The 56,778-nt window shown below is 66.1% G+C and carries 50 protein-coding genes and 5 pseudogenes (2 of these 55 cut by a window edge); 32 read left to right on the plus strand and 23 right to left on the minus strand.

The annotated features are described in order from the left end of the window. The 7 genes and pseudogenes from MYXE_RS08840 to MYXE_RS08870 form a co-directional block, all read left to right on the plus strand. Positions 1 to 579: the 3' portion of an AAA family ATPase gene (locus MYXE_RS08840; protein ID WP_003921061.1), read on the plus strand. Its footprint begins 297 nt before the window's first position; 579 of the gene's 876 nt are visible here — the last part of the coding sequence; the start codon falls outside the window, past its left edge; the stop codon is at positions 577 to 579. Then, positions 579 to 2,021: a vWA domain-containing protein gene (locus MYXE_RS08845; RefSeq protein ID WP_003921062.1), complete on the plus strand. Its 1,443-nt coding sequence runs from the start codon at positions 579 to 581 to the stop codon at positions 2,019 to 2,021. The genes MYXE_RS08840 and MYXE_RS08845 overlap by 1 nt, the downstream gene beginning before the upstream one ends. A gap of 144 nt (positions 2,022 to 2,165) precedes the next feature. Continuing rightward, positions 2,166 to 2,765 (plus strand): annotated as a pseudogene (nadD, locus tag MYXE_RS08850) (nicotinate-nucleotide adenylyltransferase). Next, positions 2,762 to 3,130, plus strand: coding sequence for a ribosome silencing factor (gene rsfS / locus MYXE_RS08855; RefSeq protein WP_003921064.1), 369 nt, complete (start codon positions 2,762 to 2,764; stop codon positions 3,128 to 3,130). Before nadD ends, rsfS begins: the two are co-directional and overlap by 4 nt. After that, entirely contained in the window at positions 3,127 to 3,789 is a 663-nt protein-coding gene (gene gpgP, locus MYXE_RS08860) for a glucosyl-3-phosphoglycerate phosphatase (protein ID WP_085193527.1), read from the plus strand. Before rsfS ends, gpgP begins: the two co-directional genes overlap by 4 nt. Beyond that, positions 3,779 to 4,507: pseudogene (gene octT, locus MYXE_RS08865) on the plus strand (diglucosylglycerate octanoyltransferase); the annotation flags it as partial. The gene gpgP and the pseudogene octT, both read left to right, overlap by 11 nt. A gap of 184 nt (positions 4,508 to 4,691) precedes the next feature. Further along, entirely contained in the window at positions 4,692 to 5,525 is an 834-nt protein-coding gene (locus tag MYXE_RS08870; protein WP_085193523.1) for a DegV family protein, read from the plus strand. A 6-nt stretch (positions 5,526 to 5,531) separates the two neighbouring features. On the opposite strand, the gene MYXE_RS08875 is transcribed toward MYXE_RS08870, so the two are convergent. The 5 genes from MYXE_RS08875 to MYXE_RS08895 all read right to left on the minus strand — a co-directional run bounded on the left by MYXE_RS08875 (position 5,532) and on the right by MYXE_RS08895 (position 11,791). Beyond that, a complete protein-coding gene (locus tag MYXE_RS08875) occupies positions 5,532 to 8,402 on the minus strand; it encodes an MMPL/RND family transporter (protein WP_112650294.1) in 2,871 nt (956 codons plus the stop codon). A 5-nt stretch (positions 8,403 to 8,407) separates the two neighbouring features. Beyond that, positions 8,408 to 8,848 (minus strand): MmpS family transport accessory protein, encoded by a 441-nt coding sequence (locus MYXE_RS08880; protein ID WP_003921069.1) that lies wholly within the window; start codon positions 8,846 to 8,848, stop codon positions 8,408 to 8,410. A gap of 239 nt (positions 8,849 to 9,087) precedes the next feature. Then, positions 9,088 to 9,510 carry a PPOX class F420-dependent oxidoreductase gene (locus MYXE_RS08885; RefSeq protein WP_003921070.1) on the minus strand — a complete coding sequence of 141 codons (423 nt, stop codon included), beginning with the start codon at positions 9,508 to 9,510 and terminating at the stop codon, positions 9,088 to 9,090. Between the two features lie 20 nt (positions 9,511 to 9,530). Then, on the minus strand, positions 9,531 to 10,622 hold the full coding sequence (locus MYXE_RS08890; RefSeq protein ID WP_003921071.1) for an acyl-CoA dehydrogenase family protein: 1,092 nt from the start codon (positions 10,620 to 10,622) through the stop codon (positions 9,531 to 9,533). A gap of 8 nt (positions 10,623 to 10,630) precedes the next feature. After that, the gene (locus MYXE_RS08895; protein WP_003921072.1) at positions 10,631 to 11,791 is read right to left on the minus strand and encodes an acyl-CoA dehydrogenase family protein; all 1,161 of its coding nucleotides are present in this window, start codon (positions 11,789 to 11,791) and stop codon (positions 10,631 to 10,633) included. A gap of 168 nt (positions 11,792 to 11,959) precedes the next feature. Here MYXE_RS08895 and MYXE_RS08900 point away from each other — a divergent pair, with 168 nt between their 5' ends. The 3 genes from MYXE_RS08900 (at position 11,960) to holA (ending at position 15,356) form a co-directional block, all read left to right on the plus strand. Beyond that, a complete protein-coding gene (locus tag MYXE_RS08900) occupies positions 11,960 to 12,811 on the plus strand; it encodes a ComEA family DNA-binding protein (RefSeq protein ID WP_003921073.1) in 852 nt (283 codons plus the stop codon). 80 nt (positions 12,812 to 12,891) lie between these two features. After that, a complete protein-coding gene (locus MYXE_RS08905) occupies positions 12,892 to 14,391 on the plus strand; it encodes a ComEC/Rec2 family competence protein (RefSeq protein ID WP_081485345.1) in 1,500 nt (499 codons plus the stop codon). 17 nt (positions 14,392 to 14,408) lie between these two features. Further along, positions 14,409 to 15,356 carry a DNA polymerase III subunit delta gene (gene holA / locus MYXE_RS08910; protein ID WP_081485344.1) on the plus strand — a complete coding sequence of 316 codons (948 nt, stop codon included), beginning with the start codon at positions 14,409 to 14,411 and terminating at the stop codon, positions 15,354 to 15,356. A gap of 66 nt (positions 15,357 to 15,422) precedes the next feature. Here holA and rpsT read toward each other — a convergent pair whose 3' ends face one another. After that, positions 15,423 to 15,683 carry a 30S ribosomal protein S20 gene (gene rpsT, locus MYXE_RS08915; RefSeq protein WP_003921076.1) on the minus strand — a complete coding sequence of 87 codons (261 nt, stop codon included), beginning with the start codon at positions 15,681 to 15,683 and terminating at the stop codon, positions 15,423 to 15,425. A gap of 158 nt (positions 15,684 to 15,841) precedes the next feature. On the opposite strand from rpsT, the gene MYXE_RS08920 reads away from it, so the two are divergent. Genes MYXE_RS08920 through MYXE_RS08930 form a run of 3 tightly spaced genes read left to right on the plus strand, consistent with a single transcriptional unit; the run spans position 15,842 to position 19,351 of the window. Next, a complete protein-coding gene (locus tag MYXE_RS08920; protein WP_003921077.1) occupies positions 15,842 to 17,521 on the plus strand; it encodes a circularly permuted type 2 ATP-grasp protein in 1,680 nt (559 codons plus the stop codon). Positions 17,522 to 17,534: 13 nt separating this feature from the next. Next, positions 17,535 to 18,512 carry an alpha-E domain-containing protein gene (locus MYXE_RS08925; RefSeq protein WP_003921078.1) on the plus strand — a complete coding sequence of 326 codons (978 nt, stop codon included), beginning with the start codon at positions 17,535 to 17,537 and terminating at the stop codon, positions 18,510 to 18,512. Further along, positions 18,512 to 19,351, plus strand: coding sequence for a transglutaminase family protein (locus MYXE_RS08930; RefSeq protein WP_085193519.1), 840 nt, complete (start codon positions 18,512 to 18,514; stop codon positions 19,349 to 19,351). Before MYXE_RS08925 ends, MYXE_RS08930 begins: the two co-directional genes overlap by 1 nt. Before the next feature lie 106 nt (positions 19,352 to 19,457). Here MYXE_RS08930 and MYXE_RS24350 read toward each other — a convergent pair. Continuing rightward, positions 19,458 to 19,642, minus strand: a pseudogene (locus MYXE_RS24350) (ribonuclease Z); the annotation flags it as partial. A 273-nt stretch (positions 19,643 to 19,915) separates the two neighbouring features. On the opposite strand from MYXE_RS24350, the gene MYXE_RS08935 reads away from it, so the two are divergent. Both MYXE_RS08935 and MYXE_RS08940 read left to right on the plus strand, forming a co-directional pair. After that, positions 19,916 to 20,122: a hypothetical protein gene (locus tag MYXE_RS08935; RefSeq protein ID WP_161552062.1), complete on the plus strand. Its 207-nt coding sequence runs from the start codon at positions 19,916 to 19,918 to the stop codon at positions 20,120 to 20,122. Positions 20,123 to 20,411: 289 nt separating this feature from the next. Next, complete coding sequence (locus MYXE_RS08940; protein WP_003921081.1) at positions 20,412 to 20,840, plus strand: CBS domain-containing protein; 429 nt, start codon at positions 20,412 to 20,414, stop codon at positions 20,838 to 20,840. 16 nt (positions 20,841 to 20,856) lie between these two features. On the opposite strand, the gene MYXE_RS08945 is transcribed toward MYXE_RS08940, so the two are convergent. After that, positions 20,857 to 21,435 carry a type II toxin-antitoxin system PemK/MazF family toxin gene (locus MYXE_RS08945; protein ID WP_039890182.1) on the minus strand — a complete coding sequence of 193 codons (579 nt, stop codon included), beginning with the start codon at positions 21,433 to 21,435 and terminating at the stop codon, positions 20,857 to 20,859. Between the two features lie 28 nt (positions 21,436 to 21,463). On the opposite strand from MYXE_RS08945, the gene lepA reads away from it, so the two are divergent. From lepA to MYXE_RS08960, 3 genes are all read left to right on the plus strand, one after another. Continuing rightward, positions 21,464 to 23,398, plus strand: coding sequence for a translation elongation factor 4 (gene lepA, locus MYXE_RS08950; RefSeq protein WP_415624465.1), 1,935 nt, complete (start codon positions 21,464 to 21,466; stop codon positions 23,396 to 23,398). A gap of 95 nt (positions 23,399 to 23,493) precedes the next feature. Next, positions 23,494 to 23,766 carry a hypothetical protein gene (locus MYXE_RS08955; RefSeq protein ID WP_161552063.1) on the plus strand — a complete coding sequence of 91 codons (273 nt, stop codon included), beginning with the start codon at positions 23,494 to 23,496 and terminating at the stop codon, positions 23,764 to 23,766. Positions 23,767 to 23,768: 2 nt separating this feature from the next. Then, positions 23,769 to 24,221 carry a sensor domain-containing protein gene (locus MYXE_RS08960; protein WP_161552064.1) on the plus strand — a complete coding sequence of 151 codons (453 nt, stop codon included), beginning with the start codon at positions 23,769 to 23,771 and terminating at the stop codon, positions 24,219 to 24,221. Positions 24,222 to 24,233: 12 nt separating this feature from the next. Here MYXE_RS08960 and MYXE_RS08965 read toward each other — a convergent pair whose 3' ends face one another. Next, positions 24,234 to 26,237, minus strand: a complete 2,004-nt coding sequence (locus MYXE_RS08965) for a glycoside hydrolase family 15 protein (protein WP_085193590.1) — start codon at positions 26,235 to 26,237, stop codon at positions 24,234 to 24,236. Positions 26,238 to 26,288: 51 nt separating this feature from the next. Further along, positions 26,289 to 27,500, minus strand: a complete 1,212-nt coding sequence (locus MYXE_RS08970; RefSeq protein ID WP_003921086.1) for an FAD-dependent oxidoreductase — start codon at positions 27,498 to 27,500, stop codon at positions 26,289 to 26,291. 60 nt (positions 27,501 to 27,560) lie between these two features. On the opposite strand from MYXE_RS08970, the gene MYXE_RS08975 reads away from it, so the two are divergent. From MYXE_RS08975 to MYXE_RS08995, 6 genes are all read left to right on the plus strand, one after another. Then, positions 27,561 to 27,752: a hypothetical protein gene (locus MYXE_RS08975; protein ID WP_039890183.1), complete on the plus strand. Its 192-nt coding sequence runs from the start codon at positions 27,561 to 27,563 to the stop codon at positions 27,750 to 27,752. 142 nt (positions 27,753 to 27,894) lie between these two features. Further along, a complete protein-coding gene (locus MYXE_RS25240) occupies positions 27,895 to 27,987 on the plus strand; it encodes an Ms4533A family Cys-rich leader peptide (protein WP_363119575.1) in 93 nt (30 codons plus the stop codon). Positions 27,988 to 28,112: 125 nt separating this feature from the next. Continuing rightward, the gene (locus MYXE_RS08980; protein WP_085193514.1) at positions 28,113 to 29,147 is read left to right on the plus strand and encodes a sulfate ABC transporter substrate-binding protein; all 1,035 of its coding nucleotides are present in this window, start codon (positions 28,113 to 28,115) and stop codon (positions 29,145 to 29,147) included. After that, entirely contained in the window at positions 29,144 to 30,022 is an 879-nt protein-coding gene (cysT, locus tag MYXE_RS08985) for a sulfate ABC transporter permease subunit CysT (protein WP_085193512.1), read from the plus strand. The genes MYXE_RS08980 and cysT overlap by 4 nt, the downstream gene beginning before the upstream one ends. Continuing rightward, entirely contained in the window at positions 30,019 to 30,834 is an 816-nt protein-coding gene (gene cysW / locus MYXE_RS08990; protein WP_085193510.1) for a sulfate ABC transporter permease subunit CysW, read from the plus strand. The genes cysT and cysW overlap by 4 nt, the downstream gene beginning before the upstream one ends. After that, on the plus strand, positions 30,831 to 31,865 hold the full coding sequence (locus MYXE_RS08995) for a sulfate/molybdate ABC transporter ATP-binding protein (RefSeq protein ID WP_003921091.1): 1,035 nt from the start codon (positions 30,831 to 30,833) through the stop codon (positions 31,863 to 31,865). Before cysW ends, MYXE_RS08995 begins: the two co-directional genes overlap by 4 nt. Before the next feature lie 5 nt (positions 31,866 to 31,870). Here MYXE_RS08995 and MYXE_RS09000 read toward each other — a convergent pair whose 3' ends face one another. From MYXE_RS09000 to MYXE_RS25245, 4 genes are all read right to left on the minus strand, one after another. Then, positions 31,871 to 32,566 (minus strand): sirohydrochlorin chelatase, encoded by a 696-nt coding sequence (locus MYXE_RS09000; protein ID WP_003921092.1) that lies wholly within the window; start codon positions 32,564 to 32,566, stop codon positions 31,871 to 31,873. Then, positions 32,563 to 33,303, minus strand: a complete 741-nt coding sequence (locus MYXE_RS09005; protein ID WP_003921093.1) for a phosphoadenylyl-sulfate reductase — start codon at positions 33,301 to 33,303, stop codon at positions 32,563 to 32,565. Before MYXE_RS09005 ends, MYXE_RS09000 begins: the two co-directional genes overlap by 4 nt. After that, on the minus strand, positions 33,300 to 34,979 hold the full coding sequence (locus MYXE_RS09010) for a nitrite/sulfite reductase (protein WP_039890184.1): 1,680 nt from the start codon (positions 34,977 to 34,979) through the stop codon (positions 33,300 to 33,302). Before MYXE_RS09010 ends, MYXE_RS09005 begins: the two co-directional genes overlap by 4 nt. 108 nt (positions 34,980 to 35,087) lie before the next feature. Next, a complete protein-coding gene (locus MYXE_RS25245) occupies positions 35,088 to 35,225 on the minus strand; it encodes an Ms4527A family Cys-rich leader peptide (RefSeq protein WP_415624466.1) in 138 nt (45 codons plus the stop codon). 99 nt (positions 35,226 to 35,324) lie between these two features. Here MYXE_RS25245 and hemW point away from each other — a divergent pair, with 99 nt between their 5' ends. The 3 genes and pseudogenes from hemW to MYXE_RS09025 form a co-directional block, all read left to right on the plus strand. After that, positions 35,325 to 36,494 (plus strand): radical SAM family heme chaperone HemW, encoded by a 1,170-nt coding sequence (hemW, locus tag MYXE_RS09015; protein WP_085193508.1) that lies wholly within the window; start codon positions 35,325 to 35,327, stop codon positions 36,492 to 36,494. Between the two features lie 162 nt (positions 36,495 to 36,656). Then, positions 36,657 to 38,162 carry a 2-methylcitrate dehydratase PrpD gene (gene prpD / locus MYXE_RS09020; RefSeq protein ID WP_085193588.1) on the plus strand — a complete coding sequence of 502 codons (1,506 nt, stop codon included), beginning with the start codon at positions 36,657 to 36,659 and terminating at the stop codon, positions 38,160 to 38,162. Beyond that, positions 38,159 to 38,614 (plus strand): annotated as a pseudogene (locus tag MYXE_RS09025) (beta/alpha barrel domain-containing protein); the annotation flags it as partial. The gene prpD and the pseudogene MYXE_RS09025, both read left to right, overlap by 4 nt. Before the next feature lie 104 nt (positions 38,615 to 38,718). Here MYXE_RS09025 and MYXE_RS09030 read toward each other — a convergent pair. Both MYXE_RS09030 and MYXE_RS09035 read right to left on the minus strand, forming a co-directional pair. Next, positions 38,719 to 39,927 (minus strand): sodium-dependent bicarbonate transport family permease, encoded by a 1,209-nt coding sequence (locus MYXE_RS09030; RefSeq protein WP_085193506.1) that lies wholly within the window; start codon positions 39,925 to 39,927, stop codon positions 38,719 to 38,721. Positions 39,928 to 40,092: 165 nt separating this feature from the next. Beyond that, positions 40,093 to 40,308: a hypothetical protein gene (locus MYXE_RS09035; RefSeq protein ID WP_085193504.1), complete on the minus strand. Its 216-nt coding sequence runs from the start codon at positions 40,306 to 40,308 to the stop codon at positions 40,093 to 40,095. Between the two features lie 216 nt (positions 40,309 to 40,524). On the opposite strand from MYXE_RS09035, the gene MYXE_RS09040 reads away from it, so the two are divergent. After that, positions 40,525 to 41,877 carry a salicylate synthase gene (locus tag MYXE_RS09040; protein WP_085193502.1) on the plus strand — a complete coding sequence of 451 codons (1,353 nt, stop codon included), beginning with the start codon at positions 40,525 to 40,527 and terminating at the stop codon, positions 41,875 to 41,877. Between the two features lie 18 nt (positions 41,878 to 41,895). Here MYXE_RS09040 and MYXE_RS09045 read toward each other — a convergent pair. From MYXE_RS09045 to MYXE_RS09075, 7 genes and pseudogenes are all read right to left on the minus strand, one after another. Then, positions 41,896 to 43,103 (minus strand): annotated as a pseudogene (locus MYXE_RS09045) (sodium-dependent bicarbonate transport family permease). A gap of 139 nt (positions 43,104 to 43,242) precedes the next feature. After that, positions 43,243 to 44,157, minus strand: coding sequence for a MerR family transcriptional regulator (locus MYXE_RS09050; protein ID WP_039890240.1), 915 nt, complete (start codon positions 44,155 to 44,157; stop codon positions 43,243 to 43,245). 6 nt (positions 44,158 to 44,163) lie between these two features. Next, positions 44,164 to 45,660 (minus strand): flavin-containing monooxygenase, encoded by a 1,497-nt coding sequence (locus MYXE_RS09055; RefSeq protein WP_085193500.1) that lies wholly within the window; start codon positions 45,658 to 45,660, stop codon positions 44,164 to 44,166. A 4-nt stretch (positions 45,661 to 45,664) separates the two neighbouring features. Further along, the gene (locus MYXE_RS09060; RefSeq protein ID WP_085193498.1) at positions 45,665 to 46,585 is read right to left on the minus strand and encodes a reductase; all 921 of its coding nucleotides are present in this window, start codon (positions 46,583 to 46,585) and stop codon (positions 45,665 to 45,667) included. Between the two features lie 22 nt (positions 46,586 to 46,607). Beyond that, the gene (locus tag MYXE_RS09065) at positions 46,608 to 47,459 is read right to left on the minus strand and encodes an SDR family NAD(P)-dependent oxidoreductase (protein ID WP_085193496.1); all 852 of its coding nucleotides are present in this window, start codon (positions 47,457 to 47,459) and stop codon (positions 46,608 to 46,610) included. Between the two features lie 2 nt (positions 47,460 to 47,461). Continuing rightward, positions 47,462 to 48,451 carry an alpha/beta hydrolase gene (locus tag MYXE_RS09070; protein ID WP_085193494.1) on the minus strand — a complete coding sequence of 330 codons (990 nt, stop codon included), beginning with the start codon at positions 48,449 to 48,451 and terminating at the stop codon, positions 47,462 to 47,464. A gap of 63 nt (positions 48,452 to 48,514) precedes the next feature. Next, on the minus strand, positions 48,515 to 50,137 hold the full coding sequence (locus MYXE_RS09075; RefSeq protein ID WP_085193492.1) for a (2,3-dihydroxybenzoyl)adenylate synthase: 1,623 nt from the start codon (positions 50,135 to 50,137) through the stop codon (positions 48,515 to 48,517). 162 nt (positions 50,138 to 50,299) lie between these two features. Between MYXE_RS09075 and MYXE_RS09080 the strand changes: the two genes are divergently transcribed. The 4 genes in view from MYXE_RS09080 to mbtD are tightly spaced (each overlapping or abutting the next) and all read left to right on the plus strand, a layout consistent with a single transcriptional unit that may run on beyond the window. Continuing rightward, positions 50,300 to 53,788, plus strand: coding sequence for a non-ribosomal peptide synthetase (locus tag MYXE_RS09080; RefSeq protein ID WP_085193490.1), 3,489 nt, complete (start codon positions 50,300 to 50,302; stop codon positions 53,786 to 53,788). After that, positions 53,775 to 54,539, plus strand: a complete 765-nt coding sequence (locus tag MYXE_RS09085; protein ID WP_003921110.1) for a thioesterase II family protein — start codon at positions 53,775 to 53,777, stop codon at positions 54,537 to 54,539. The genes MYXE_RS09080 and MYXE_RS09085 overlap by 14 nt, the downstream gene beginning before the upstream one ends. Then, a complete protein-coding gene (locus tag MYXE_RS09090; protein ID WP_085193488.1) occupies positions 54,532 to 55,857 on the plus strand; it encodes a beta-ketoacyl [acyl carrier protein] synthase domain-containing protein in 1,326 nt (441 codons plus the stop codon). The genes MYXE_RS09085 and MYXE_RS09090 overlap by 8 nt, the downstream gene beginning before the upstream one ends. Beyond that, positions 55,857 to 56,778, plus strand: partial view of a mycobactin polyketide synthase MbtD gene (gene mbtD, locus MYXE_RS09095; RefSeq protein ID WP_085193486.1) — the 5' end (the start) only. Its footprint extends 2,075 nt past the window's final position; the window shows 922 of its 2,997 coding nt (coding positions 1-922); it begins with the start codon at positions 55,857 to 55,859; its stop codon lies beyond the right edge, outside the window. Before MYXE_RS09090 ends, mbtD begins: the two co-directional genes overlap by 1 nt.

A 56,778-nucleotide genomic window follows, 5' to 3' on the forward strand; every position in this document is an offset into this window, starting at 1 on the left:
GCCGGCTCCGGGGACTGGGAGGCGACCAAGGCCGACGTGTTCAGCGAGGAGTTCCTGCTGACTCGCCCGCTGCTGACCGCGATCCGGCGCACTGAGCCCACGGTGCTATTGGTCGACGAGACCGACAAGGCCGACATCGAGATGGAAGGCCTGCTGCTGGAGGTTTTGAGCGACTTCGCGGTGACAGTTCCCGAGTTGGGCACCATCACCGCGGACCGTGCGCCGTTCGTCGTGCTGACCTCCAACGCCACCCGCGAGCTGTCCGAGGCGCTCAAGCGGCGTTGCCTGTTCTTGCACATCGACTTTCCGAGCCCCGAGATGGAACGGCGAATCCTGTTGTCCCGGGTCCCGGAGTTGCCCGTGCATCTGGCCGACGAGCTGGTGCGCATCATCGGTGTGCTGCGCGGCATGCAGCTGAAGAAGGTGCCATCGATCGCCGAGACCATCGACTGGGGCCGCACGTTGCTGGCACTCGGCTTGGACACCATCGACGACGCCACCGTGGCCGCCACGTTGGGCGTGGTGCTCAAGCACCAGTCCGACCAGCAGCGTGCGGCCGGGGAGCTCAGGCTGAACTGATGGCCGTTCGCCGCGTCCGCCCCCGCCACCCGTTGGCCCCGCACGGGCTACCCGGCCATCTGGTTGGCTTCGTGGAAGCGCTTCGCGCGCAAGGCATTTCAGTTGGCCCGTCGGAGACAGTGGACGCCGGGCGGGTAGTGGCCACCCTGGGGCTCAGTGACCGCGAGGTGTTGCGCGAGGGCATCGCCTGCGCTGTGTTGCGCCGACCGGATCACCGCGAAACCTACGACGCCATGTTCGACCTGTGGTGGCCGGCCGCGTTGGGCGCGCGAGCGGTGGTCACCGACGAGACCGACGACGACCCGGGCGTGCAGCTGCCGCCCGACGACGTCGAGGCGATGCGGCAGATGCTGGTCGATCTGCTCACCGCACACCACGACCTCGCCGACATGGACGAGCGGCTGGTGGCGATGATCGCTCAGATCGTCGAGGCCTACGGCAAATACAGTTCCAGCCGCGGCCCGTCGTACTCGTCGTATCAGGCGCTCAAAGCGATGGCGCTGGACCAGCTCGAAGGCCGGCTGTTGGCCGGGCTGCTGGCGCCCTACGGCGACCAACCCACCCCCACCCAGGAACAGATCGCCAAAGCTCTTGCCGCGCAGAAGATCACGCAGCTGCGCAGGATGGTCGACGCCGAGACCAAGCGACGCACCGCCGAACAGCTCGGCCGCGACCACGTCCAGATGTACGGCATCCCACAGCTTTCCGAGAACGTCGAGTTCCTGCGAGCCTCAGCTGACCAGCTGCGCCAGATGCGCCGTGTGGTGGCGCCACTGGCCCGCACCCTGGCCACCCGGCTGGCCGCCCGCCGGCGTCGCGCCCGCGCAGGTGCCATCGACCTGCGCAAAACCTTGCGCAAGTCGATGTCCACCGGCGGTGTGCCCATCGACGTGGTGTTGCGTAAACCGCGCCCGGCCCGGCCTGAGTTGGTGGTGCTGTGCGACGTGTCCGGCTCGGTGGCGGGTTTTAGCCACTTCACTCTGCTGCTAGTTCACGCGCTGCGCCAACAATTTTCGCGGGTACGGGTGTTCGCGTTCATCGACACCACCGACGAGGTGACGCATCTGTTCGGGCCCGACGCCGACCTGGCGGTGGCGATCCAGCGCATCACCCGCGAAGCCGGTGTCTACACCCGCGACGGGCATTCCGACTACGGCAATGCGTTCGTCTCGTTCACCGAGCAGTTCCACAATGTGCTGTCGCCGCGCAGCTCGCTGCTGGTGCTCGGCGACGGCCGCACCAACTACCGCGACCCGGCGATCGAGGTGCTGGCGCACATGGTGACCGCCAGCCGTCACGCGCACTGGCTCAACCCCGAGCCCAAACACCTGTGGGGCAGCGGGGACTCGGCCGCGCCGCGCTATCAGGACGTGATCACTATGCACGAGTGCCGGTCGGCCAAACAACTGGCCGCGGTGATCGATCAGCTGTTGCCGGTCTAGCCTTTGCCGGGTGCAAATGGGCCGGCTCGCGGCTAGGTCGCGGTTCTCATGCGGTCAGCTCGATAGCAGTTGCCACCTCAGGACCAAGACCCCGCTCCAGTAAGCTGGCAAATCGTGCAAAAGCGGCGTCGCAGGCTGGGGGTGATGGGGGGGGGACGTTCGATCCCATCCATAACGGCCACCTGGTCGCCGCCAGCGAGGTAGCCGACCTGTTCGAGCTCGACGAAGTCGTCTTCGTGCCCACCGGCCAGCCCTGGCAAAAAAGACCGGCATGTCAGCGCCGCCGAAGACCGTTACCTGATGACCGTCATCGCCACCGCGTCCAATCCCCGCTTTTCAGTTAGCCGGGTCGACATCGATCGCGGCGGGCCCACCTATACCAAAGACACCCTGCGCGATCTGCATGCGCTCAACCCGGACTCCGAGCTGTACTTCATCACCGGCGCCGACGCACTGACATCGATTCTGTCGTGGCAGGACTGGGAGGACCTGTTTGCGATGGCGCGGTTCATCGGGGTGAGCCGTCCGGGCTACGACCTGGGCCGCGAGCATCTCGCGCAGGTCCTCGACGGCCTGCCCGACGACGTGTTGACGTTGGTCGAGGTTCCCGCCCTGGCGATCTCCTCTACCGACTGCCGCCGCCGCGCCGCAGAGCACCGCCCGCTGTGGTACCTGATGCCCGACGGCGTCGTTCAATACGTGTCCAAGCGGCGGCTCTACAGCAAACCGGGAGACCAAACGTGACGGCCAGCCGGGAGGCCATCGACATGGCCACCGTGGCTGCCAGCGCCGCTGCGTCCAAGCTGGCCGAGGATGTCGTCGTCATCGACGTTTCGGGGCAGCTGGTGATCACCGATTGCTTTGTCATCGCCTCGGCGTCCAACGAGCGGCAGGTCAACGCGATCGTCGACGAGGTCGAGGAGAAAATGCGCCGGGCGGGTTATAAACCGGCGCGCCGCGAAGGCGCGCGCGAAGGCCGCTGGACGCTGTTGGATTACATCGACATCGTCGTGCATATCCAGCACCAAGACGAGCGCAACTACTACGCGCTGGACCGGCTGTGGCGTGACTGTCCGCAGGTCGCCATCGACCTGGAACGTACCTCATGAGGACGCGGCTGCTGGTGATGTTGCGGCACGGTCAAACTGCGTTCAACCTCGACACCCGGATGCAGGGCCAGCTGGACACCGAGCTGAGTGACCTCGGCCGTGCTCAAGCGGTCGCCGCGGCCGAGGTATTGGGCAAGCGCCAGCCGCTGCTGATTGTGTCGTCGGATTTGCGGCGGGCTTATGACACCGCGGTCGTGCTGGCCGAGCGCACCGGATTGCAGCCGCGGGTCGACGCCCGGCTGCGGGAGACCCACCTCGGCGACTGGCAAGGCATGACGCACGCGCAGGTCGACAGTGCCGCCCCGGGGGCACGGTTGGCCTGGCGCGAGGACGCTTCCTGGGCCCCCCATGGCGGGGAGAGCAGGGTCGAGGTTGCCGCCCGCAGCCTGCCGCTGATCGCCGAGTTGGTGGCGGCCGAATCGGAGTGGGGTCAAGACGAGCGGCCAGTGGTGCTGGTGGCGCACGGCGGTTTGATCGCCGCGTTGACCGCGACGCTGCTGCGGTTGCCGGTGGCCAACTGGCCCGCCCTGGGTGGGATGGGCAATGCCAGCTGGACACAGTTGAGCGGATATTCCGCCGACGATGCCGACATGGACGGCATCACGTGGCGTCTGGACGTGTGGAACGCCTCGGTGCAGGTAGCGGGCGATGGCTTCTGAGCGGCGACCCGTCCTGCTGATCTTCGCCGATTCCCTGGCCTACTATGGGCCCACCGGGGGCTTGCCCGCCGACGATCCGCGCATCTGGCCGAATATCGTTGCCTCCCAACTAGGTTGGGATGTCGAGCTGATCGGGCGGATCGGGTGGACATGTCGCGACGTGTGGTGGGCCGCCACCCAGGATCCCCGGGCGTGGGCGGCGCTGCGCCGGGCCGGCGCGGTGATATTTGCGACCGGTGGGATGGACTCACTGCCGTCGGTGTTGCCGACGGCGCTGCGTGAGCTCATCCGCTATGTGCGGCCGCCCTGGGTGCGGCGCTGGGTGCGCGACGGCTATGGCTGGCTGCAGCGGCGTCTCTCACCGGTGGCCAGGCCCGCACTGCCGCCGCACCTCACCGTCGAATACCTCGAACAGACGCGTGGTGCAATCGATTTCAACCGGCCGGGCATACCGATCGTGGCATCGCTGCCATCGGTGCATATCGCCGAGACATATGGCAAGGCCCACCGGGGCCGCCAGGCGACGGCGGCCGCCATTTCCCGATGGGCTGAGCAGCATGGCATTCCGTTGGTCGACCTCATGGCTGCTGTAGCCGAACACATCATGAGCGGTCGCGGCAACCCTGACGGTATCCACTGGAACTTTGAGGCGCACAAAGCCGTTGCGGAACTGATGCTCAAGGCGCTGGCCGAGGCCGGCGTGGCGACGATGCAGAGCGCGCAGCGCGATGATGAGGAGCCGCGCGATCAAACCGGCGTGGCGACGATGCAGAGCGCGCAGCGCGATGATGAGGAGCCGCGCGATCAAACCGGCGTGGCGACGATGCAGAGCGCGCAGCGCGATGATGAGGAGCCGCGCGATCAAACCGGCTGGGCGAACGAGAAACCCCGGGGCTGAGCCGATGTCTGTGGTGGTGGTCACCGACTCGTCGTCGCGATTGCCCGACGATATGCGCCAGCAGTGGGGGATCCGCCAGGTCCCCCTGCACATCTTGATCGACGATCGCGATCTGCGTGACGGTGTCGATCGAATTCCCGACAACATCCACGAATGTGGCGGAGCCACGACCGCGGCGGCGACCCCGGCTGAACTGCGCGACGCCTACCAGCAAGCACTGGCGGCCAGCGGCGGCGACGGGGTTGTGGCCGTTCACCTTTCGGCCGCATTGTCGGGCACTTTGCGTGCCGCCGAGACAACGGCAGCTGAGCTGGGCCCGTCGATCCGGGTCATCGATTCCAAATCGACTGCTATGAATACCGGGTTCGTCGCATTGGCCGCCGCCCGGGCAGCGGCTGATGGCTCCGACCTGAACACCGTCGCGCACGCGGCTCGAGCAGCGGTGAGACGCAATTACGGATTCATCGTGGTGCACCGATTGGACAACCTGCGGCGCAGCGGGCGTATCGGAGGGGCTGCGGCATGGCTGGGCAGCGCGCTGGCGCTCAAGCCGCTGCTGCGCATAGACGACGGCAGACTCGTACTGGCGCAACGGGCGCGCACCGCCAGCAAAGCGCTGGCAGCAATGATCGACCGAGTCTGCGACGTAATCGGCGATAGCACCGCGGCGGTCGCGGTGCATCACGTCGCCAACGAGGAGGGAGCGGCCGTGCTGGCGGCCACGCTGGCCGAACGACTGCCGGCGTGCCCGCCGGCAATTGTCACCGATCTGGGTCCGGTCCTCGCGTTGCACGTCGGCGCCGGCGCACTGGCGGTGTGCGTCGAGGTGCCGCAGTAACGCGATTTACCGCCGAGCCGAAACCGCCAGCGGCGCAGTGTCCTCACTTGCTCGGGTACGCGGCGACCGCGCATTGTCGCCGCGCGGGTGGATCACCTGCGGCCACCAGAACCAGCGGCCCAGCAGCACCGCGATCGACGGCATGAACAACGTACGCACCACCAGTGTGTCCATCAGCAGGCCAATGCAGACCGTCGAACCGAACTGACCGAGCACCCTCAACTCACTGCCGAGCATCGCGGCCATGGTGAAGGCGAAGACCAGGCCCGCGGCCGTCACCACCCCGCCGCTGCCGGCCATCGCCCGGATGTACCCGGTCTTCAGGCCGGCGTGGATCTCTTCTTTGAACCGGGAAACGAGCAGCAGGTTGTAGTCGGATCCCACCGCCAGCAGGATGATGACCGACAGCGCCGCCACCACCCAGTGGATGTGGTGGCCGAGAAGGTCTTGCCACACCAGCACAGAAAGCCCGAACGCCGCGGCAATCGAGCTCGCCGCGGTGCCCACGATCACCATCGCGGCAACCAGGCTGCGCGTCAACAGCAGCATGATCATGAAGATCAGGGTGAGTGCGGACAGCACCGCGATCATCAAGTCGTATTTTTCGCCGTCGTGCATATCCTTGTACGTGGCTGCGGTGCCGCCCAGGTAAACCTTCGCGTTGGACAGGGAGGATTGCTTTAGCCCTTCCTGCGCCGCCGTCCGCTCTAGATCGACGCGTGAAATCCCTTCCGGCGTAGCCGGATCGCCCTGGTGGGTGACGAAAAAGCGTGCCGACTTGCCATCCGGCGACAAGAACATTCGCAAGCCGGTTTGGAAGTCCGGGTTGCCGAAGGCTTCCGGAGGAAGGTAGAAAAAGTCGTCGTTCTTGGAGTTGTCGAAGCTTTGCCCCATGACGATCGCCGTGTCGCTCATCGCCTCCATCTGGTTGATCATCGCCTGGAAGGTGCTGTGCAAGGTCAGGGTCAAAGCTCTAGTCGTTTTCAGCGATTCGATCTGTGGCAGCAATAGCGCTGCCAATTGCGGCTGGAGCACGTCGACCGAGTCGAAGTCCTTCGCAAGCTGGTGGAACTTCTCGTCAAGCTGATCGATACCGTCCAACGAGTCGAACAACGACCGCAGCGACCAGCAAATCGGAATATCGAAACAGTGCTTTTCCCAGTAGAAGTAGCTGCGGATCGGCCGCCAGAAATCGTCGAAATCCGCTATGTGGTCCCGCAATTCGTCCGTGATCTTCGTCAGCTCGTGTGTGTCGAGATCTGTGCGGTGAGTAGCGGCAACGAGCTGCTGCTGGACGTCATACGTCCGCTGCAGTGTTTCGATCGTCTTGCCCAGTTCATCCGCCATCCTGAGGATGTCTGCCATGCGCCCCTTCAAAAAGGCCATGTTTTGCATGGTCGTCTGGCTTTGCATGCTGTTCTGAAACGGGATCGAACTGTGCTGGATTGGGATTCCCAACGGTCGTGTGATGTCCTGGATCATGGCGATGCCCACGACCCGGATGACGTTCTTCGCCACCCGGTCCAACACGAGCATGTCAGCCGGATTGCGCATGTCGTGGTCGGCTTCGACCATCAACAGGTCCGGGTTCATCCGGGCCTGAGAGAAGTGCCGATCCGCTGCCGCGTAGCCGATATTGACCGGAGCGCGTTCTGGCAAGTAGTAGCGGTCGTTGTAACCGGGCTTGAAGCCGGGGAGCGCGATCATGCCGATCAGCACCACCACGGTGCTGGCCGCAAGAATCGGTGCCGGCCAGCGCACGACGGCGGTGCCGACCCGGCGCCACAGCCGCCCCTTGGCCACTCGCCTGGCCTCTAGGAGACCGAAGCGACTGGCGACGGTCAGCACTGCCGGCCCCAACGTGAGTCCTGCCGCGACCACGACGAGCATGCCGATCGCGACCGGGATGCCCATGGTGTGGAACCAAGGCAATCGAGCGAAGTAGAGACAAAACGTCGCTCCAGCGATGGTCAGCCCTGAACCCAACACCACGGGGGCCACACTGCGAAACGTCGTGTAATACGCCGCTATCCGATCCTGTCCGGCCGTACGTGCTTCCTGGTAGCGGCCGATGAGGAAGATTCCGTAGTCGGTGCCAGCCGCAATAGCCAGCATTGTGAGGATATTCGCGGCAAACGTGGTGAGCCCAAAGACATTGTGGTATCCGAGGACCGCGATGATTCCCCGCGAGGAGGCCACCGCGATCCCGGTCATGAAAAGCTGGACCAGCGTGGTGACCAGCGAGCGGTAGACCAGAAAGAGCATGATCGCGATCGCCGCGAGCGTGAACAACGTAATCTTCGCCAGGCTGGCATTGCCGATGACGTGCATGTCGTCGGACAGCGCCGCGGGCCCGGTGACATAGGCCTTGACGCCCGGTGGCGCGGGCGTCCGCTCCACGACGTGGCGGACCGCCTCGACGGATTCGTTCGCCAGGGTGGTGCCCTGGTTGCCAGCGAGGTTGAGTTGCACGTAGGCGCCTTTGGCGTCAGTGCTCTGGACCCCTGCGGCCGTTAACCGATCGCTCCAGAAGTCCTGAATGTGCTGCACATGCTTAGGGTCCTGCCGCAGTTGACGGATGATGTCGTCGTAGTAGCGGTGTGCGGCGTCGCCGAGCGGCTGCTGGCCCTCGACGACCATCATGATCGTGCTGTTGGAGTCAAACTCCTTGAAGTTGTGACCCAGCCGCATCATCGCCTGCATGGACGGCGCGTCCATCGGGGCCATGGGTGCCGAGTGTTCTTCGCTGACCACTTCCAGCCGCGGCACGATGACGTTCACCAAGACGGTGATGAAAACCCACCCGGCAATGATGGGCACCGCGAGCAACCGGATTGCGTGGGGGAGGTACGGCCGGTGGGTGCGTTCGCTGCTCATATGGGTCATGCCGATTTCACCAGGCAGAAGGTCTGGGCGTTGACGCCGTTGGCGGTTTGCTCGTCGCGCACCACGCCGTCCACGGTGACGCGGCAGCGGATCTGGTCGCTGTCACCCTGCACCATGATGTTGGCGCTGACGGCTGGCAGAGTCGTGCTGATCGTGTGCGACCAGGGCAGCGGAACCGCGTTGACCTGATGGGTGTTCGCTTCAGCGTCCCAGTAATTGATGTTCGCGGTGGTCCCCGGGGGGCCGAAGACCTCGTAAGTTACCACCTTGGGGTTGAACTGCACGATCTCGATGCCGCCACCAGCGTTCGCGTTGAGGTCCTGCGAGCCGAAGATGCGATGCAGTCGGGCCACGCCGAACCCCGACACAGTGAGCACCGCGACCAGCACCAGGGGTATCCAGGCTCGTTTGAGCGCTTTGGCAACCGAAGCCCTCATCTCACCGCCCTCCGCTAACCGATCGGGACTGTTGCCCGCCCTGGGCGGACGCTCGGTCGGTAGTTCCGTGGGGTCCACCCAAACGCTGTCGGAAACATCTGGCTTCGTCGCCACATTCCATCCGACGTCGCCAGAACCTTCGCGTGGCTAAGTATCCTAGTGGGTACGGTACGCAGGCGTTCTTCGGGGTGCGGCCGGTTTAACGCGTTGGCCAACGTCACGAGGTCGGGGTGGCTTGGTCAGTCGGTGATGTTGAATCCAGCGATAACCTTGGTCGGGCGCACCCGCACCACCAACTCGCCGGGGGCAGCGTTGCGCCGGCCGAATTCCTGGGCGCGGTGCAGTCCCATGTAGCGCCCACCGATCCGGGTCGCGATGTCCAGCAGATCTACAGCGTCCTCGGTGATGCTGGCGATGCCCTGCACCTGCACGAATGAATACGGCGGATGCGGGTCGTCGACGCAGATCACTGCACGCGAATCCCGCGCCAGCGCACGGCCTTTCGCGGTATTGTGTCCGGTGGTGAACACCAGCTCGCCGTTGTCGACGATGAACCACACCGGAGCAACCAGCGGCCGGCCGTCAGAAGCGAGATAGCCAAGCATGCCGGTCCGGGTACCCGCCGAAAGGAATTCGATGACTTCGTCGGTGAATTCGGTCATGCGAGTCCTTCCCCGCGAAGTTAAAGCTTGACCAAGTCGTACTCACGAAGGTGGTCGACCAAGATGTGCAGCTGGTCGGTCGGCGACCCCAGCGTGTGTTCGATCGCGGTGAGCCGAGCGGCGTAATGGCCGACCGGGTATTCCGCGGTCATGCCGATTCCCCCATGCAATTGGATCGCTTCCTGCGCGATATGCCGGCCGGACCGGCCGATCTGCAGCGCGGCCCGCGCCGCAATCACCGGGTCGAGCCTCCCGTCGGCGATCGACATCGCGGCATAGAGGTTCATGCTCCGGGCCAACTCCAGCGATAGGTACATATCGGCGGCGCGCTGGGTCAGGGTCTGGAACTTGTTCAACGTGACGCCGAACTGCTTTCGCGTCTTGAGATATTCGGTGGTCAGACGAAGTGCTTCCTCCATCGCGCCGACGGCCTCGGCGCACAGCGCCGAGGAAATGCGAAGGACGGCATTCGCGATGGGGCGTGACGCATCGACTGGGTCGCCGAGCGGCTGGGCAGCGACCTGGTCGAAGTCGATCTGTGCGCCGCGCTGCCCATCGAACGTCGGGTACCGGTGGCGGATGGTGGTGGCGGCGTCTGCCAAGAACAATCCCGTGCCGCCCTCCGGCAGCACTGCGCTGACGACCAGGGTATCGGCACAGTTACCGGCTGGCACCGGGTTTTTCCGGCCACTCAACGCCCACGAATCTCCCTGTCGCACAGCCCTCGTCGCTGCATGGCCACGGGGCTCGAGGTGCGCAAACGCCACCAGCTTATGCCCAGCAGCGACATCGTCGAGCAACCGCTTTTGCTCGGCGGTACCCAGTTCGGCGATGATCGCGCCCGGGCCCAGCGCGGCGTGGACGACAGGTTCGGGGGCCAGGCGACGGCCGATCTCGATGAGCACCAGCATGATTTCGATTTGGCCCGCCTCGTCGGGGTCGAACCCGAGGCCGAGGATCCCGACATCGGCGAGCTGGCTCCACACCTCGCGGCTCCAGCCGAGGTCGGTCTCGACGATCTTGTTGCGGCTCTCCGCGTCGTAGCTGCGAGCCAAGACGTCTCGAGTGGTGTCGCGTAACAGCGCCTGCTCGTCGCTTAACTGAAAGTCCATGGGCTAGCTCACAATCCGAGAATCGTGGACGCGATTATGGTGCGTTGCACTTCATTGCTGCCCCCGTAGATGGATGTCTTGCGGTAATTGAGGTAGTGCGGTGCGCTGCGTTGCGCCCATCCCGGCGATGCGATGTCGTCGCCGGCCTGAAACGGCAGCGCGTCGCGACCGGCGACCTCGAGGAGCAGTTCGGTGACCGCCTGCTGCAGTTGGCTACCACGCAGCTTGAGCACCGAGGATGCGGGGTTGGGTTTGCCGCCCGCCGAGCCGGCGGTCACCCGCATCTGCGTGAGTTCCAATGCCAGCACGTCGTTTTCGATCTCAGCGAGGCGCGCGGCAAACAGCGGGTCGTCGAGCCTTCCGGTGTCGGCGGCATGCCGTTTCACCTCCGCCAGCTGTACCTTGGTCCGGCCGACCCCGGCAATGCCGGTCCGCTCATTGCCCAGCAGGAACTTCGCGTAGGTCCAGCCCTGGTTTTCCTCGCCGACAAGTTGATCGGCAGGTACTCGCACATCCTCGAAGAACACCTCGTTGACCTCGTAACTGCCATCGATCAACTTGATCGGCCGCATCGTGATACCCGGAGTGTCGAGGTCGATGAGCAGGAACGAAATCCCGGCCTGCTTCTTGGGTGCCTGCGGGTCGGTGCGCACCAGACAGAAGATCCAGTCCGCGTACTGGCCCAGCGTTGTCCACGTCTTCTGGCCGTTGACCACGTAGCTGTCGCCGTCGCGCTGCGCGGTGGTGCGCAGCGACGCCAGATCTGAGCCGGCCTCTGGTTCGGAGAAACCTTGACACCACCAGATGTCCAGACTGGCCGTCGGCGGCAAAAAGCGCTCTTTGATTTGCTGCGAACCGAATTCGGCGATCACCGGACCGACCATCTTGCTGTTGAAGTTCAGCGGTTCGGGCACGCCTGCCAGTTGCATCTCGTCGAGCCAGATCTGATGCTGAGTGGGCGTCCAGTCCTTGCCGCCCCACTCGACGGGCCAGTTGGGCACCGCAAGCCCGTGGTCGTTGAGGATCTTGTGGCTGGTGACGATGTCGTCGCGGCTGAGCGGCAGGCCGGCGCGCACCCGCTCGCGAATCTCGGCCGGGATCTTGCTGGTGTAAAAAGCGCGAAGCTCGTCACGGAACGCGGCTTCGGCGTCGGTGAGCGCCAGCTGCATCGCGGCCTCCTTCAAACGGTAAACGGAACCGACGGTTCTGCCCTGCACGTTAGGCGCCGCCGGTCGTCAACCACAAACTCGTGCACAGTCTGGGATTCATCCACAGCCAAGTGGTCAGCCGCTTCCTGAGGCGGCGTGCATGACGGCCCCGGCGCCTACGGTCGGCGCATGGCAACAGAACTTCCCGCAGAGCGACTTCACCGGCGCCTGGCTGCCCCGCCGGGTTCCGACTCCCGTTCGGATGCCGATACCGCCGACGACACCGACGACAGCGCTGACCCGAACTCGTTGCTGCCGCGCTGGCTTCCGGACGGCTCGGTTCACGGCGGGCCCGCCTGGGTGGCGAAAATCCGCGCCGACCCCGGTCGCGCCGGTGCTATCGCGCTGGCAGCGATCGCCGGGCTTGCCGTGTTGGTGACCGTGTTTACGGTCGTGCGTCACCGGCCAGCACCCGTGGTGTCGGCCAAATTGCCTCCCGTTGAAATGGTTTCGTCGGCGAGCCGCAGCCCGGGTGCTAGCCCGCCCCCCAAGGCGGATCAACCGGTGGTGGTCAGCGTCGTGGGCCTGGTCCACAAACCCGGGCTGGTCACGCTGGCGCCCGGCGCCCGCATCGCTGACGCGCTGAGTGCCGCCGGTGGTGCGATGGCGGGCGCCGACACCATCGGGCTCAACATGGCGCGCCAACTCGGCGACGGCGAGCAGATAGTGGTCGGGATCGCGCCGGCCAAAGGTCAGCCCTCCGCACTGGGCAGTTCGGTGACTTCGGGAACGTCTGACACGCCGGCCGCGCCGGGCAAGACTTCGGGACCACCGTCGCCGAAGCCTGGCGAGGTGATCAATCTCAACACCGCGACGGTGCAGCAGCTAGATACCCTGCCCGGTATCGGGCCGGTGACGGCAGCCGCGATCGTGGCGTGGCGAGAGGCCAACGGCAAGTTCACCAGCGTGGACCAGCTTGCTGAGGTGGATGGCATTGGCCCCGCCCGGCTCGACAAGCTGCGCGCCCTGGTCCGTGTCTGAGACCGGTGCAGCATGCTGGCGTCGATACCGGATCGGCGTGGTTGGATGTGCGCTTGGTCCCAGCCGCCCTGAGCAGCTGGATGGTCACCGCCGCCGGGATCTGGTGGCCTGTCGGCGAGGTCATCGCGGTGGCTTGCCTTGCGCTGGCCGCTTTGTCGGGTGCGTGGTGGTGGCATGCGCATACCCGGCGATCAGCGGGGGTGCGCACGGTCAGCTTGGGCCTGTTGGGCGTCGGCGTGGTGGGTGCCGGCTTCGGGTTCGCGATCGCGCTGCGCACCGAAGCTGTCGATCACCACCCGATCACCACGGCGTTCGGGCACGCGGCACCGGTGACCGTCACACCCACTGAAAGCGCGATCGCAGTTGGCCGCGGACGGCTGGTGTTTCGCGCCGCTCTGCACCGCCTCGGCAACGACGAAATGTCCGGTCGTGTTGTGGTTTTCGCGCCCACAGCGGATTTCGGCGAAGTGGTGGCGGGCCAGCCGTTGCGTTTTACCGCGCGGATCGGCCGTCCCACCCGACGTGATCTGACGATCGCCGCGCTCAACGCGACCGGGAAGCCGGTGGTGGGCCGCATCGGATGGGTGCATCGGGTCGCGCACGCGGTCCGCGACCGGTTCGCGGTGGCAGCCCGGGAAGTGCTGCCCGCAGCGCAGGCCGCGGCACTGCCCGCGCTGGTCCTCGGCGACACCTCCGCGGTGACGACGCTGACCAGCCGGGAGTTTCGCGCCGCGGGGCTGACGCATCTGACGGCGGTTTCCGGGGCCAACGTCACCATTGTGTGTGGCGCGGTGTTGTTTTCTGCTCGGCTGATCGGGCCGCGTGCGGCGGTGGGGCTCGCCGCGGTCGCGCTGGTGGGTTTCGTGATCGTGGTACAGCCGACGGCCAGCGTCTTGCGCGCGGCGCTGATGGGTGCCATAGCGCTGCTGGGCATGTTGTCGTCGCGGCGGCGCCAGGCGATTCCCAGCCTGTCAGCCGCGGTGCTGATGGTGATGGTCGCCGCTCCCCAGCTGGCTGTCGACGTGGGCTTTGCCTTGTCGGTGGTGGCGACGGCGGCGCTGGTCGTGATCGCGCCGGTCTGGTCACGGCGCATGGTGTCGCGTGGCTGTCCCAAACCGCTCGCAGACGCGGTTTGCGTCGCCTGCGCCGCGCAGTTGGTTACTGCTCCGTTGGTAGCCGGGATCTCGGGACGCGTCAGCGTGGTGGCCGCGGTAGCCAATCTTGCAGCCGCGCCGGTTATCGCGCCGATTACCGTGCTGGGCACCGCCGCGGCCACGTTGGGTGTGTGCTGGCCCGCGGCGGCGCAGCTGCTGATCCGCTTTACCGGTCCCGAGTTGTGGTGGGTGCTCGGTGTCGCGCACTGGGCGGCCCTGGTGCCGGGTGCGAGCGTGCCCGTTCCGGCGGGCGTGCCCGGCATTGTCGTGGTCGGGGCCTGCGCCGTGGCGATCGTCGCGCTGTGGCGTTGGCGGTGGTTTCGCGCCGCCGCCGGGGGTGCCGCGGTGTGCCTGGTGGCGTGGGCATTGTCCGGGCTCATGTCCGCTGCGCCGGTGTCGGCGGGTCGTGACACGATCGTGGGGTGAGCTTAGCGGTCGCGCCCCTGCATCTGGTGCTCGGAGACGAAGAGCTGCTGGTCGAGCGCGCCGTGGCGGCGATACTGCGATCGGTGCGTGAGCGTGCTGGCAGCGACGACGTGTCGGTGAGTCGGGTGCGCGCGGGTGATGTCGACGCCTACGAACTGGCAGAGCTGCTGAGCCCGTCACTTTTCGCCGACGAGCGGGTGGTGGTGCTGGAAGCCGCGGGCGACGCGGGCAAGGACGCGGCCAACGTCATCGCCGCGACCGCCGCCGACATCCCGTCCGGCACCGCGCTGGTCGTGGTGCATTCCGGTGGTGGGCGCGCCAAGGCCCTGGCAGGCCAATTGCGTGACCTCGGCGCCGTAGTCCACCCCTGCGCCAGGATCACCAAAGCCAGCGAGCGCGCCGAGTTCGTTCGCGGTGAGTTCCGCTCGCTGGACGTCCGGGTTGACGACGACACGGTCACCGCGTTGCTCGAGGCGGTCGGCTCCGACGTCCGTGAGCTTGCATCGGCGTGTTCGCAGCTGGTCGCCGACACCGGCGGCCACGTCGACGCCGCCGCCGTGCGCCGCTACCACAGCGGCAAGGCCGAAGTGAAGGGCTTCGACATCGCCGACAAAGCCGTGGCCGGCGACGTGGCCGGAGCAGCCGAAGCGCTGCGGTGGGCGATGATGCGTGGCGAGCCGCACGTGGTGCTCGCCGATGCGCTGGCCGAAGCGGTTCACACCATCGCCCGGGTTGGGCCGCTCTCCGGTGACCCGTACCGGCTGGCCGCGGAGCTGGGCATGCCGCCCTGGCGGGTGCAGAAAGCCCAACGCCAGGCCCGGCGGTGGTCGCGCGGCAGCGTGGCCGCGGCGATGAAACTGGTCGCCGCGCTCAACGCCGACGTCAAGGGTGCGGCCGCCGACCCGGAGTATGCGCTGGAGGCCGCGGTGAGGACGGTTGCCGAACTGGTCGCCAAGGGCCGCTGAGCAGACGCAAAGGCACCCGGTTTCGTGCCGAAACGGGTGCCTTTGCGTCAGCTCGCCGGCGGCTAGTCAGAGCTTGTTATAGGCCCGCGCCAGCGCCGACTTCTTGTTCGCCGCCTGATTTTTGTGGATCACGCCCTTGGTGGCCGCCTTGTCCAGTTTGCGGCTGGTCGAGACCAACAGCTCGGCGGCTTTGTCTTTCTCGCCGGCCGCGACGGCCTCACGAAACTTGCGGATCGCCGTGCGAACCGACGATTTCACCGACTTGTTGCGCAGTCGTCGGCGCTCGTTGGTGCGATTGCGCTTCGCCTGCTGTTTGATGTTGGCCACGCGCCAGTTCCTTCGTCGTTCTCGAGCGGATTCGTGGGAGTCGCGGTTTGCCCAAACCTGTGGGCAACGACGAGACAGGGTATCAGCCGGTCACGCGTTCTCTCAAAGCGGAGGGCCTTGGCCTGCGGAAACGGCGTTGGTGGTGCACCATGTCATAGGTGGGCGTTCGTACTCTGCCCGCCGAGACCAGGCGGAATTCGCGCAGCCGGTCGCGCCCGTCGAAGCGATACCAGGGCATTTTCGACGGTTATAACAGCCCGGGCAGCTACGTCACCGCCTTCGACGAGATGTTCGACGGCCAAGGCAATGTCCGCGCGCCCTACAAGGGGATCTACGCCGAGCTCGCTCCGTCCGACGCGTCAGAACTCGAGGCGCGCGCCGAGGCGCTGGGCCGCGCGTTTGTCGATCAGGGCATCACGTTCTCGCTGTCAGGCAAGGAACGGCCGTTTCCCCTCGACCTGATCCCGCGGGTGATTTCAGCTGCCGAGTGGGCGCGACTCGAACGCGGCATCACCCAGCGGGTCACAGCGCTGGAGATGTATCTCGACGACATCTACGGCGACCAAGAGATCTTGCGGGACGGCGTCATCCCGCGCCGACTCGTCACCTCCTGCGAGCACTTTCACCGCCAGGCCGCCGGCATCGTGCCGCCCAATGGGGTTCGCATCCACGTCGCCGGCATCGACTTGATTCGCGACCAGCGCGGCAACTTCCGAGTCCTCGAAGACAACCTGCGCTCGCCGTCAGGCGTGTCGTATGTGATGGAGAACCGGCGCACCATGGCGCGGGTTTTCCCAAACCTGTTCGCCACCCACCGGGTACGCGCAGTCGACGACTACGCCGCGCACCTGCTGCGCGCGCTGCGCAACTCCGCGGCCACCAACGAGGCCGACCCGACCGTCGTGGTGCTCACCCCGGGGGTCGCCAACGCCGCGTACTTCGAGCATTCGCTGCTGGCCCGGCAGATGGGTGTCGAACTTGTCGAGGGCCGCGACCTGTTCTGCCGCGACAACCAGGTGTATATGCGCACCACCGAAGGCGAGCGCCAGGTCGACGTCATCTACCGCCGCATCGACGACGCGTTTTTGGACCCGCTGCAGTTTCGTCCGGACTCGGTGCTCGGGGTGGCCGGCTTGCTCAACGCCGCCCGCGCGGGCAACGTGGTGATCTCCAGCGCCGTCGGCAACGGGGTCGGCGACGACAAACTCGTCTACACCTACGTGCCGACGATCATCGAGTACTACCTCGGCGAGAAACCGTTACTGGCCAACGTGGATACTCTGCGCTGCTGGCTGGACAACGAACGTGAAGAGGTGCTGGACCGCATCGACGAACTGGTCCTCAAACCGGTTGAAGGGTCCGGCGGATACGGGATCGTTTTCGGCCCAGACGCCTCCCAGCACGAACTTGCGTTGGTGGCCAAGAAGATTCGCGACGACCCGCGCGGCTGGATCGCCCAGCCGGTGATGCAGTTGTCGACGGTGCCGACCCGGGTCGGGAACAAACTCGCCCCCCGCTACGTCGATTTGCGCCCTTTCGCGGTCAACGACGGCGACGAGGTGTGGGTGTTGCCGGGCGGACTGACCCGGGTCGCCCTCTTGGAGGGCTCCCTCCTGGTCAACTCCAGCCAGGGCGGCGGTTCGAAAGACACCTGGGTGCTCGCCCCCCGCACGTCACCGGCGCATCGCGAGCTCGGCGCGGCTGAGATCGTGCGGTCGCTGCCTGGGCCGGCCACCGGGCCTGACGGCGAGACGGCCGTCGACGGCGCCTCGTCACAACAGCGCCGACAGCCGCTGCTGGCACGCCAGCCGCAGGATCAGCAGTCGCAGCAACAGTAAAGGCGGGCAAAGAATGCTGGCACGAAACGCCGAGGCGCTGTACTGGATAGGCCGCTACGTCGAGCGCGCCGACGACACCGCACGCATTCTCGATGTGACCGTGCACCAACTGCTCGAGGACTCCAGCGTCGACCCCGACCACACCTCCCGGGTATTGCTGCACGTGCTCGGGATGGAGCCACCGGAGTCGGAGTTAGACGTCTGGTCGCTGACTGATTTGGTGGCGTTTCGCCATAACACCCAAGGAGGCTGCTCCATCGTCGACGCGATCTCGGCTGCTCGGGAAAACGCACGCTCAGCGCGGGAAGTGACGTCCACCGAGATCTGGGAATGCCTGAATACCACTTACAACGCACTCGCCGAACGCGAGCGGGCAGCCAAACGCTTTGGGCCGCATGACTTTCTATCGTTCGTCGAAGGTCGTGCAGCGATGTTCGCGGGTCTGGCCGACTCGACGCTGTCCCGTGACGACGGCTACCGCTTCATGATGCTGGGTCGCGCGATCGAACGTGTGGATATGACGGTGCGGCTGTTGCTTTCACGCGTAGGGGACAGCGCGTCATCGCCGGCGTGGGTGACGGTTTTGCGCTCAGCCGGGGCGCACGACACCTACCTACGCACCTACCGCGGCGTGCTGGACGCCAACCGGGTGGTCGAGTTCATGCTGTTGGACCGGCTTTTCCCGCGCTCGATCTTCTTCTCGCTGAAGGTGGCCGAACACAACCTCGACGAGCTGCTGCGTCACCCGCAGAGCCGGGTCGGTGCGACCGCGGAAGCCCAGCGGCTGCTCGGTCGGGCCCGCAGTGAACTCGAATTCCTGCAACCGGGTGCGCTGCTCGAGTCGCTGGAGTCCCGGCTGGCCGGCCTGCAAAACACCTGCCGCGAAGTCGGAGACGCGTTGGCGCTGCAGTACTTTCATGTCGCGCCGTGGGTGGCGTGGTCCGATGTGGGTCAACGTCGCCCACAGCCGGCCGTGCGGGGGAAGGCCTGATGTGGCGGATGCGGGTGGTGCACACCACGGGCTATGCTTACCCTTCGCCGGTTACCGCGTCGTATAACGAGGCCCGGCTGACACCGCGGTCGGACACACGGCAGAACGTGATTCTCAACCGCGTCGAGACGGTGCCGGCTACCCGGTCATACCGCTATGTCGACTACTGGGGCACCGCAGTGACCGCGTTCGATCTGCACGCCCCGCACAGCGAACTGACAGTCACATCGTCCTCGGTTGTGGAGACGGACCGTCTCGAACCGCCGGCCGAGAAGGCGAGTTGGGCCCAGCTACAAACCGAGGCGGTGGTCGATCGGTTCGACGAGGTGCTCGTCCCGACCGGCTATACCCCGGCGAGCAGACGCGTTGCCGCCGTGGGCAGGAGGATCGCCAAATACCATGAGCCGGGCGATGCTGTCGTTGCCGCCGCCCGGTGGGTGCGCAGCGAACTGCGCTACCTACCGGGTACTACCGGCGTGCACTTCTCGGGACTAGACGCGCTGCGTGAGGGTATGGGGGTATGCCAGGATTTCGCGCACTTGTCGCTGACTTTGCTGCGCAGCATGGGAATTCCGGCGCGATACGTGTCCGGATACCTGCATCCCGACCGCGACGGTGTGGTGGGGCAGACGGTGGACGGGCAAAGTCACGCGTGGATCCAGGCGTGGACCGGGGCCTGGTGGGACTATGACCCGACGAATGACACTGAGATCAACGAGCAGTACATCAGTGTGGGAGTGGGCCGCGACTACTCGGACGTGTCGCCGCTGAAAGGCATCTACTCCGGGGAGGGTGCGACCGACCTCGACGTGATCGTCGAGATCACCAGACTGGCTTAGCCCCGGCCTCGCATTTTGTTGAGCAGAGGAACGACCCGTCCGCCAAATCGGTCGGGTGGTGGCCTGGGGCGCTGTTCTCGCCGGGCCCGGCCGCCTGGTGAACGGGTCCGGCGCGCTTGGCTGTCGTGGCGCCCTCCTGCACTGACGAGTGGTAGTCAGCGATGTCCCTGATCCGCTGCTGTGGCAGCTTCCTGACGAAATCCTAAGAATCACAGTGTGCACCAATGCATCTGCTCCGCAGGCCAGCTCGTGGAGGCCCTCGCATGGCACCGTGTCGCCGGCCAGGCTAATTCAGAGGTTTCACTTCACCATGCCGCAGGGTTCACGCAAGCGATGCGGCCGACTGGCGCTGCCCACTGTGGTTTTCCCACAACGTTTTTGACATGGCACATCTGCGTGGGCGAGATCGTCGTTGACTTAGCGCATTTAAAGTGTTTAGGGTGGCTGAAGTCCCTGCTTGGAGGGGACACGTGGGGGGTTCTCGAATTTGCGCCCGGGGTTGTTGGCTGAGCGCACCCCAACCGCGGTACTAGAACCACGAGGTGAAACCGATTGGAGGGCTTCATGAGCCACAATGCATACCACCGGCGACGCGGTATCGCTGTCGGCCTGGGGATCGCTGCCGGCGCCGTCCTGGCCGCCGGGCTCATCCCGCTGGCGGCGGCGTCGCCCGGGCCGACGACCATGATTTCGACGGGTCCGCCGGTACGTCGGCGGGCGGGTCAGCAAGTGTCACCGGGCCGTTCGATATTTCGGGTGGTAGTTCAGTAGGTGGGTCGGGCAGGCTCGGCGATAACGGCGGCCGTCTGTCCACTGGAGGTTCCGATAATTTCGGCGGACCGCTGGGGTCTTTCCGCGATTCCGCTGGCCTGGACACGGGCGTTGCGTTCCCGGGCTTCTGAAACGAACACGCTGGTTATCCGGTGAGTCAGCCGCCCGGTCGCGCGTTTCGGTGCCGGGCGGCTGTCTTCGCCGCTGTGGCCGCATCCGGGTAGTGCTTCCACGCCCAGCAAGAACGCGTAGCCTGATGTGAACCACCTCACAACCGGCGGGAGGCGCTATGCGAATTCGGGACGTGTTGCGGAACAAGGGCGCGGCGGTCGTGACCATCAATCCCGATGCCACGGTCACCGAGCTGCTCGCCGGATTAGCCGAGCACAATATCGGCGCCATGGTGGTAGTCGGACCAGATGGGCTGGAAGGGATCGTGTCCGAACGTGACGTCGTGCGCGAGCTGCACAACCACGGTTCTCGCGTGCTCGCTTGGCCGGTGTCGAAGATCATGACGTCGGTGGTGGCCACCTGCACCAAGTCCGACACGGTCGATGCCATCAGCGCGCTGATGACCGAGAATCGGGTGCGGCACGTGCCGGTGGTCGAAAACGGGGAGCTGGTCGGCATCGTCAGCATCGGCGACGTCGTCAAGACCCGCATCGACGAGCTGGAAGCCGAGCACGCGCAGCTGCAGTCCTACATCACCCAGGGCTAAGGGCGCCGCGGGCCGGTCAGCTCCACGAGTATTCGGCGCGCAGCCGCGTGGCCACGACCTCGAAGACGTCGCGATCTAAGACCGCGCCCTCGCGGCGGATGCTCGCCTCGGGCACGTCGAGTACCCGATCGAGGCGAACCCAGCTTGGTCTGCCGGTCTCGTCCCAGCTACCGGCCCCGATCCCGACCCAGTTCGGATCGTCGGCATGGCTTTCCTGGCTGGAGAGCATCAACCCGAGCAAGGTTCGCCGGTCGCGGCCGACCACCAGGACCGGACGGTCCTTGCCTCGGGTCGGGTCGTCCTCGTAAACCACCCAGGTCCACACGATTTCGCCGGGATCGGCACGCCCGTCCAAATCCGGCGCATAGACGAGCTTGCGGGCCCGCTGCGCGGTGGGCACACTGCGGCTGGTCACGGGCCGGCCTTCGGTGATGGCCGCAGGCGGTTGGGGGATGCTGCCGCTGATGACGTCAAGGCCGAACTTGATACCCCGCTGGATGCCAGGCGAGTTATGCAGCTGGCGGATGAATTTCGGGGCCTCGTTGAACACGAGGTGTTCCGCCATTCGCTGCAACGTCCTCCACTGTGACGCCATGTTCGCAGGATAAGACCGCCCGCCGCGATTGTGTCGTCGCGACCGCGCCTCGATACGCTGGACGTACCTGCGCATTGCGCGTAACCCGTCGTACCAGGAGATTCCCATCAGCAGCTTCGCCGACCAGACCTTCACCGCGCCGGCGCAGATTCGGAATTTCTGCATCATCGCCCACATCGACCACGGCAAATCCACGCTGGCCGACCGGATGCTGCAGCTCACCGGCGTGGTCGACGAACGCTCCATGCGTGCGCAGTACCTGGACCGGATGGACATCGAGCGTGAACGCGGCATCACCATCAAGGCGCAAAACGTGCGCCTGCCCTGGCGAATCAGCGGCGGGCCGGACGCCGGAAAAGAATACGTGCTGCATCTGATCGATACCCCCGGCCACGTCGACTTCACCTACGAGGTGTCGCGGGCGCTGGCGGCCTGCGAAGGCGCGGTGCTGCTGGTCGACGCCGCACAGGGCATCGAGGCCCAGACGCTGGCCAACCTGTATCTGGCACTGGACCGCGACCTGGTGATCATCCCGGTGCTCAACAAGATCGACCTGCCCGCCGCCGACCCCGACCGCTACGCCGCCGAGATCGCCCACATCATCGGCTGCCAGCCCGCCGACGTGTTGCGGGTGTCCGGCAAGACCGGTGAGGGGGTGGCCCATCTGTTAGACGAGGTGGTCCGGCAGGTGCCGCCGCCCCGGGGCGACGCCGACGCCCCGACGCGGGCGATGATCTTCGACTCCGTCTACGACACCTACCGCGGCGTGGTCACCTACGTGCGGGTGGTCGACGGCAAGATCACCCCGCGCGAGCGGATCGCGATGATGTCCACCGGCGCCACCCACGAACTGCTCGAGGTGGGCATCGTCTCCCCGGAACCCAAGCCCACCGCCGGACTCGGGGTCGGGGAGGTGGGGTATCTGATCACCGGCGTGAAGGACGTTCGCCAGTCCAAGGTCGGCGACACCGTCACCACCGCGCGCCACGGCGCGACCGAACCGCTGACCGGTTACCGCGAACCCAAACCGATGGTGTATTCGGGCCTGTATCCGGTCGACGGCTCGGAGTACCCCGCGTTGCGCGATGCGCTGGACCGGCTACAGCTCAACGACGCCGCGCTCACCTACGAACCGGAAACCTCGGTGGCGCTCGGTTTCGGATTCCGCTGCGGCTTTTTGGGATTGCTGCACATGGAGATCACCCGCGAGCGGCTGGAACGCGAATTCGACCTCGACCTGATCTCGACCTCGCCCAACGTCGTCTACCGGGTGGTCAAAGACGACGGGACGGAAGTCCAAGTGACCAATCCGTCGGATTGGCCGTCGGGCAAGATCCGCACCGTCTACGAGCCCGTCGTGAAGATCACCATCATCGCGCCCAGCGAATTCATCGGCACGATCATGGAGCTGTGCCAGTCGCGCCGCGGAGAACTGGGCGGCATGGACTATCTGTCCCCGGAACGTGTCGAGCTGCGCTATCGCATGCCCCTGGGCGAGATCATCTTCGACTTCTTCGACGCGCTGAAGTCACGCACCCGCGGCTACGCCAGCCTGGACTACGAAGAGGCCGGCGAGCAGGAAGCCGAGCTGGTCAAGGTCGACATCCTGTTGCAGGGCGAGCCGGTCGACGCGTTCAGCGCGATCGTGCACAAGGACGCCGCGGCCGGCTACGGGCACAGGATGACCGCCAAGCTCAAAGAACTCATTCCCCGTCAGCAGTTCGAGGTGCCGGTGCAGGCGGCGATCGGCTCGAAAATCATTACGCGAGAAAATATTCGGGCGATACGCAAAGATGTGCTGTCCAAATGCTACGGCGGTGACATCACTCGCAAACGCAAACTGCTGGAAAGGCAGAAGGAAGGCAAGAAGCGGATGAAGACCATCGGACGGGTCGACGTGCCGCAGGAGGCGTTCGTGGCGGCACTGTCGACCGACGTCGGCGGTGACAAAACCAAGAAGTAGCGATCCCCGGGGAGCAGCGCGCGTCGACTTGACGGGTCGAACGAAATCCGTTACAAGACTCGAACTGCTGTGCACGCGAGAGGGGCACCACGCGCATGCATAACGTCCGCAGCATCGGGACGATTGTGACGTGTCTGCTGGCCGCGCTGCTCGGCGCGGGCTGCAGCGTCGTCGTCGGCGGCGCCGGACGACCGGTGGCCGGGATAGCACCGCGCCCGGTCACCGGGGTGACGATCGAGCAGGCGTTGCTGGGCACCGCTGAGCTGGAAAAACTGCTCGACCAGTCGGTAAGGGCTCTGCAGCCGCCCCGCTACGGGGCGCGACCAAGTTGTTTCGCACCCTGGTGCCGGGCCCCAACGATTGTCTAGGGGTGCTGGCCGAAATGCAGTCGAGCAGCTACCGATCCGCCGACGTCCGCGACGTGGTCTGGGAGAGCTGGCTGGACGGGCGCAGCGCTTTCGCTGGCGTGGTCGCGGTCGACGAAGGCGTGGTCGCGTTGCCGACGGCCGCCGAGGCCGACGCGCTGTTCGCGACGTTCGCCGAGCAGTGGAGCCGCTGCGACGGCAAAGCCGCAACCTACCGCGACCAGACGTACCGGATCACCGACGTGCGCGTTGCCGACTCGGTGCTCGCGGCCACTCTGCAAACTTCGCCCAGCCCGATCGCACGGGCCATCGGGGTTCGGGTGAACTGCCTCGTCGAGGTCAAGGTTCCGTTTTCTGCCGACGTTCGCTCGACCCCGGACCCGGCCCCGGGCGACCCGGAAACCCGGGCCATCGCCATTGCGCGGCGGATGATGGACAAGATCAGCGACCTGAGCTGACGCGGCCGGGCGCTACATGGGTGCGTTGGCCGGCTGGAAAACCCCGGTGCCGTCGGCTTCTTCTTCGGCGCGGATCACGTGCACTACCGCGTTGATCAACGCCAGGTGGGTGAACGCCTGCGGGAAGTTGCCCAGATGACGGCCGGTGCGCGGCTCGAGCTCCTCGGCGTAGAGGTACAGCGGGCTGGCAAACGACAACAGCCGCTCGCACAAATGCTTGGCGCGGCTGACTTCCCCGATCTCGACCAGCGCCGACACCAGCCAGAACGAGCAGATGGTGAAGGTGCCCTCAAGCCCGGTGAGCCCGTCGTCGGTCTCCTCAACGCGGTAGCGCAACACCAAGCCCTGTTCGGTGAGTTCGTCGGCGATGGCCAGCACGGTGTTGCGCACCCGGGGGTCATCGGGGGGCAAAAACCGGGTGAGCACCACCATGAGCAGCGACGCATCCAGCGCGTCGGCGCCGTAGTGCTGGGTGAACACGCCCTTGGCATTGACCCCGTGCTGGAGGATGTCGGCCTTGATCTCTTCGGCGATCACCCGCCACTTCTGCGCGTAGGCCTTCTCGCCCTGCCGCTCGGCCAGCTTGGCGCCCCGGTCCAGCGCCACCCAGCACATCACCTTCGACGAGGTGAAATGCTTGGGTTCGCCGCGCACCTCCCAGATGCCGCGGTCGGGCTCGCGCCAGTGCGCCGCCGCCTCTTCGACCTGCTTTTTGAGCACCGGCCACAGTGTCTCGGGGACCTGCTCACGCGAGCGTGCGTGCAAGTAGAACGAGTCCAGGATCGCACCCCAGATGTCGTGTTGGTTTTGCTTGTAGGCGCCGTTTCCGATCCGGACCGGGCGGGCGTGGTCGTATCCGGACAGATGGGGCAGCTCTTGTTCCTCGAGGATGCGTTCGCCGCCGACGCCGTACATCACCTGCAACGGATGGCGTTCTCCATTGTTGGCGCCCGAAACGTCGGCGATGAACGAGAAGAAATCGTCGGCCTCACGATCCAGGCCCAGGGTGTAAAGCCCCCACAACGCGAACGTCGAATCGCGAATCCACGCGTAGCGGTAGTCCCAATTGCGCTCGCCCTGCGGGGTTTCCGGAAGCGAGGTGGTGCTTGCCGCCAGCAGCGCGCCGGTGGGCGAGTAGGTCAAGCCCTTCAACGTAAGCGCACTGCGCTGCAGATACGCCCGCCACGGGTGGTCGGGGAAGTTGCCGATGTTGATCCACTGCCGCCAGCATTCCGTGGTCTGCCACATCTTGTCGGCGGCCTCCGCGTATGTCTGCGGGGCGGGGTGTTTGGACCAGCTCAAGGCGACGAACACGTCGTCACCCTCTTTGAGCCGGGTGCGTGCCCGCGCTTCGCGGCCCTCCAGCCCGATGCGCAAATTGGTAGTCAGCCGAAGCGTCGGATGAGCATCGGGATCCGTTTTGGCGCTGGCGACGGCCTCACCGTAGGCGTCGGCCGAATATTCCCACGTCGCGCTGATGCGGTGGTAGTCGAACGCCGGCTCGCAGCTCATCATCAGCTCGGCGGTGCCGCTGACACAGCGCACGGTGCGCAGCAGGATATGCTCGGCGTCCCAGTCCATCGGCGTGCGGCGATGGGTGCGCGATCGCCGATCGATGTCGTGCCACGGCCCCATCACCAGCGCGTCACGCACAATCAGCCAGCCGGTGTGGGTTTGCCAGGTGGTCTCCATGATCAGGCTGCCGGGCAGATAGCGCCGCGCCGAAGGCACCGACACCCCATAGGGGCCGAGCCGGAAATGGCCGGCGTTACGGTCCAGGATCGCGCCGAACACGCTCGGCGAGTCCGGCCTCGGCACGCACAGCCATTCCACCGAGCCCGCCGGCGAGATCAGGCACGTCGTTTCGCAGTCGGACAAAAACGCGTAGTCGGCGATCGGCGGGAACGGGTTGCGCAGCGATCCGCCCGCCGTGACCGGTACCGGCGACGTGACGGTGAGGGGCGCGACGAAGGTCTGGTCAGCGGCCTCGTCGGCGGACTCGGCGTGCAGGACCATGCCGATATCATCATCTGCCGGGCAGCCGGCGTCCACTTGCCGCGGGGTGTGTCAGCGCTTGGCAAAAGCCGGGGCGTGTTCGGGGCGGATGCCCACCCCGACGAGAAAGGCTGGCAGCGCCGAAAGCCACGGCAGCCGATCGACCAGGCTGAGCACCGCCGACTGGGTGGGGTCCTCACCGCGAAGGATCGGGTCGACCACTTGCCGGTGAACCACCCGCTGCATCGTTTGGGTCACGGCGGTGGGCAACGCGCGGCGGCGGCGGACTGCGGCGAGGTCGCGGGCGGTCACCCGGTGCCGCCGCAGCGGGCCGGCCAGCAATGTCGCTGCGGCGACGGCGTCCTGGACCGCGAGATTGATGCCGACACCTCCCGCCGGCGACATCGCATGTGCGGCATCACCGATGCACAGCAGCCCGTCGGTGTGCCACCGACGCAGCCGATTGATCCGCACGTCGAGGTGCTTGACGTCGTCCATGGACGTCAGCGCGTCCACCGACTCGGCCGCTTCGGGCACCAGCTCGGCGACGTCGCGGCGGAACGCTTCGATACCTCGTGCACGCAACTGGGGGTCGGCGCCCTTGGGCCCGAGGTAAGCGATCTGGAAATAGCCCTGCCGGGGAATCAGCAGGAGCGCCTTGCCGTGGCCGATGCGGGGCAGCAAGGAAAACTGCGCCGACCGCTGGTGGGGTAACCGAAACCACCACACGTCGAAGCGCACCGGATATTCGCGTCCCGGCAGCGCGGCCTCTCGCCGGACGACCGACCATCGGCCGTCACATCCCACGGTCAACTCGGCGCTCAGTTCACCGGCTCCGCCGGGCCCCTGGTAACGCACCCCGGCAACCCGGCCGCCCTCCCGCAGCAAACCGGTGGCTTCGGTGCGCATCCGTAACGTGAACGTCGGCTCGGTCTGCGCGGCTTCGGCAAGCAGGTTCAGCAGGTCCCACTGCGGCACCATCGCGATGAAGGGGTGGGGTTGGCGCAGCCGTTCGAAGTCGACGTAGGTCACCGTGCGCCCCCGTGATACCACCGTCGCGTTGCGGACCTCGCTGTAGGGCAAGGCCGCGAAGCGCTCCCAGAGCCCCAGCTCGTCGAGCAGCCGCAGCGTGGGCGGGTGCACGGTGTCACCGCGGAAGTCGCGCAGGAAGTCACCGTGCTTCTCCAGCAACGTGACCTCGACGCCCGCGCGGGCCAAGAGCAGCCCGAGCACCACTCCGGCCGGGCCGCCACCGACGATCGCGCAGGTGGTTTCTTCGCGCATTGGGGACATCCGCTGAGGTTACGTTGGTTGTCCGACGTCGCGGCGAATAGGGTGAGCTCGGTGGACGGGTTCCTGAGTTGGTGGGACGGCGTCGAGCTGTGGTTGTCCGGGCTCGGCTTCGTGCTGCAGACCATCGTGGTGATGCCCGTCGTGCTGGCGCTGGCCTACCTCATCGCGGTGGTGCTGGACGGGGTTTTGGGTCGAGGCATCCGGCTGATGCGTCGGGTCCGCCATGACGGGGATTCCCGATGATCGGCAAAACCGGGATGCCGCGTTCGCATGTGACCTTGGTGCTGGTCGTGTTGGTGGTGCTGGTGATCGTCACCTGGTTGCTGACGCGCTGACACGCATCTGAACGGGCGGCGCGTGGATGCCTTCTGTTAGGCTTCGCGCCATGCATACAGCGTCCGGCAACCGAGCGTGCTATATCTTGGCGCTCATTGCTGTGGGGAATTGCGCTGTGGCCGATATCCACTGTTGTCGCTGACATCCCTACCCCGGCCCGCGGTCCGGCGCCGAGCCCGTGAACATCGCTGATTACTGATTCCGGACTCCGAGAAGCCTTTCCGCAACAGGGGACTCGTAATCCAAAGCCGCATGGGAAGGTCGCCAATGTTCAGCAACGCCGTATGCGCCTCACGCTGGCGGCATGTTGTTGGATTCACGACTGTCGCGAGCATTGTTGTCGCGTGCCACGGCGGCGCCAGTGACGTCGTCGGGGGTGCCGCGGCCAACGCGCATACCAGCATCACCCTGGTCGCCTACTCGGCGCCAGAACCGGGGTGGAGCAAGGTAATTCCCGCATTCAATGCGTCCGAACAGGGCAGGGGCGTGCAAGTCATCACCTCGTACGGGGCATCCGGCGACCAGTCACGCGGCGTGGTCGACGGGAAGCCGGCGGATTTGGTGAACTTGTCGGTCGAACCCGATATCACCCGACTGGTCAAGGCGGGCAAGGTTTCCAAGGACTGGGACAAAGACGCCACCAAGGGCATCCCATTCGGGTCCGTGGTGACCCTGGTGGTGCGCGCGGGCAATCCCAAAAAGATCAAGGACTGGGACGATCTGCTGCGGCCCGGTGTGGAAGTCATCACCCCAAGCCCACTGAGTTCAGGGTCGGCCAAATGGAACCTGCTGGCCCCGTATGCCGCCAAAAGCGGCGGTGGCCGGAATAGCCGGGCGGGCCTCGACTTTGTCAACAAACTGGTGAGTGAACATGTGAAACTGCGGCCGGGATCGGGCCGCGAAGCCACCGATGTCTTCGTCCAGGGCAGCGGTGACGTATTGATCAGCTACGAAAACGAAGCCATCGCCACTGAGCGTCAGGGTAAGCCGATCGAGCACATCAACCCGCCGCAGACCTTCAAGATTGAAAACCCGCTGGCGGTGGTGACCACCAGCAGCCACTTGGACACCGCGACCGCGTTCAAAAACTTCCAGTACACGGCTGAGGCGCAAAAGCTTTGGGCGCAAGCCGGTTTCCGACCAGTCGATCCCGCGGTCGCCGCGGAGGTGCGAGACCAGTTCCCGGCACCGGTCAAACTGTGGAACATCACCGACCTCGGTGGCTGGGACGTGGTCGACCCGCAGTTGTTCGACAAGACCACCGGCAGCATCAGCAAGATCTATATGAAGGCCACGGGATGACGACTACGATCACGCCCGACCCGGAGGCGATCCGGCCCGAACTCGACCACCACGCTGATCGCGGGCTGAGCCGGCCCGACCTGCATCAAGCCAGCGTGTCGCTGCGCGTCGGGGTAGCGGTGGTATGGCTGTCGGTAATCGTGCTGTTGCCGCTGGCCGCGATCGGCTGGCAGGCCGCCGGTGGCGGTTGGCGGGCTTTTTGGTTGGCGGTGACCTCCAATGCGGCGCTGGACTCGTTTCGGGTGACGCTGACGATTTCAGCCGGTGTCACCCTGCTTAACCTGCCGTTTGGCCTGCTTATCGCGTGGGTCCTGGTGCGCGACGACTTTCCGGGCAAGCGGCTTGTCGATGCCGTCATCGACCTGCCGTTCGCGTTGCCCACCATCGTGGCCAGCCTGGTGATGCTGGCACTCTACGGGCCGCACAGTCCAGTAGGTGTGCATCTTCAGCACACCGCGTGGGGTGTGGGGGTCGCGCTAGCGTTCGTGACGTTGCCTTTCGTGGTGCGGGCCGTGCAGCCGGTGCTGCTCGAGATCGACCGCGAGACCGAAGAGGCGGCTGCATCGCTGGGGGCGAGCAGCCCGACGATCTTCTTTCGCGTGGTGCTGCCCTCGCTGACTCCGGCATTGTTATCCGGTGCGGGGCTGGCCTTTTCGCGTGCAATCGGCGAATTCGGGTCGGTGGTGCTTATCGGCGGCGCGGTGCCGGGCAAAACCGAAGTGTCCTCGCAGTGGATCAGGACACTGATCGAGAACGACGATCGCACCGGCGCTGCCGCGATATCGATTGTGTTGCTGGCGATCTCATTTGTCGTGTTGTTCGCCCTGCGCACCTTGGGAGCCCACGCAGCCAAACGGGAGGAGCTGGCCGCATGACGCTCTCGCCGTGGGTTCGCCGCCTGATCCGCGGGGTGGCGCTCGGGTATGTGTTCGTGTTGGTCATTGTCCCGGTGGCGGTGATCCTGTGGCGGGCATTCGCGCCCGGGATTGGCCAGTTCTTCGCCTACGTCAGCACTCCGGCCGCGGTGTCGGCGCTGCACCTGTCGTTACTGGTGGTGGCGATCGTCGTGCCGCTGAACGTGATCTTCGGCATTCCTACGGCGTTGGTGTTGGCGCGCAACAGGTTTCGCGGCAAGGGTGTGCTGCAGGCCATCATCGACCTGCCATTCGCGGTCTCACCGGTGATCGTGGGTGTGGCGCTGATCGTGCTGTGGGGCTCGGCCGGTGCACTGGGCTTCATCGAACGAGACTTCGGGTTCAAGATCATCTTCGGTCTGCCCGGCATCGTGTTGGCCAGTGTCTTCGTCACGCTGCCGTTCGTGATTCGCGAGGTCGAACCGGTGCTGCACGAGCTGGGCACCGACCAGGAGGAGGCGGCGGCGACACTGGGTTCCAACTGGTGGCAGACGTTCTGGCGGATCACTTTGCCGTCCGTCCGGTGGGGACTGACCTACGGCATCGTGTTGACCATCGCTCGCACATTGGGGGAATACGGCGCAGTGCTCATGGTGTCCTCGAACCTTCCAGGCACCTCGCAGACGCTGACCCTGTTGGTCTCCGACCGCTACAACCGAGGCGCTGAATACGGTGCCTACGCGTTGTCAGTGCTGCTGATGACGGTCTCCGTGGTGGTTCTCGTGTTTCAGGTCGTCCTCGATGCGCGCCGCGTACGAAAGGAGGTGCCATGACTGACGCGATCATCGTGGCCGGTGCCTACAAACGCTACGGCGATTTCGTCGCGCTCGACGACGTGGACTTCACCGTGCCCGCCGGCTCCCTGACCGCGCTGCTGGGTCCAAGCGGTTCTGGCAAGTCGACACTGCTGCGTACCATCGCCGGTCTCGACCAGCCCGACCGCGGCACCATCACGATCAACGGTCGCGACGTTACCCGGGTGCCGCCGCAACGACGCGGGATCGGCTTCGTGTTCCAGCACTATGCGGCGTTCAAGCATCTGACGGTGCGCGACAACGTGGCGTTCGGGTTGAAAATCCGCAGGCGTCCTAAAAGCGAGATCACCAAGAAAGTTGACAACCTGCTCGAGATCGTGGGGCTGAGCGGATTCCAAAACCGTTACCCCAACCAACTTTCCGGTGGTCAACGTCAGCGGATGGCGCTGGCCCGCGCGCTGGCCGTCGACCCACAAGTGCTGCTGCTTGACGAGCCGTTCGGTGCACTCGACGCGAAGGTCCGCGAGGACCTGCGCGCGTGGCTGCGTCGGCTGCACGACGACGTGCACGTCACCACGGTGCTGGTGACCCACGATCAGGCCGAGGCGCTTGACGTGGCTGACCGCATCGCCGTGCTCAACAAGGGTCGCATCGAACAGGTGGGATCGCCGACCGAGGTCTACGACACTCCTGTGAACGCGTTCGTGATGTCGTTCCTGGGCAAAGTCTCCTCGTTGAACGGCACCCTGGTGCGTCCACACGACATCAGGGTCGGCCGCCGCCCCGATATGAAAATCGCCGCCGGCGACGCCGCCGCGGAGGCGGCCGGGGTCATCCGAGCCACCATCGACCGGGTCGTGATGCTCGGCTTCGAGGTGCGCGTCGAGTTGACCAACGCGGCTACTGGCAGCCCGTTCACCGCCCAAATCACCCGCGGCGACGCCGAGGCGCTCGGCCTGAAGGAGGGGGACACCGTGTACGTGGCGGCCACCCGGGTTCCGCCGATTGCCGACGACGTGCCGGTATCCAGCGCCGAGGCCTTGACCTAGGACTGTTAGGCCGCCAACCGGTCAGCGGTCAGCGCTTGGTCGAAGCGATCCAGCACGGTCTCGGCGACCAGCCGGTGGGCACCAAGCGGGGCGGCCATCGGAATGCCGCCGTCTTGGGCGAACTCACGCACCCGGTCGACCAACCGTCCCGGCGCCAGCACCCACGGCGCGATCACCAGCCGACGCGCCCCGCGGCGCCGCAACTCGCCGACAGCGTGTGCCAGCGATCTGGGCCTGGTGGCAAACGCTGTCGCGGCACCTGCCCAGCAGGTGCCCGCCGCCAGCCTCGGCGCCACGGACGAGGTGCGCGCGTTCGCATCGACGCACGACGAGCCGATAGCCACCACGAGAACGCCGACTTCGCTGTCCAGTGGGGAAACCCCTGCGTCGCTGAGTCTTTCGCGCAGCACCGCTAGTAGGCGCTCGTCTTGGCCGAGGACATCGGCTTGGCGCACATCGGCAAAACCGGCGATTTGTCGTGGTATGTCGACGCGAGCGTGGTAGGCGTCGACCAACAGCAGCGGGCTGACAACGGCACCCGGCGTCAGCACGTCGACCAGGCGCGGCGAGGTGAGCTCGCAGAACGCCACCCGCACGTCCAGACCTGGCCGGATGTGCCGCAACCGGCGCGCGACAGCGCGGGCATTGGCGGCCGCGCGAGGATCCGCGCTGCCGTGTGCGGTCAATACGAGTGTGGTCACGACGCGTGCAGCCCGCATTCGACCTTGCCGGTCCCCTTCCAGCGCCCGCTGCGCGGGTCGGCGCCGTCGACCGGCTTGGCCGTGCACGGGGCGCAGCCGATCGATGGATAGCCTTCGTAGACAAGGGGATTGACCAGCACATCATGCTCGGCGATGTAGTCGGCCACGTCCTGGTCGGTCCAGGCCGCCAGCGGGTTGACCTTCACCAGCTTGAACTGCTCGTCGAAGCTGATCAACGGGGCGTTGGCGCGCGTCGGCGCCTCGACTCGGCGCAGCCCCGTCACCCACGCTGCGTAACCGCGCAACGCCTTGGCCAGCGGGGCGACCTTACGCAGCCGACAGCACTCGTTGGGGTCACGCGCGAACAGGTTCTTGCCCAGCAGCCGGTCCTGCTCGGCCACGGTGTGCTCCGGAGTGATGTTGAGCACGTGCACGTCGTAGACGGCCTCGATGGCGTCGCGGGTGCCGATCGTTTCCACGAAGTGGTAGCCGGTGTCCAAGAACAGCACCGGCACACCGGGGCGGACTTTGGCGGCCAGATCCACCAGCACGGCGTCTTGCATGTTGGAAGCCACGACATAGTTGCAGGTCGCCCAGCCTCGGGGCCCGTTGACGCCGCCGAAGGTTTCGTCGGTCCACTGCAGTAACTCGGTGGCGCTCGCGCCGTCCAACTCGGCGGCGCCGCGCGCCGCCAGCTCGCGCAGCCGCGCCTCGGTCCAGGTTGTCGAATCGCTCATCGCAGATCATCCTCATCGGCGCGCATGGCCCACTGTGCGAACCGCTCGCCTTCGTTGCGGTGTTTGACGAAGTTGCGGACCACCCGGTCGATGTAGTCGCCAAGCTCGTCGGCGGCGACCTTATGCTGGCGCAACTTTCGCCCGAAGCCGCTGTCGGCGCCCAGGCTGCCGCCCAGATGCACCTGAAAGCCTTCGACCGATCCACCGTGGCCGTCGTCGATCATCTGGCCTTTGAACCCGATGTCGGCGACCTGGATCCGCGCGCACGAGTTCGGGCAGCCGTTGATGTTCACCGTGATCGGCACATCGAGTTGGGAGTTGATGTCCTCCAGGCGTTTTTCCAACTCAGGAACCAAAAGCTGTGCACGACCTCGGGTTTCGGCAAACGACAGCTTGCAGAACTCGATACCACTGCACGCCATGAGGTTCCGGCGCCAGTGCGACGGCCGCGACGGCAGCCCCAGCGCGTCCAGACCGGTGACCAGTTCGTCCAGCTTGGAGTCGGGCACGTCGAGGATGATCAGCTTCTGGTAGGCGGTGAACCGGGCCCGATCCGAGTCGGCGCGCTCCATGAGGTCGGCGACCGCCGACAGTTTCGTGCCGGTGACCCGCCCGGCGATCGGGGCCACGCCGACCGCATTGAGGCCGTTCTTCAGCCGCTGCACGCCGACGTGGTCGATCGGGTGGTTGACCGGTTCGGGAGGCGGACCGTCGATGAGCGGCCGCTTGAGGTACTCGGTTTCCAGCACTTCCCGGAATTTCGGTATGCCCCAGTCCTTGATCAGGAATTTCAGCCGGGCCTTGGAGCGCAGCCGCCGGTAGCCGTAGTCGCGGAAAACCGCGGTCACCGCTTCCCACACGTCGGGCACCTCGTCGAGCGGCACCCAGGCACCGACCCGCTGGGCCAGCATCGGGTTTGTCGACAGCCCGCCGCCCACCCACAGGTCCAGGCCCGGCCCGTGTTCGGGGTGCCGCACCCCGATGAAGGAGACGTCGTTGATTTCGTGCGCGACGTCCTGCAGACCCGAGACCGCGGTCTTGTACTTGCGGGGCAGGTTGGCGTACTCCGGGTTGCCGATGTAGCGGCGAATGATCTCCTGAAGGGCCGGGGTAGCGTCGAGCACCTCGTCGAGCGATTCACCGGCCAGCGGTGAACCGAGCATGCCCCGGGGGCAGTCGCCGCAGGCCTCGGTGGTCTGCAAGCCGACCGCGGCCAGCCGTTGCCAGATTTCGGGGACGTTCTCGATTTCGATCCAGTGGTACTGCAGATTCTCTCGGTCGGAGATGTCGGCGGTGTCGCGGGCGAACTCGGTCGAGATCTCGCCCAGGGTTCGGACCGCAGCAGCCGAGAGTGCCTTGCCGTCGGTGCGTACTCGCATCATGAAGTAGCGGGCCTCGAGCAGGTCGACGTTCTCGTCACCGGTCCAGGTGCCGTCGTAGCCCTCGGCACGCTGGGTGTAGAGGCCCAGCCAGCGGAACCGGCCGCGCAGATCGGTCTTGTCGATGCTGTCGAATCCGCGCTGGGCGTAGATGTTTTCGATGCGGGCCCGCACGTTGAGCGGATCGTCGTCCTTCTTGAGCCGCTCGGTGGCATTCAACGGCTCGTGATAGCCCAGCGCCCACTGGCCTTCAGCGCGGCCCCTAGAACGTGGGGGGCTGGGACGGGAAGTGGTCATTGGCGGGTTCTCCTTCGCGGAGGAGCCGGCGTGTGGACCGCGCACATCACCGGAGGCTGTCCCGGCGGCGCAGATCCGGCGGCCAGCTGCAAGTACAGGTGGGCGGGTCTACGACATCAAGGCCGGACAGCGACAGCTGCAGACACGCTTGAGATCGATGTGCCGACGCGCCACCAACGGAATACGGAATGAGCTGCGGTAGGCGACGGTCACCCGCCCATTGTGCCATACGTACCGGCGAGCCATGCGACCAGGCCGAACTTTTGCTCACAGTGAGCGAAATTACTCGCAGTCCCTTAATGCCACGTGAACGCGGCCCGCGAATTTCCTGGCAGGATCGGTGCTATGGCGCAGACGGTGCCTGTTGGCCTTCCGGAGGTGCGACTGGCACCCGGCGCACCGTTCGGCGTGTACGTGCACGTGCCGTTCTGTTTGACCCGCTGCGGCTACTGCGACTTCAACACCTACACTCCAGCCGAGTTGGGCGGGGTCAACCCGGACGCCTGGCTGAGCGTGTTGGGCGCGGAGCTGAAGCTGGCGGCTGCACGGTTGGGCGGGCCGACGGCGGACACCGTGTTCGTCGGAGGTGGGACGCCGTCGCTGCTGGGCGCCGAGCGACTGTGCGCGGTGCTCGAGATGGTGCGGGATCAGTTCGGGCTGGCTCCCGACGCCGAGGTCAGCACCGAGGCCAACCCGGAATCCACGTCGCCGGAGTTGTTCGACGCGCTGCGCAGGGCCGGCTATACCCGGATATCGCTGGGGATGCAGTCGGTGTCGCCGAGGGTGCTCGCGACGCTGGACCGGGTTCATTCCCCCGGGCGCGCGGTGGCCGCGGCCCGCGAGGCGCTGGCTGCGGGCTTCGAGCATGTCAACCTCGACCTGATCTACGGGACTCCGGGTGAATCCGACGACGATCTGCGGCGCTCGGTGGACGCGGCGGTCGAGGCGGGTGTCGATCATGTGTCGGCGTATGCGCTCGTGGTCGAAGAGGGCACCGCATTGGCCCGACGGGTCCGCCGTGGTGAGCTGGCCGCGCCCGACGGGGACGTACTCGCCCATCGCTACGAGATCGTCGACGCGTTGCTGCAGGGGGCCGGTTTCGACTGGTATGAGGTCTCCAACTGGAGCCGACCCGGCGGGCGGTGCCGGCACAACATCGGCTACTGGGATGGCGGCCAGTGGTGGGGTGCCGGACCGGGAGCCCACAGCTATGTCGGTATCACTCGATGGTGGAATGTCAAGCACCCCAATAGCTATGCAGTGTTGGTGGCCGAATCATCGCTTCCGGTAGCGGGTTTCGAAGAACTCGACGCGCAGGCTTTGCACACCGAAGACGTGATGTTGAAAATCCGCCTGCGCCAAGGCCTGCCGTTAAGGCTGCTGCGCCCCGAGGAACGGGAGCGCGCCGCGGTCGCCATCGCAGATGGTCTAGTGACGAACGAACGCGAGCGGCTGGTGCTCACCGACCGCGGCCGATTGTTGGCTGATGCGGTGGTGCGCACGGTGCTGGGTTGAAAGCTCAACCGCAGCCGGATGGTTGCGCTGCGGTTGCACGCTTGCCGGCGAACGATTTTCGTCGGCGTTACGCAACATTCGCAAAAACTGTCGGTTCAGGACACAAAATTATTCTTTTACAGTGGATTTACTTCGCAGATCGTCCTGCGTAGCGTGCGGTTCATGCGCATCCACGACGTGCGGACGCGGCGCAGCGTCGACGAATTCCCCCGCAGTGAACACCTGGCGTGGAAGATAGCCGAGGTAGCGGCGGACCCCGTCGCGGTGCCCACAGAGACCGAGGCGATGGTGATCAACCGTATCATCGACAACGCCGCGGTGTCCGCCGCCGCGGTTATCCGCCGTCCGGTCACCGTCGCGCGCGCCCAGGCGCTTGCGCACACCTGCACGAGCAGGGGTGCGCAGGTTTTCGGAGTCGACGGCAACTATTCGCCGGAATGGGCGGCCTGGGCCAACGGAGTGGCCGTGCGCGAATTGGACTTCCACGACACATTTTTGGCGGCGGAGTACGCGCACCCTGGCGACAACATTCCGCCGTTGGTGGCCGTCGCGCAGCATCTTGGAGTGGCCGGGGCGGACCTGATCCGCGGCATTGCGACTGGCTACGAGATCCAGATCGACTTAGCCAAGGGAATCTGCCTGCACGAGCACAAGATCGACCACGTCGCACACCTCGGCCCATCGGTGGCCGCCGGTCTGGGCACGATGCTTCGCCTCGATAAAGAGGTCATCTACTGCGCGATCGGGCAGGCACTGCATCTCACCACGGCAACCCGGCAGTCGCGCAAGGGTCGGATTTCCAGCTGGAAGGCATTCGCTCCGGCATGGGCCGGCAAGGTCGCGATCGAATCCGTCGACCGAGCCATGCGGGGGGAGGGCTCACCCGCGCCGATCTGGGAAGGCGAGGATGGGGTGATCGCCTGGCTGCTTTCCGGGCCCGAACACACCTACCACGTCCCGCTTCCCGAACGGGGTGAGCCGAAACGGGCCATTCTGGAGAGTTACACCAAGGAATACTCGGCGGAGTACCAAAGCCAGGCCCTCATCGACTTGGCCAGGCGGCTGCGTGAGCGTATCGGCGACCTCGACCAGATCGCGACGATCGCGCTGCATACAAGCCACCACACTCACGTGGTGATCGGCACCGGTTCGGGCGACCCGCAAAAGTTCGACCCGGACGCATCCCGCGAGACATTGGATCACTCGGTGATGTACATCTTCGCGGTCGCGTTGCAGGACGGCACTTGGCATCACGAACGGTCCTACAGCTGGGAGCGGGCGCACCGACCCGACACCATCGAGTTGTGGCGCAAGATCGCCACGGTCGAGGACCCTGAATGGACCCGGCGCTATCATGCGGTCGACCCGGCGCGCAAGGCCTTCGGCGCCCGCGCGGAGGTCACCCTCGAAAGCGGTGAGGTGATCGTCGACGAGGTCGCTGTCGCCGACGCTCATCCGTTGGGCGCCAGGCCATTTGAGCGCAAGCAATATCTGGCGAAATTTACCGAGCTGGCCGACGGCGTGATCGACAACGCCGAACAGCATCGATTCCTCACGACGGTTGATGGCCTGTCCAGGCTCGACCGAGGAGCCCTGAGTGCGCTCAACCTCAGGGTGAATCCTGAGGTGCTCGAAAGAGCGCCGACGATCCCCACGGGCATCTTCTGAAGAGCGGGCTCATCGCCAGCGGCGTGTCCGCGGCAGACAAGCGTGCCCGTTTCCGGGCCGCGCTGGAAAGCGGTCGGCTGCAACGGTTTCCCGGTGCTTCCTCACCGTTAGTCGCGAAACTCATCGCAGCGCTCGGGTTCGACGGGGTGTACGTGTCCGGTGCGGGTGCTTTCGGCCGATTTGGGCCTGCCCGACATCGGGTTGACCACCCTGACCGAAGTGTGCGCGCGGGCGCGCAGATCGCGACGTTGACGGCGCGCACCGTGACGGTACTGGAGGACGCCGGGCTGGCCGGCTGCCACCTCGAGGACCAAGTCAACCCGAAGCACTGCGGCCACCTCGACAACAAGTCCGTGGTGCCCGCCAGCGACATGGTAAAGCGCTTGCCGGCCGCGGTATCTGCCCGGTGCGGCCCGAATTTCGTCGTCTGCGCGCGCACCGGCACCGCTGGGGGCCATCGCAGCGGAAGGTTCCTGTTACCTGACCCCGAATCGGCCGACGATGGGGGCGAACGCGTCGCGCCATCGGCATTGCAGCGCCGCGGCGGGCCGCGACGTCACGTGACCGGGAAGTGCTGGGTGATGACCCGGGCGATCTCGATGTAGAGCGGGATTCCGATGGTGACGTTGTAGGAAAACGTCAAGCCCAGCGACGCGGCCAGGGGAAGGGTTGGGCTTGCCTCGGGTATTGCGAGTCGCTGCACCGCGGGGACGGCGATGTAGGAGGCGGCGGCACAAAGCACCGCGAACAAGATGTACGTGCCCGGCTTGAAGTGGAAATGAGTGAGATGCGCGTAGGTATGGGCGGTGATGATCCCGAGTGTGGCGAACAGGTTGGGCGCCAGTAGACCGAACAGGATGAAACCGGGCCCGGCGGTTTTGAGGTCCTTCAACCGGCGAGACGCTGTCATGCCCATCTCCAGCAAGAACAGGCACAGCACACCCTGGAAGGCGGCCACGAACACGTTGTCGTCGTCGTGCACCACCTTCGGGCCCTGTAACCGGCTGATCAGCCCAATGATGATGCCGCCGAACAGCAGATAGAGGCCGGGGTTGAGCAAGACCTCTCTTAGCAGCTTGATCGTCCCGATGCCCTGTTCGGTGGCGGCGTCCTCGGGATGTTCCCGCAGCTCCAGGGACAGCTCCATCTCCTGCTCGATGCCTTGCTCACGGTCGCTGCCCAGATGTGTTCCCGGTGCTGGCCTGGTGGCCGCGCCCGGCCCCACCTTCGCCGCTACGTAACCGGGCTCATCGGGCATGGTCCCCGCCGCGTCCATCCCCCGGTGTCGCAGGCGGGCCGCGAGATAGAGCGCCACCAGGCAGCCGGGCATCTCCATGACGGCCAGCATCACCGGCATGAAGCCGTTGAAGGCCATCCCCACCGTCGCAAGAACCCCCACGCAGGTGGCGAAGGTGCCCGCCGAGTCTGACCCGTAATAGCCGGCGACCGTGGCTTTGTCGATCCGCCGCATCTTTGTCATGCGGGTCAGCAGCAGGTAGGCCAGCAGACCGATCACGAAGTTCAAGACGAAACCCAAGACGATGAACCCGACGATGTTGCCGATGCTCGACGCGTGAATGGTGGCGAGCTCTTCACCGCCGTGCCAGCCGATGGCCAGCAGCAGATACATCGTCAGTCCCTGATAAATCACGTAGGGGAATTCGAACTCCACCTTCAGCAAGGGGATCAGGAACCCGAGATAGAAGAACAGCAGCAGCGGCTTGAAAAGGTTGTGAGTGAAGTTATGCCAGAACTCCAGCAGCATGCGGCCTCTCCTTTATTTCAACGCTGCGGTGCGGGCACCCACGATTTCGCGTGCAGCCAAGCCGCCGTGGGCAACCCCGCAAACATAGCGGTGCCGATGCCGGATGGCGAGTCACATTGCGTGCCTATCACTGGTTTCGCAGGCAACCTACAGGTTGGACGGGGCCTAGTGGGACGCCGACACCAGCGTGGGCTTAACGCCGACGGCACCCTTGACGCGGTGCGTCACCGATGCCCACACCGACGGTGAGTAATGCGTGGTGACCTCGTCGAATCCGTCCACCCGGGAGACGGTCAGCACGCCGGTCTCCTGATTGAGGGTGAGCTGGTCGCCGTCGTTTGCGTGGATCTCTTCCCCGTCAAGGAGCCGGATGATGAACATACTGGTTGCCCCTCTCTGTCGTGCATTCCGCAGGGTCCGCAAACCGACCGTGATATTACGGACAGCCGCTATCTGCGACTGCACTGCTTTGGCGGCTGGCCAATGAACGTTTCGGAAACGGCAGATGGCTGTCCGGTCACGCCCAGCGGTGGCCGGCAGTTCGTGTTGCGGGGAGACCCGCCCACGGCTTGATAGGTTAGGCTACATTTACTAACCGTGACCGAGGTCGGTGTCGAGACAAGCTCTGCGGACGCCGCGTCGCAGTCGATCCGGTTGCCCGCCGACATTGACCCGGCCGACCTGGCAGCCGAGTTGGCGGCGGCGCTGCCCGAACGGGATGGCGAAGACTACCTGCTCTACGAGCGCGACGGGCAGTGGGTGTTGGCGTGCGGGGTGCTGGCCCTCGTCGAGCTGGACTGCGACGAACTGCGTGTCGTTCGCGACGGGGTCGTCCAGCACCAGTCGTGGTCTGGGCGGCCGGGACGTGTGCTCGGTGAGGCGGTCGACCGGCTGCTGCTGGAAGCTGATCATGCCTTTGGCTGGGTCGCTTTCGAATTCGGGGCGTATCGCTTCGGTCTGCAGGAGCGCCTGGCACCGCATACCCCGCTGGCCAGGGTATTTTGGCCGCGGACCCGAATCGTGGTCACTAGCGACGCAGTTGATTTGCACGGTGCCGAGGACCGCCACCGTCAGGCGGTGCACCGGCTGCTCAGCGACGGCGTGCCCAAGCCGCCGCCCGCGTCACCCGTGGAGGTGACCGACGATACCGCCGGGTACCGCGGTCGGGTGGCACAGGCCATCGGTGAGATCATCGATGGTCGCTATCACAAGGTGATCCTGTCACGTTGCGTTGACGTGCCATTTGAGCTGGACTTCCCGTCCACCTACCGGTTAGGCCGCAGACACAACACCCCCGCGCGCTCGTTTTTGTTGCGGCTGGGAGGGTTTCGTGCCCTCGGCTACAGCCCGGAGCTTGTTGCGGCGGTACGCCGCGACGGCGTGGTGGTCACTGAGCCGCTGGCGGGCACGCGGGCGCTGGGCCGGGGACCGGTCCACGACCGGCAGGCTCGCGACGACCTGGAATCGAATGCCAAAGAGATTGTGGAGCATGCTATTTCCGTTCGCGGCTCGTTGCGGGAGATTACTGAGATCGCCGAGCCCGGCAGTGCGGCGGTCACCGACTTCATGACGGTGCGCGAGCGGGGCAGTGTGCAGCACCTGGGCTCGACCGTCAGTGCCCGCCTCCACGCGTCGAAAGACCGAATGGATGCCTTGGAGGCGTTGTTTCCCGCCGTCACCGCGTCCGGCATTCCCAAGGCCGCCGGTGTCGACGCGATCCTGCGTCTCGACGACGGCCCGCGCGGGTTGTATTCGGGTGCAGTGGTGATGTTTTCGGCTGACGGTGGGCTGGATGCCGCACTGACGCTGCGTGCGGTCTTCGAGCACGGCGGTTGCACCTGGCTGCGCGCCGGGGCCGGCATTATCGGCGCATCGGACCCGGATCGCGAATTCGAGGAGACCTGCGAGAAGCTGACCACACTGGCCCCGTATCTGGTCGCATGCCGGTAGGTTTCGCCACGCATGCCCTCAGCCGATCGGGAAGTGCTGGGTGATGACCCGGGCGATCTCGATGTAGAGCGGGATTCCGATGGTGACGTTGTAGGAAAACGTCAAGCCCAGCGACGCGGCCAGGGGAAGGGTTGGGCTTGCCTCGGGTATTGCGAGTCGCTGCACCGCGGGGACGGCGATGTAGGAGGCGGCGGCACAGAGCACCGCGAACAAGATGTACGTGCCCGGCTTGAAGTGGAAATGAGTGAGATGCGCGTAGGTATGGGCGGTGATGATCCCGAGTGTGGCGAACAGGTTGGGCGCCAGTAGACCGAACAGGATGAAACCGGGCCCGGCGGTTTTGAGGTCCTTCAACCGGCGAGACGCTGTCATGCCCATCTCCAGCAAGAACAGGCACAGCACACCCTGGAAGGCGGCCACGAACACGTTGTCGTCGTCGTGCACCACCTTCGGGCCCTGTAACCGGCTGATCAGCCCAATGATGATGCCGCCGAACAGCAGATAGAGGCCGGGGTTGAGCAAGACCTCTCTTAGCAGCTTGATCGTCCCGATGCCCTGTTCGGTGGCGGCGTCCTCGGGATGTTCCCGCAGCTCCAGGGACAGCTCCATCTCCTGCTCGATGCCTTGCTCACGGTCGCTGCCCAGATGTGTTCCCGGTGCTGGCCTGGTGGCCGCGCCCGGCCCCACCTTCGCCGCTACGTAACCGGGCTCATCGGGCATGGTCCCCGCCGCGTCCATCCCCGGTGTCGCAGGCGGGCCGCGAGATAGAGCGCCACCAGGCAGCCGGGCATCTCCATGACGGCCAGCATCACCGGCATGAAGCCGTTGAAGGCCATCCCCACCGTCGCAAGAACCCCCACGCAGGTGGCGAAGGTGCCCGCCGAGTCTGACCCGTAATAGCCGGCGACCGTGGCTTTGTCGATCCGCCGCATCTTTGTCATGCGGGTCAGCAGCAGGTAGGCCAGCAGACCGATCACGAAGTTCAAGACGAAACCCAAGACGATGAACCCGACGATGTTGCCGATGCTCGACGCGTGAATGGTGGCGAGCTCTTCACCGCCGTGCCAGCCGATGGCCAGCAGCAGATACATCGTCAGTCCCTGATAAATCACGTAGGGGAATTCGAACTCCACCTTCAGCAAGGGGATCAGGAACCCGAGATAGAAGAACAGCAGCAGCGGCTTGAAAAGGTTGTGAGTGAAGTTCTCCCAGAACTCCAGCAGCATCGACTCGTCCCTCACCTCGACAACCGGGCCATCCCCAGCTTGGCGGCTAGGTGGGATCTGCTCCGTGAACGCGCCGAAAATGTCCGGTTACCAGATGCTCACAGCAGGGTCACCCGAGGTCAAGCCGTGATGTGAGGTTTCAGTTCGCCTCGGCCTCGGGCGAATTCGCCAGGTAGTCGGCGAGGATGCGACTGACCATCGACTCGATCGTGGATTCGATCGACGACGCCAGGGTGGCGGCCACCGAGGCGACGGCCTGGGTTCGAAACCGCACCAGCATCGTGATCAGCTCGGCGATTTCGGTGTCGGGCGGCAGCGGCTCGCCGGGCTTGATTCGGCCGGCAACGTGTTCGGCGCCGGCGCGCACCAGCATCTCGCTGATCTGGTCGACCAGCGGAACGATCTGCTCATGCAAATCGATCAGCTTGTCCAAGCTGACGCCGTAGCCGCGAATCTCGTTGAAAGCCTTGATCAATTTGGGTCGGGTGACCGTGGCTTTCGAGCCGTCGACCCGGACCACGCCCAGCTTCACCAGCCGGTCGAATGCGTCCGGGTTGTCGACCAGTCGGCGAGCGTCGGCGAGCGGCATGGCTTCGGGCTTCTCGGTGGCCCAGGTGCCTACGATCGCGGACTCCAGGCCAAGAACGTCGCCGAGATTTTTGCCTTCCTCCCAGGCGCTGAGCATTTCTCGCACGTGGGCGATGGTGTATCCGCGGTCGAGCATCGAGGTGATCAACCGCAGCCGGGTCAGATGGGTGTCGTTGAACAACGCGATCCGGCCCACCCGCAGCGGCGGAGGCAACAGGCCCCGGTCGCGATAGACCCTGATGTTGCGGGTGGTGGTGCCGGCCAGTCGGGCCAGATCGTCGATGCGGTATTCACCGGACACGGGCAGAGAATGCGGATGTCGCACCGCGGCATCGAAAAGCTGGGACACGGCAGATTCGATGAAATCCCGCGACTGTCGCCGTACTCGCCGGGGCGCGCGCCGCAGGCTGGCCAGCACTCCGGCGATGGTGCCGGTTTCCGCGCGCGGCGATCGGTCGGCAGCCATCATCACTCAGGCCGACGAGCTCACGGGGACATCGACACGGCGCGCAACCGCGTCGTAGTCGGCGAACCGGAAATCACGCATCTGTCGAAGATACTGGGTGGCGAACCCCGGATACATCGAGGCGTTGAATCCGTCCTTGGTCAGATACCAGCTGCGGCAACCCGACATCCAGGTCGTCTTGGTGAGCCGCTTTTGGATGCGCTGGTTGTGCTTGCGTTGGGCGTCGGCGCGCACGTCGAGATAGCGCAGGTTGTTGGCGAGGATCGTGGTGATGCCGCGCACCGCATACTCGAGCTGGCCTTCGATGTAGACCAGCAGCGAGTTGTGGCCGGGCCCGGAGTTCGGTCCAGTCATGATGAACAGGTTCGGGTAGCCGTGCACGTTGATGCTCTTGTAAGCCTTGGCGCCGTCGGCCCATTCGGCGTTCAGCGAGCGGCCACCCAGCCCGGTGACTGGAAACGGCGGCCCGGTCAGATGCACGTCGTAGCCGGTGGCGAACACGATGCAGTCCAGGTGGTGTTCGATGCCGTCGCTGGTGCGGATGCCGACAGGGCTAAGAGTGGCGATCGGCCAGTCGATGAGCTTGCAGTTGTCGCGTTGCAGCGCTGGGTAGTAGTCGCTGGAGACCAGCATACGTTTGCACCCCGGCACGAAGTCGGGAGTCAGTTGCCGGCGCAGCCACGGGTCTTTGACGGCCAGCCGCAGATGCGCCTTCCCCAGTCTCGCGACCAGCGAGGTCAGCGGTGTATTCCACACTAGCGCTGTGGCGCTGGCCTCGTGCCCCCAAAACAGCGCTTGCCGGGTAAGCTTCTGTGCTGCAGGGACTTTGGCAAACAGTTCTTGCACTGGCTGCGGGGTGGGGAAGTCGAGGCGGGGCAATACCCAGCCCGGGGTGCGCTGGAACACCTTGACGAACTTCGCCTGCTTGACCAGTTCGGGGACGATCTGGATAGCGCTGGCGCCGGTACCGATGACGCCGACCCGCTTGCCGGTGAAGTCGTAGTCATGGTCCCAGCGGGCGCTGTGGATCTTGTGGCCGCGATAGGAATCGATGCCGCGGATGTCGGGGAAGCTGGCGTCGGACAGCGGCCCGGATGCCAACACGACGGTGCGTGCGCGAAATCGCTTGTTCTTGCTGGTGGTTGCGGTCCAGACACCGGCGTTTTCGTCGAACGACAACCCGTTGACGTTGTGGTCGAACCGGATATGGCGGTGCACGTCAAACCGGTTGGCCATGTCTTCGATGTGGCGGCGGATCTCGTCGGCGGGGGAGTAGCTCCGCGACCAGGTGGGGTTGGGGACGAAGGAGTAGGAGTACAACAGCGATGGGATATCGCAGCTGGCACCGGGATACGTGGTGTCGCGCCAGGTGCCGCCGACCCGGTCGCTGCGCTCGAGGATGAGGATGTCGTCGACACCGGCCTGCCTCAGCTTGATTGCAGCACCCAGCCCGGTGAAGCCGGCTCCGACGATCAGCGTCGCGTGAACGTGATTGGGTGCCATGGGTTTAGGCCGCCGGTTCGTGGGTGAGCTCGTTGAACCAGCTGGGCACCGGTTTGAGCAACGGTTTGGGATAGAAGTCAGACAGCCGCACCATCGTATTGGCCAGCAGGTGGTACGGGTGGCGCGGGTTCACCACCATCGCGGCGTGCCGTTTGAGCACCTGGTAGGTCGGTACCCGTGTGGTGAAATCACCGCGCTCGCCGAGTTGTTTGAACCGCTTGACCGCGTTGTAGAGCCGCTCAGGCTCCATGCCCATGTCGGCGAGTTCATTGCGCACCCGGTTTAGCAGCGGCAAATACATCAACGCCCCGATGATCAATCCCGGTGAGGCGATGTTGCCGATGAACTCGATGGCCAGTTTGCGCGCCTTGGCGTGGCCGATCATGTTGAGCACCTCGAAGTCGACGGCGAGGTGGCGGGATTCGTCGTTGTTGATTTTCTCGAATACCTGATGGCATACCGGGTCTTCGACCTCATCGAGCAGGAATTTCAGCAGGGCCCCGTCCAGCGCCACCTCCAGCATCGGGATGACCGTGCCTAGGATCGACAGCGACATCCCATCGGCGTAGGTGTCCAACCACTGCATGGCCAGCCGGATGTTGACGTTGGGTTCAGGCATCTCGCCGTCGTCGAGCATCCCCCAGCGCTTCATCAGCGCCAGCTCGGCGTTAGCGTGCCGCTGTTCCTCGGCGTGGAAATAGCGGTAGATCTCGGCCACGGTGGGAGTTGGTGCTTTCTTGGCCAGCGCCGCAAATCCGCGCGCGCCGATATTCTCGATCCAGCACAGGTCGGCCATGAAGGCCTTGAGCTTGGGCCGGAAGTCGTCGCGGATCGTCTCGGCGCCCGGCGCATCCCATTCGATGTCGGCGAGCGCCCACTGCCGGTCTTTGATTTTGGCGAGCATAACGTCCATGTCGATAGTCATGTGCGCACTCCCTACGTGTTGCCTAATCCCCGAGCGGGGTGATCCGAGATACCACGCCGATCGTGCGGGTATAAGCCGTCGGCGCTAAACGTTTGATGTTCCAGCCGATCTTGGCGTCGAGTTGCGGCATGCAATAAAGGTCGCCGCGGTCGTTGGCATCCAGGCATGCCCGTGCGACCTGGTCGGCCGAAATCCCGGTCCAGCGCATCAATTTCGACGCAAGTTTGGCGCTTTCTGGGCTGATGCGCCCAGAGTCGACGATGTTGGTCTTGACGAATGTGGGGCACAACACCGTGACAGTGATTCCGGTGCCGGCCAATTCGGCGGCCAGGGTTTCCGACAGCGACAGCACGCCGGCCTTGCTGACGTTGTAGGCGGCCATGCCGGGCGCCGCGCCGAAGGCCGCGGCAGAGGCAACGTTGATGATGCCGCGCGGGGGACCAGAAGGCCCGGCCTCGCGCAGGATCGGGGTGAACACGTGACAGCCGTGGATGGGCCCCCACAGGTTGACGCCTAGTGTCCAGCGCCAATCCTCAAGGGAGGCTTCGCCGATGGGCGCGCCGCCGGCTCCGACACCGGCGTTGTTGACCACCAGTGTGGGGGCAGCCCCGAACCAGGACTGGGACTGGTCGGCGAGTTGACGCACGTCGTCGAACTCGGACACGTCGCAGCCGATGGCGAGAGCTTTACCGCCTTGGCCGGCAATGGTTTCCGCGGTCTTGGTGGCCGCGGCTTCGTCGATGTCGCTGCACACCACAGCACCGCCGCGGCGCGCCAGTTCGACGGCGAATGCGGCGCCGATACCGCTGCCGGCGCCGGTCACCACCGCCGACGCCCCGTGGGTCGTCTTCTTCCTGGTGAAAAGCCCGAGCATGCTTAACCCGCCTTCTCAGCCGCGTGAGATCCGCGGGCCGCCAACGCAGTTGCAATAAACTGCGCCGCATAAGCCATCGCCCTGTCGGCTTCCGGCGACAGTCGTGGCAGCGCTTGGAAGACGTGGACCTGGTCGGGCCACACCTGCAGGTCGCAACTGCCGCCGGCAGCGCGGATGTCGTCGGCCAGCCGGCGGGCATCCTCGGCCAGCATCTCGGCCCCACCCGCTTGGATCAATGTCGGGGGCAGAGGCGGCCCGCCGGCGACGTCGAGCTTGAGCCGCGGGTGGGCGGGATCGACTCCGCGGCTGTACAGCCCGACCAGTCGGGCGGCGTCGGCTACCCGGATCGCCGGATCGCGGCGCTCCTGCTCACGTCGAAGGGCGAGGCTGAACGTCAGGTCGACCAACGGCGAGAACAACACCAGCGCCGCAGGATGTGCCGCAGCGACTTCGGCCTGCAGGAGCAAATCCACCGCCAAATGCCCACCAGCCGAATCACCGGCGACCACAAGCCTTTTCGGTGCTACGCCAGCGCTTGTCACCAGCCAATCCCAGCCCGCGCGCACGTCGTCGGCCGCAGTGGGAAAGCGGTACCGCGGCGCCAGCCGGTAATCGACACAAAACACCGGCAAGCCGGTCAGGCTGGACAGCCACGACGTCAACCGTCGGTGCGTGCGCGGCGAGCACAGCGCAAAGCCGCTACCGTGCACGAAATAGACCCCGGCGTCGACGCGTTGAACGCCCGGCCCGCGCACCCATTCGCCGACCACCCGGCGCCCGTCGAGAAGCCTCGAGTCGACGTGCTCAACCCTGGTGCCTGCCAGCGAGGGACCGAAGAGATCCATGATCCGGGCGACGATCTGGCGTGACGCCCATAGACCCCAGGCTTTTTCGGGCGGCAGCACCGCGCTGATCTGGCGCAGTGTCAGCGCGCTCACGGCAGCCGCACCGCGTGATCGCAGCGAGCCCCGCACGGGGGTCGCGTCATCCACGCGAATTAGTCAACAGCAAATGACGACATTAGTCAATGGCACTATAACCTCGGCAGGCGGCCCCTAAGGCGCGTTGTGCTCAGAGGCCAACCGGGCGATCGCCGACTTGTCGACCTTGCCGACCGCCGTGGTGGGCAGCGCCGGCACTGGAACCAAGACGTCGGGGCGAGCGTGCACGGCGACCCCGTGCTGGTCGAGGTAGCGGTTGAGCTCCGCCAGCGTCACCGGTTGCCCCGCGAATACGACGGCGGCGCAGATCTTTTCACCGAGGTAGCGGTCGGGCAGTGGTGCCGCTGCTGCCGAAACAATTGCCGGGTGGGTGAGCAGATGCTCTTCTACCTCCTGGGCGGCGACGGTCTCACCGCCGCGATGGATGACGTCCTTGACGCGCCCGGTCACCTGTAGATAGCCGTTGGCCAGCCGGCGGACCAGGTCGCCGGTGCGGTAGAAGCCGTCCGGGTCGAAGCAGCGCCGGTTGTCGTGCTCGGCGCCGAAGTAGCCGTTGAGCGTGTAAGGGCCCCGCACCAGCAGTTCGCCTTCGACGCCGGGTGCCACCGGCTGGCCGGCATCGTCGAGGATGCGCAGCTCGTCGTCAGCACACATCGGCCGTCCCTGCGTGTGGTCGACAAGGGCGGGTGGATCGTCGAGGCGGGTGTAGCTCAGCAGCCCCTCCGCCATGCCGTAGACCTGCTGCAGCCCCGGTGTCAGCGCTTCACGGATCCGCCGAGCATCCCCGGCATCCAGTCTGGCGCCACCAACCTGCAAGAGCCGCAAGGTTTTCGGCGTTACAGGCTCCCAATCGCAGGCTTGCGCCCACAGCGTGGCCAACGAGGGCACCAACGCGGTGACGGTGACGCCGTGGCGTGCGATGACAGCGAAGGCCGATTCGGGACTGGGGTCGGTGGTAAATACCGTCGCAGCACCGGCCGTCATCGCTCCCAGCACGCCGGGGCAGGCCAGCGGGAAGTTGTGGGCCGCCGGCAGCACCACCAGGTAGACGTCATCGGCGGACAGCCGGCAGAGCGCGGCGCTGGCCGCCGCGTTGTACACGTAATCGTCGTGGGTGCGGGGGATGAGTTTGGGCAGCCCGGTCGTGCCGCCCGAAACCAGCAGCAACGCCGGAGACCCCGGGTCCGCTGCGGGCATGGGCGGGGGCGGCGCGGATGTGCCGCACACCTGTGACCACGACTCGAAGAGCCCGGGTTCGCCGTCGACGACGACATGCTGCAGCGTGGGATGATCACGCACAACAGAGCGCGCCATCGCGCGGTAGTCGAATCCGTTTGCGGCATCGGCGATGAGCAATGCTCGGGCCTTGCTGACCACGGCGAAGTGCCCGATCTCGGCGGCGCGGTGCCCCGGCAGGCACATCACCGGGATCGCGCCGGCCCGCAACAGCCCGAATAGCGCCACGGTGAACTCGGTGGTGTTCGGCAACTGCAGCAGCACCCGATCACCGGGCGCAATGCCGAGCGCCCGCAGCCCTGCGGCCGCACGATCGGCCCGCGCGTCAAGCTCGGCGAAGCTGAGGCGGCGGCCGCGCCCGTCAAGCACCGCCGGACGATCAGGCCAGCAGCGTGCCGCTTCGGTCAAGATCGAGCCGACGGTCCGCCCGGTCCAGTAACCGGCGGAGCGGTAACGCGCGGCCCGGTCGGCGGGAAACGGCACAAAACCTTCCAGGTTCACCGGCGGGTGGCTCCCTCGTTGGGAAACGGCGTTGCGGTCACGCGGATGCTCGCACCTGAGCGAGACCCTATCCAAATTAGGGCAGCCTGTGCTAACTAATAGGGACACGCGTGGCGAAGGTAGGTGTGCCGGCGTGTGCGCTAGTTCACAAAGGAGGCGTTCGTGGTGGGTGCCGCTGCGACTCGCGAGGCCATCCGTGCGGAGGTCGCGGAACTGCTCGGCATCAGCCCACACGTTCTCGATCCCGGCAGCAACCTGATCGGGCAGGGGCTTGATTCCATCCGGATGATGGCGCTCTCGGGTCGCTGGCGTCGCCGTGGGGTCGACGTCGACTTCGCCGCACTGGCTGCCACACCGACCATCGAGGCGTGGTCGCAGCTGGTGTCGACGGCGCTGCAGGGTGCCGGTGCACCGGCGGCCGACGATCCGGTGATCCCGCAGCCTGACACGCCCGACGTGTTTCCACTCGCGCCGATGCAGCACGCGATCTGGGTGGGCCGCCAGCACAACCAGGAACTAGGTGGGGTCGCCGCTCATTTGTACGTTGAATTCGATTGCGGCGCTATCGATCCCGAACGGCTACGCACCGCGGCCGCCGCGTTGGCAAGGCGTCACCCGATGCTGCGGGTGCGGTTCTTGCCCGACGGCACGCAGCGGATCGATCCCGCGGCCCAGCTCGGTGTCGTCGTGCACGACTTCACCGACCTTGACCCCCACACCGTTGAGCACCGTCTCACCGAGATCCGGCAGACCAAATCGCACCAACAGCTCGACGGCCAGGTGTTCGAGCTCACTTTGTCGTTGCTGCCCGGGCAGCGCTGCCGCCTGCACGTCGACCTCGACATGCAGGCCGCCGACGCGATGAGCTACCGGACCCTGATGGCCGACCTGGCGGCGCTCTACCGCGGCCGGCGACTGCCCGAGCTGCACTACACCTACCGCGAATACCGCCACGCCGTCGCCCGCCAGGAGGGCGCCCCGCAACCGGCCCGCGACGCCGACCGCAAGTGGTGGGCCCAGCGCATCCCGGAGCTGCCGGACCCGCCGCAGCTGCCCGTGGCGCCGGCACCCGACCTGTCCGGCAGCGCCCGGCGCTGGCACTGGCTGGACCCGGCCACCTGCGCGGCGTTGTTCGCCGGTGCCCGCGCCCGGGGCATCACCCCGGCGATGGCGCTGGCCGCGTCGTTCGCCCACACCCTGGCGCGCTGGTCGGGCAGCCAGCGGTTCCTGCTCAACGTCCCGCTGTTCGGTCGCCAGCCGCTGCACCCCGACGTGGACCGGGTGGTCGGCGACTTCACGTCCTCGCTGCTGCTCGACATCGATCTCGCGCAGGCCACCACGCCGGTAAAGCGAGCGCACGCCGTGCAGGACGCGATGCGCACGGCGGCCGCGCATGCCGCCTATCCCGGGCTATCCGTACTGCGCGACCTCGGCCGCCACCGCGGCACCCAGTTTCTGGCGCCGGTGGTGTTCACCAGCGCGCTGGGGCTCGGAGAGTTGTTCGCCGCCGACGTCATCGAAACGTTCGGCACCCCGGGATGGATCCTGTCGCAGGGCCCCCAGGTACTGCTCGACGCACAGGTCACCGAATTCGACGGCGGTGTGCTGGTGAACTGGGACGTCCGCGAGGGGGCGTTCGCGCCGGGAGTCATCGATGCCATGTTCGCCCACCACCTCGACGAACTGCTCAGGCTGGCCGGCAGCGACGACGCGTGGGAGGCGGCCGGGCCCTCGGCGTTACCGGCGGCCCAGCGGGCGGTGCGTGAGGCACGCAACAACCGCACCGCCACCCCTAGCGGGGAAGCGTTGCACGACGGGTTCTTCCGGGTGGCCGAGGCACGGCCCGACGCGCCGGCCGTCTACGCCAGTACCGGCGATTTGAGCTACGGGCAGCTGCGCGGCCAGGCGCTGGCGGTGGCAGCCGCGCTGCAACGAGCCGGCGTGCGGGCGGGCGACACAGTCGCTGTGCTCGGACCCAAATGTGCCGAGCAGATCCCCGCGCTGCTGGGCATCCTGGCCGCGGGTGCGGCCTATGTGCCGGTCGGCGTCGACCAGCCGACAGAGCGGGCGGCGCGCATCCTCGCCACCGGCGCGGTCAGCGCGGCTCTGGTGTGCGGTGCCGACACGGCGAGGTTGCCGGTGCCCACAACGACGGTAAGCGAGGCGCTGCAGCGAGGCGTGCCCGAAACCCAGGATTTCCCAACGGTTTCCACCGAGCTGGCCTACGTGCTGTTCACGTCGGGTTCCACGGGCGAACCCAAGGGCGTCGAACTCACCCATGACGCCGCGATGAACACGGTGGAGTTTCTGAGCAGCCACTTCGACCTCGGGCCCAACGATCGCTGCCTGGCGCTGTCGGCGCTGGAATGCGACATGTCGGTGCTCGACATCTTCGCGACGCTGCGCGCAGGCGGAACGATCGTGGTGGTCGACGAGGCGCAGCGTCGTGACCCGGACAGGTGGGCGCAACTCATCGACACCCATGGGGTGACCGTACTGAACTTTCTGCCGGGCTGGCTGGAGATGCTGCTGGAGGCCGGCCAGGGCCGGCTGTCTTCGCTGCGGGTGGTCGCCACCGGTGGTGATTGGGTACGGCCCGAGCTTGCCCGCCGGCTGAAATCTGAAGCGCCCCAGTTGCGGTTCGCCGGGTTGGGGGGCGCCACCGAAACCGCTGTGCATGCCACGATCTGCGAAACGACCGATCCGCCGCCGGATTGGACTTCCGTGCCGTACGGCACGCCGTTTCCCAACATCGCCTGCCGGGTGGTCGACGCCTGGGGGGACGACTGCCCGGATTGGGTGGCCGGCGAACTGTGGGTCTCGGGCCGCGGTATTGCGAGGGGTTACCGCGGGCAGCCCGAGTTGACCGCCGAGCGCTTCGTCACCCACGGCGGCCGCACCTGGTACCGCACCGGCGACCTGGCGCGCTACTGGCCGGACGGGACCCTGCAGTTTGTGGGCCGGGCCGATCACCGGGTCAAGGTCAGCGGCTACCGCGTCGAACTCGGCGAGGTGGAAGCCGCCTTGCGGCGAGTGCCTTCCGTGGTCGCCGCGGTCGCCGCCGCGGTGCCGGCAGCGGGGGGGTCAGACGTGCTGGCGGCCGCGGTGCAAGTCGATGACGAGCGGCTGACCGCGGGGGGGATACGCGAAAGCATGAGGAACTTTGTTCCCGCACATATGGTTCCGCGTCATCTGTCGCTCGTGGAGCACATCCCCTTCACGGCTGGCGGCAAGATCGACCGGCGCGCCGTCGCCGACAAGTTGGCCGCGAGCGTGGCTAGCGCGGCCGCGCCCGGCCGCCGTGCGGCGTCGACACCGGCCGAGGCCGCATTGGCGGCAATCATCGGTGAGGTGCTCGGCGTGGAGGACGTCGGCGTCGACGACGACTTCTTCGCGCTCGGCGGGGATTCGGTGTCAGCGACTGCGGCCATAGCCCGGATCCGAACCTGGCTGGACGCACCAAGCGCAATGGTCGCGGACATGTTCGCTGCCCGCACCGCGTCAGGCCTGGCCCGCCTGCTCAGCCGTCGCGAGGGCGAGTGCGGGCGCCTCGACAGCGTCGCCGAAATCTACCTCGAAGTTGCCCGCATGGGCGCGCAGGAAGTCTTGTCGCACTCCGCAGCCCCTGGAATGGCACATGACCGTCGATAACGTCCAGCGGGTGCCGGACGCGTTCGCGGCCTGGATCAAGTACTTCCCGGGCCGGGACCGCCGGGCATGCCCCGGTGCCACCGTGGTTTTCCCGCACGCCGGCGCGTCCGCGGCCAGCTATCGACGGTTGGCGTTGGCGTTGGCGGCCGGCGCGGACACGTTCGTCGTCCAATACCCGCAGCGGGCCGAACGCATCAACGACCCCCCGGCCGAAACCGTGCACGACCTGGCCCGCGACCTGTTCGAGGCCGGGCCGTGGCAGCGGGTCACGCCGCTGCGGCTATTCGGCCACAGCATGGGGGCGGTCGTGGCCTTCGAATTCGCCCGGGTCGCCGAACAGCGCGGCGTGCCCGTGCAAAAACTGTGGGTGTCCTCGGGCCCGGTGCCATCCGCGGTCGCCGGGCTGCCCGAGCTGCCGACCAGCGGTCCGGAGTTGCTCGCCGATCTGACCGACCTGGGCGGGACCGACCCGCAGCTGCTCGCCGACGAAGAGTTCGCCGAGCTGGTGACCATCGCGGCCCGCAGCGACTACGCGGTGCTCAACCGATACCACTGCCCGGCAGGCGTGCGGATCCGCGGTGACATCCACGCCGTCGCCGGCCGCCATGACCACCGCGTCGACATCCGCTCGCTTCGGGAGTGGGCCGCCCACACCGAGGGTGCGTTCACGTTGTCGCTCTTCGACGGCGGGCACTTCTACGTCAACCAGCACATCGACGCTTTGGCAAATCGAGTCATCACCGATGTCTGATCAGCAGTCCGCTGCCTTGCCCGGCGACACCGATCCGATCGTCATCATCGGTATGGCCGTCGAGGCACCCGGCGACATCGACACCGCGGAAGCCTATTGGGCGTTGTTGTCTCAGCAACGGGAGGCACTTGGCCCGTTCCCCACCGACCGGGGCTGGCCGATCCGCGACCTGCTGGCCGGGTCATGTCGCGACGGCTTCAAGAAAATCCACGACAGCGGTGGATTTCTCACCGGCGCAGCCACTTTCGATCCGGCGTTCTTCGGCATCTCACCGCGAGAGGCAACCACGATGGACCCGCAGCAGCGGGTGGCGCTGCGGGTTGCCTGGCGTGCGCTAGAGAACAGCGGCATCAATCCGGACGACCTGGCAGGGCAGAACGTGGGCTGCTATGTCGGTGCTTCCCCCACCGGATACGGGCCGGACATGGCCGAATTCTCCCGGCACAGCGGTCATCTGATCACCGGAACCGCGTTGAGCGTGGTGTCCGGCCGGATTGCGTACACGCTCGGGTTGGCCGGTCCGGCGTTGACCGTCGACTGCTCCTGCTCTTCCGCGCTGGCCGCGTTGCACGTCGCCGTGCAGTCGCTGCGGACCGGTGACTGCGACATGGCGCTGACCGGTGGGGTGTGCGTGATGGGATCGCCTGGATACTTCGTGGAGTTCTCCAAACAGCACGCCTTGTCCGACGACGGCCACTGCCGGCCCTACAGTGCCCGCCCCAGCGGCACGGTATGGGCTGAAGGTGCGGCGATGTTTGTGCTGCAACGTAAATCGGACGCGACGCGGGATGGCAGGCGGATTGTCGGCGAAATCAGGGCCAGCGCAGTGAACCAGGACGGACGAAGCGCCGGGCTCAGCGCTCCCAGCGCCGCAGCGCAGACCCGCCTGCTTCGGCGCGCGATGGCCCAGGCCGGGCTGCACCCCGACGACGTCGCGATGGTCGAGGGGCACGGCACCGGGACGCAGATCGGGGATCGCATCGAGTTGCACTCGCTGTCGCAGACTTACGGTGACACCGAGCCCGGGCGCGGCGCGTTGCTGGGCTCGGTGAAGTCCAATGTGGGCCACGCGCAAGCTGCGGCAGGAGGTCTGGGGCTGGCCAAGGTGCTGGTTTCAGCCGAACACGGCGCCGTTCCGGCTACCCTGCACGCCGACGAACCCAGCCGCGAAATCGATTGGGAAAGCCAGGGATTACGTCTGGCGCGGACACTGACGCCGTGGCCCGAGGTGGATGGGCAGCGGATCGCGGCGGTGTCGGCGTTCGGGATCAGCGGCACCAACGCACACGTGATCGTATCGGTCCCGGCGGTGGCGTGATGTCGGCGTTGATATTGCCCGACGGCCGCATTCCTGTGCTGCTCAGCGCGCACGAACCAGATTTGGTCGGTCGGGATGCGGCGGCGATCCTTCGGTACGTGCAACGGCTTGAGCCCGGCGTACCCGCGGTGGCTGCCACGTTGCTACGGCTCCGGCGGGTGCGCCGCCACCGTGCGGTGGTGCGAGCAGCCGATCGCGCCGAGTTGGCCGCGGCACTGAGCAAACTGGCCGACGGTGACGAGCATCCGCTGGTCGCCACATCGTCGATAGCCGCCTGTCCGCGAATCGCGTTCGTGTGCCCCGGTCAGGGCAACCAGTGGCCGTCGATGGGTGCCGACGCCTATCGGCAGCTTCCGGCCTACCGGGCCGAGGCCGACAATTGCGCGGCGGCGTTCGTCGCGGCCGGACATTCCTCGCCACTGCCCTACCTACTCGGTGGCGCCGAGCAGGATTGGGCGCAGATCCAAATCCAAAGTGCCCAGTTCACCCACTGCGTCAGCCTGGCCCAAGTGTGGCGATCCTACGGAATACTGCCCACCGTCACGGTGGGACATAGCCTGGGCGAGGTGGCCGCAGCCTACCTGGCTGGTGTGATCTCCCTGTCGGATGCGGTTGCGATCGTGGCCGCCCGCGCCGCCGTCGTCGACCAGTTGCCGGGACGCTACGGCATGGCGGCGTTAGGAGTCGGTGTCGACGAGGCCGCTCGGCTGATCGGCGAAACGGCGGGCTGGCTGGAAGTCTCGGCGGTGAACGGACCGTCCTCGACCGTGGTTTCCGGTGACCGTGACGCCATCGAGGCTGTCGTTGGACTGGCCGAGCAGCGCGGTGCCTTCGCCCGCGCCATCGACGTCGACTACCCGGGGCACACTAGTGCGCTGGCACCCTTGCGGGACAAGTTCTCAGAGTTGCTGCCCGCGGCGC

Source organism: Mycobacterium xenopi (assembly GCF_009936235.1).
Taxonomy (GTDB): Bacteria; Actinomycetota; Actinomycetes; order Mycobacteriales; family Mycobacteriaceae; genus Mycobacterium; species Mycobacterium xenopi.

What these genes read in the sequence shown, in the direction of transcription:
- MYXE_RS09060 (WP_085193498.1), bottom strand. Translation starts at nt 46,585, where the DNA reads ATGACTATCGACATGGACGTTATGCTCGCCAAAATCAAAGACCGGCAG.
- MYXE_RS09005 (WP_003921093.1), bottom strand. Translation starts at nt 33,303, where the DNA reads ATGAGCGATTCGACAACCTGGACCGAGGCGCGGCTGCGCGAGCTGGCG.
- MYXE_RS09090 (WP_085193488.1), top strand. Translation starts at nt 54,532, where the DNA reads ATGTCTGATCAGCAGTCCGCTGCCTTGCCCGGCGACACCGATCCGATC.
- MYXE_RS09085 (WP_003921110.1), top strand. Translation starts at nt 53,775, where the DNA reads ATGACCGTCGATAACGTCCAGCGGGTGCCGGACGCGTTCGCGGCCTGG.
- MYXE_RS08945 (WP_039890182.1), bottom strand. Translation starts at nt 21,435, where the DNA reads ATGGCGTCACAGTGGAGGACGTTGCAGCGAATGGCGGAACACCTCGTG.
- MYXE_RS09010 (WP_039890184.1), bottom strand. Translation starts at nt 34,979, where the DNA reads ATGACCACTTCCCGTCCCAGCCCCCCACGTTCTAGGGGCCGCGCTGAA.
- MYXE_RS09050 (WP_039890240.1), bottom strand. Translation starts at nt 44,157, where the DNA reads ATGGCTGCCGACCGATCGCCGCGCGCGGAAACCGGCACCATCGCCGGA.
- MYXE_RS09055 (WP_085193500.1), bottom strand. Translation starts at nt 45,660, where the DNA reads ATGGCACCCAATCACGTTCACGCGACGCTGATCGTCGGAGCCGGCTTC.
- MYXE_RS08980 (WP_085193514.1), top strand. Translation starts at nt 28,113, where the DNA reads ATGTTCAGCAACGCCGTATGCGCCTCACGCTGGCGGCATGTTGTTGGA.
- cysW (WP_085193510.1), top strand. Translation starts at nt 30,019, where the DNA reads ATGACGCTCTCGCCGTGGGTTCGCCGCCTGATCCGCGGGGTGGCGCTC.
- MYXE_RS08875 (WP_112650294.1), bottom strand. Translation starts at nt 8,402, where the DNA reads ATGAGCAGCGAACGCACCCACCGGCCGTACCTCCCCCACGCAATCCGG.
- hemW (WP_085193508.1), top strand. Translation starts at nt 35,325, where the DNA reads ATGGCGCAGACGGTGCCTGTTGGCCTTCCGGAGGTGCGACTGGCACCC.
- MYXE_RS25245 (WP_415624466.1), bottom strand. Translation starts at nt 35,225, where the DNA reads ATGGCTCGCCGGTACGTATGGCACAATGGGCGGGTGACCGTCGCCTAC.
- MYXE_RS08935 (WP_161552062.1), top strand. Translation starts at nt 19,916, where the DNA reads ATGAGCCACAATGCATACCACCGGCGACGCGGTATCGCTGTCGGCCTG.
- MYXE_RS08885 (WP_003921070.1), bottom strand. Translation starts at nt 9,510, where the DNA reads ATGACCGAATTCACCGACGAAGTCATCGAATTCCTTTCGGCGGGTACC.
- MYXE_RS09030 (WP_085193506.1), bottom strand. Translation starts at nt 39,927, where the DNA reads ATGCTGCTGGAGTTCTGGCATAACTTCACTCACAACCTTTTCAAGCCG.
- MYXE_RS08970 (WP_003921086.1), bottom strand. Translation starts at nt 27,500, where the DNA reads ATGCGCGAAGAAACCACCTGCGCGATCGTCGGTGGCGGCCCGGCCGGA.
- MYXE_RS08890 (WP_003921071.1), bottom strand. Translation starts at nt 10,622, where the DNA reads ATGGACTTTCAGTTAAGCGACGAGCAGGCGCTGTTACGCGACACCACT.
- MYXE_RS08965 (WP_085193590.1), bottom strand. Translation starts at nt 26,237, where the DNA reads ATGGTCCTGCACGCCGAGTCCGCCGACGAGGCCGCTGACCAGACCTTC.
- MYXE_RS08895 (WP_003921072.1), bottom strand. Translation starts at nt 11,791, where the DNA reads ATGCAGCTGGCGCTCACCGACGCCGAAGCCGCGTTCCGTGACGAGCTT.
- MYXE_RS08925 (WP_003921078.1), top strand. Translation starts at nt 17,535, where the DNA reads ATGCTGGCACGAAACGCCGAGGCGCTGTACTGGATAGGCCGCTACGTC.
- MYXE_RS09065 (WP_085193496.1), bottom strand. Translation starts at nt 47,459, where the DNA reads ATGCTCGGGCTTTTCACCAGGAAGAAGACGACCCACGGGGCGTCGGCG.
- MYXE_RS08940 (WP_003921081.1), top strand. Translation starts at nt 20,412, where the DNA reads ATGCGAATTCGGGACGTGTTGCGGAACAAGGGCGCGGCGGTCGTGACC.
- MYXE_RS08995 (WP_003921091.1), top strand. Translation starts at nt 30,831, where the DNA reads ATGACTGACGCGATCATCGTGGCCGGTGCCTACAAACGCTACGGCGAT.
- cysT (WP_085193512.1), top strand. Translation starts at nt 29,144, where the DNA reads ATGACGACTACGATCACGCCCGACCCGGAGGCGATCCGGCCCGAACTC.
- MYXE_RS08870 (WP_085193523.1), top strand. Translation starts at nt 4,692, where the DNA reads ATGTCTGTGGTGGTGGTCACCGACTCGTCGTCGCGATTGCCCGACGAT.
- MYXE_RS08880 (WP_003921069.1), bottom strand. Translation starts at nt 8,848, where the DNA reads ATGAGGGCTTCGGTTGCCAAAGCGCTCAAACGAGCCTGGATACCCCTG.
- MYXE_RS08930 (WP_085193519.1), top strand. Translation starts at nt 18,512, where the DNA reads ATGTGGCGGATGCGGGTGGTGCACACCACGGGCTATGCTTACCCTTCG.
- prpD (WP_085193588.1), top strand. Translation starts at nt 36,657, where the DNA reads ATGCGCATCCACGACGTGCGGACGCGGCGCAGCGTCGACGAATTCCCC.
- MYXE_RS08955 (WP_161552063.1), top strand. Translation starts at nt 23,494, where the DNA reads ATGCATAACGTCCGCAGCATCGGGACGATTGTGACGTGTCTGCTGGCC.
- MYXE_RS08905 (WP_081485345.1), top strand. Translation starts at nt 12,892, where the DNA reads ATGGTCACCGCCGCCGGGATCTGGTGGCCTGTCGGCGAGGTCATCGCG.
- gpgP (WP_085193527.1), top strand. Translation starts at nt 3,127, where the DNA reads ATGAGGACGCGGCTGCTGGTGATGTTGCGGCACGGTCAAACTGCGTTC.
- MYXE_RS09035 (WP_085193504.1), bottom strand. Translation starts at nt 40,308, where the DNA reads ATGTTCATCATCCGGCTCCTTGACGGGGAAGAGATCCACGCAAACGAC.
- MYXE_RS08900 (WP_003921073.1), top strand. Translation starts at nt 11,960, where the DNA reads ATGGCAACAGAACTTCCCGCAGAGCGACTTCACCGGCGCCTGGCTGCC.
- MYXE_RS25240 (WP_363119575.1), top strand. Translation starts at nt 27,895, where the DNA reads ATGCATACAGCGTCCGGCAACCGAGCGTGCTATATCTTGGCGCTCATT.
- MYXE_RS08845 (WP_003921062.1), top strand. Translation starts at nt 579, where the DNA reads ATGGCCGTTCGCCGCGTCCGCCCCCGCCACCCGTTGGCCCCGCACGGG.